32 protein-coding genes and 5 pseudogenes are annotated in these 42744 nt (G+C 47.9%); 18 read left to right on the top strand and 19 right to left on the bottom strand.

Annotated elements, in window-relative coordinates:
* Window positions 1-41 precede the first annotated feature (41 nt).
* The 3 genes and pseudogenes from IO95_RS00460 to IO95_RS00470 form a co-directional block, all read right to left on the bottom strand.
* Entirely contained in the window at window positions 42-3155 is a 3114-nt protein-coding gene (locus tag IO95_RS00460) for a sialate O-acetylesterase (RefSeq protein WP_037383288.1), read from the bottom strand.
* Window positions 3156-3536: 381 nt separating this feature from the next.
* Entirely contained in the window at window positions 3537-4469 is a 933-nt protein-coding gene (ttcA, locus tag IO95_RS00465; RefSeq protein ID WP_023490898.1) for a tRNA 2-thiocytidine(32) synthetase TtcA, read from the bottom strand.
* Between the two features lie 47 nt (window positions 4470-4516).
* Window positions 4517-4840, bottom strand: a pseudogene (locus tag IO95_RS00470) (tyrosine-type recombinase/integrase); the annotation flags it as partial.
* Between IO95_RS00470 and IO95_RS24620 the strand changes: the two are divergent.
* Together IO95_RS24620 and IO95_RS00480 are read left to right on the top strand one after the other, a co-directional pair.
* A pseudogene (locus tag IO95_RS24620) lies at window positions 4838-5160 on the top strand (NlpC/P60 family protein); the annotation flags it as partial. The pseudogenes IO95_RS00470 and IO95_RS24620 overlap by 3 nt on opposite strands.
* A gap of 130 nt (window positions 5161-5290) precedes the next feature.
* Window positions 5291-5698: a hypothetical protein gene (locus tag IO95_RS00480; protein WP_037383304.1), complete on the top strand. Its 408-nt coding sequence runs from the start codon at window positions 5291-5293 to the stop codon at window positions 5696-5698.
* Window positions 5699-5805: 107 nt separating this feature from the next.
* Here the strand turns inward: IO95_RS00480 and IO95_RS00485 are convergent, their stop codons facing one another.
* Window positions 5806-7176 carry an FRG domain-containing protein gene (locus IO95_RS00485; protein ID WP_023490896.1) on the bottom strand — a complete coding sequence of 457 codons (1371 nt, stop codon included), beginning with the start codon at window positions 7174-7176 and terminating at the stop codon, window positions 5806-5808.
* A 225-nt stretch (window positions 7177-7401) separates the two neighbouring features.
* Here IO95_RS00485 and IO95_RS00490 point away from each other — a divergent pair, with 225 nt between their 5' ends.
* Together IO95_RS00490 and IO95_RS25895 are read left to right on the top strand one after the other, a co-directional pair.
* A complete protein-coding gene (locus IO95_RS00490) occupies window positions 7402-7644 on the top strand; it encodes a hypothetical protein (RefSeq protein WP_023490895.1) in 243 nt (80 codons plus the stop codon).
* 357 nt (window positions 7645-8001) lie between these two features.
* Window positions 8002-8169 carry a YnfU family zinc-binding protein gene (locus IO95_RS25895; protein WP_255351343.1) on the top strand — a complete coding sequence of 56 codons (168 nt, stop codon included), beginning with the start codon at window positions 8002-8004 and terminating at the stop codon, window positions 8167-8169.
* Window positions 8170-8243: 74 nt separating this feature from the next.
* Here IO95_RS25895 and IO95_RS00495 read toward each other — a convergent pair whose 3' ends face one another.
* Together IO95_RS00495 and IO95_RS25900 are read right to left on the bottom strand one after the other, a co-directional pair.
* Window positions 8244-8843, bottom strand: coding sequence for a nitroreductase family protein (locus tag IO95_RS00495; protein WP_023490894.1), 600 nt, complete (start codon window positions 8841-8843; stop codon window positions 8244-8246).
* Window positions 8844-9102: 259 nt separating this feature from the next.
* A pseudogene (locus IO95_RS25900) lies at window positions 9103-9368 on the bottom strand (pyruvate-flavodoxin oxidoreductase); the annotation flags it as partial.
* 198 nt (window positions 9369-9566) lie between these two features.
* Here IO95_RS25900 and IO95_RS00500 point away from each other — a divergent pair.
* On the top strand, window positions 9567-9899 hold the full coding sequence (locus IO95_RS00500; RefSeq protein WP_023490893.1) for a multidrug efflux SMR transporter: 333 nt from the start codon (window positions 9567-9569) through the stop codon (window positions 9897-9899).
* Window positions 9900-10089: 190 nt separating this feature from the next.
* On the opposite strand, the gene IO95_RS00505 is transcribed toward IO95_RS00500, so the two are convergent.
* From IO95_RS00505 to IO95_RS00515, 3 genes are read right to left on the bottom strand one after another with little or no spacing between them, the layout of a single operon-like run.
* On the bottom strand, window positions 10090-10752 hold the full coding sequence (locus IO95_RS00505; RefSeq protein WP_023490892.1) for a DUF1266 domain-containing protein: 663 nt from the start codon (window positions 10750-10752) through the stop codon (window positions 10090-10092).
* Window positions 10746-11834 carry a hypothetical protein gene (locus tag IO95_RS00510; RefSeq protein ID WP_023490891.1) on the bottom strand — a complete coding sequence of 363 codons (1089 nt, stop codon included), beginning with the start codon at window positions 11832-11834 and terminating at the stop codon, window positions 10746-10748. The genes IO95_RS00505 and IO95_RS00510 overlap by 7 nt, the downstream gene beginning before the upstream one ends.
* A gap of 3 nt (window positions 11835-11837) precedes the next feature.
* Window positions 11838-14105, bottom strand: coding sequence for a hypothetical protein (locus IO95_RS00515; protein ID WP_023490890.1), 2268 nt, complete (start codon window positions 14103-14105; stop codon window positions 11838-11840).
* Between the two features lie 418 nt (window positions 14106-14523).
* Between IO95_RS00515 and IO95_RS00520 the strand changes: the two genes are divergently transcribed.
* On the top strand, window positions 14524-14778 hold the full coding sequence (locus IO95_RS00520) for a DUF333 domain-containing protein (RefSeq protein ID WP_023490889.1): 255 nt from the start codon (window positions 14524-14526) through the stop codon (window positions 14776-14778).
* 153 nt (window positions 14779-14931) lie between these two features.
* On the opposite strand, the gene IO95_RS00525 is transcribed toward IO95_RS00520, so the two are convergent.
* Window positions 14932-15360 carry a hypothetical protein gene (locus tag IO95_RS00525; RefSeq protein WP_152554871.1) on the bottom strand — a complete coding sequence of 143 codons (429 nt, stop codon included), beginning with the start codon at window positions 15358-15360 and terminating at the stop codon, window positions 14932-14934.
* A gap of 105 nt (window positions 15361-15465) precedes the next feature.
* On the opposite strand from IO95_RS00525, the gene IO95_RS00530 reads away from it, so the two are divergent.
* The 4 genes from IO95_RS00530 to hrpA all read left to right on the top strand — a co-directional run bounded on the left by IO95_RS00530 (window position 15466) and on the right by hrpA (window position 22634).
* On the top strand, window positions 15466-18075 hold the full coding sequence (locus tag IO95_RS00530) for a YdbH family protein (RefSeq protein WP_037383295.1): 2610 nt from the start codon (window positions 15466-15468) through the stop codon (window positions 18073-18075).
* Window positions 18076-18080: 5 nt separating this feature from the next.
* The gene (locus tag IO95_RS00535; RefSeq protein ID WP_369794318.1) at window positions 18081-18269 is read left to right on the top strand and encodes a YnbE family lipoprotein; all 189 of its coding nucleotides are present in this window, start codon (window positions 18081-18083) and stop codon (window positions 18267-18269) included.
* An 8-nt stretch (window positions 18270-18277) separates the two neighbouring features.
* Complete coding sequence (locus IO95_RS00540; protein WP_023490885.1) at window positions 18278-18601, top strand: YdbL family protein; 324 nt, start codon at window positions 18278-18280, stop codon at window positions 18599-18601.
* Window positions 18602-18746: 145 nt separating this feature from the next.
* Window positions 18747-22634, top strand: coding sequence for an ATP-dependent RNA helicase HrpA (hrpA, locus tag IO95_RS00545; protein ID WP_023490884.1), 3888 nt, complete (start codon window positions 18747-18749; stop codon window positions 22632-22634).
* Window positions 22635-22722: 88 nt separating this feature from the next.
* Here hrpA and IO95_RS00550 read toward each other — a convergent pair whose 3' ends face one another.
* Window positions 22723-23541: a serine protease gene (locus IO95_RS00550; protein ID WP_023490883.1), complete on the bottom strand. Its 819-nt coding sequence runs from the start codon at window positions 23539-23541 to the stop codon at window positions 22723-22725.
* Between the two features lie 177 nt (window positions 23542-23718).
* On the opposite strand from IO95_RS00550, the pseudogene IO95_RS00555 reads away from it, so the two are divergent.
* Window positions 23719-23931, top strand: a pseudogene (locus IO95_RS00555) (autotransporter outer membrane beta-barrel domain-containing protein); the annotation flags it as partial.
* Window positions 23932-24042: 111 nt separating this feature from the next.
* Here the strand turns inward: IO95_RS00555 and folM are convergent.
* Both folM and ydgH read right to left on the bottom strand, forming a co-directional pair.
* Window positions 24043-24765 (bottom strand): dihydromonapterin reductase, encoded by a 723-nt coding sequence (gene folM / locus IO95_RS00560; RefSeq protein WP_023490881.1) that lies wholly within the window; start codon window positions 24763-24765, stop codon window positions 24043-24045.
* 223 nt (window positions 24766-24988) lie between these two features.
* Window positions 24989-25939 (bottom strand): DUF1471 family protein YdgH, encoded by a 951-nt coding sequence (gene ydgH, locus IO95_RS00565; RefSeq protein WP_023490880.1) that lies wholly within the window; start codon window positions 25937-25939, stop codon window positions 24989-24991.
* Between the two features lie 389 nt (window positions 25940-26328).
* Here ydgH and pntA point away from each other — a divergent pair, with 389 nt between their 5' ends.
* The 4 genes from pntA to fabV all read left to right on the top strand — a co-directional run bounded on the left by pntA (window position 26329) and on the right by fabV (window position 31885).
* Entirely contained in the window at window positions 26329-27855 is a 1527-nt protein-coding gene (gene pntA, locus IO95_RS00570; RefSeq protein WP_023490879.1) for a Re/Si-specific NAD(P)(+) transhydrogenase subunit alpha, read from the top strand.
* Between the two features lie 12 nt (window positions 27856-27867).
* On the top strand, window positions 27868-29256 hold the full coding sequence (pntB, locus tag IO95_RS00575; protein WP_023490878.1) for a Re/Si-specific NAD(P)(+) transhydrogenase subunit beta: 1389 nt from the start codon (window positions 27868-27870) through the stop codon (window positions 29254-29256).
* 303 nt (window positions 29257-29559) lie between these two features.
* Complete coding sequence (gene pfkB, locus IO95_RS00580) at window positions 29560-30492, top strand: 6-phosphofructokinase II (protein WP_023490877.1); 933 nt, start codon at window positions 29560-29562, stop codon at window positions 30490-30492.
* A gap of 199 nt (window positions 30493-30691) precedes the next feature.
* A complete protein-coding gene (gene fabV / locus IO95_RS00585; RefSeq protein WP_023490876.1) occupies window positions 30692-31885 on the top strand; it encodes an enoyl-ACP reductase FabV in 1194 nt (397 codons plus the stop codon).
* Between the two features lie 234 nt (window positions 31886-32119).
* On the opposite strand, the gene uspE is transcribed toward fabV, so the two are convergent.
* The 3 genes from uspE to ogt form a co-directional block, all read right to left on the bottom strand.
* Window positions 32120-33079, bottom strand: coding sequence for a universal stress protein UspE (gene uspE, locus IO95_RS00590; RefSeq protein WP_023490875.1), 960 nt, complete (start codon window positions 33077-33079; stop codon window positions 32120-32122).
* 130 nt (window positions 33080-33209) lie between these two features.
* Window positions 33210-33983, bottom strand: a complete 774-nt coding sequence (locus IO95_RS00595) for an FNR family transcription factor (RefSeq protein WP_023490874.1) — start codon at window positions 33981-33983, stop codon at window positions 33210-33212.
* Between the two features lie 315 nt (window positions 33984-34298).
* Window positions 34299-34808 carry a methylated-DNA--[protein]-cysteine S-methyltransferase gene (ogt, locus tag IO95_RS00600; RefSeq protein ID WP_023490872.1) on the bottom strand — a complete coding sequence of 170 codons (510 nt, stop codon included), beginning with the start codon at window positions 34806-34808 and terminating at the stop codon, window positions 34299-34301.
* A gap of 290 nt (window positions 34809-35098) precedes the next feature.
* Here ogt and IO95_RS00605 point away from each other — a divergent pair, with 290 nt between their 5' ends.
* Window positions 35099-36814: a lysophospholipid acyltransferase family protein gene (locus tag IO95_RS00605; RefSeq protein ID WP_023490871.1), complete on the top strand. Its 1716-nt coding sequence runs from the start codon at window positions 35099-35101 to the stop codon at window positions 36812-36814.
* Between the two features lie 59 nt (window positions 36815-36873).
* A pseudogene (locus IO95_RS25905) lies at window positions 36874-36978 on the top strand (glyoxalase); the annotation flags it as partial.
* Here IO95_RS25905 and IO95_RS00610 read toward each other — a convergent pair.
* Window positions 36952-38172 (bottom strand): multidrug efflux MFS transporter, encoded by a 1221-nt coding sequence (locus tag IO95_RS00610; protein ID WP_023490870.1) that lies wholly within the window; start codon window positions 38170-38172, stop codon window positions 36952-36954. The pseudogene IO95_RS25905 and the gene IO95_RS00610 overlap by 27 nt on opposite strands.
* A 295-nt stretch (window positions 38173-38467) precedes the next feature.
* Here IO95_RS00610 and IO95_RS00615 point away from each other — a divergent pair, with 295 nt between their 5' ends.
* Complete coding sequence (locus tag IO95_RS00615) at window positions 38468-39259, top strand: hypothetical protein (RefSeq protein ID WP_051791056.1); 792 nt, start codon at window positions 38468-38470, stop codon at window positions 39257-39259.
* 54 nt (window positions 39260-39313) lie between these two features.
* Here the strand turns inward: IO95_RS00615 and arcA are convergent, their stop codons facing one another.
* Together arcA and IO95_RS00625 are read right to left on the bottom strand one after the other, a co-directional pair.
* Window positions 39314-40588, bottom strand: a complete 1275-nt coding sequence (arcA, locus tag IO95_RS00620; protein WP_023490868.1) for an arginine deiminase — start codon at window positions 40586-40588, stop codon at window positions 39314-39316.
* 14 nt (window positions 40589-40602) lie between these two features.
* The gene (locus tag IO95_RS00625; protein ID WP_023490867.1) at window positions 40603-42120 is read right to left on the bottom strand and encodes an amino acid permease; all 1518 of its coding nucleotides are present in this window, start codon (window positions 42118-42120) and stop codon (window positions 40603-40605) included.
* Window positions 42121-42744: the final 624 nt, after the last annotated feature.

Genomic DNA, 42744 nt, shown 5'->3' on the forward strand with positions numbered 1-42744 from the left:
CAATGGGATAGTCCCTTGTTGTCATTAGATAAATGAAAGGATCAGAAAATAAACAGGTTTTCTTCAATATTAACGATTGCAACTCCTCGCAGAGTAATCTGGCTGTCAAAATAAGACACTATCGTGTCGTTATTCACCGCCTTGAAGTGCAGATCGTCAAAGCTCAAAGCTGAGTTGCTGAACAATATCTTGTCATCTTTAACATTGAAGTCCGCAATAATGTCCTTACCCGCACTGTCGCTGAAAATAAACAGATCGTTGCCCGTGTAGCCGTATAAGGTATCATCACCATACCCACCGATAATGGTATCTTCACCCTGTGTGCCATGGACCGTATCGTTACCTGCTCCAGCGTCAATATAATTCTCTTTATCTTTGTCATTATTACGGTCGAGATCAAAGGCAAAAATCATGTCATTGCCACCACCAGACTCAATGATGTTATTCCCACCGTAAGCATGAATAATGTCATTCCCGTTCCCGGTCACGATATAGTCATCTGTTCTACTGGTGTGGATCACATTATTGCCATCACCCGTCTGGATCGTGGTTTCGTTGCCACTACCGGCGAGGCGACTTACAGCAGTATCAATGTAATTATTACCGTTACCCGTGGTAATGCTGTCATTACCGCCGTAGGTGAAGACCGTTTTCTGGCCATCGCCCAGAATCACTGTATCATTACTATAGGAAGTATGAATTACGTCGCGGCCACCATCGCTGATCACGGTTTTACTGTGACCGATGTCGTCATTGCGGTTACTGGCATTGGCATGGATATTATCGTTCCCGCTGCCTGTCTTGATATAATCATCACCGCCGTAACTGAAAATGGTGTTGCTACCATCACCGGAATCAATCAGATCATTGCTGGCCCCAGTGTGGATCACATCGTTACCACTGCCAGTGATAACCTTAACGGTATTGCCGCTGCCTTCATTGCGGTTTCTGGCCGTATCAATATAGTTATTACCATTACCCGTAGTAATGGTGTCATTACCGCCGTAGGTACGGATAATTTTATTACCGTTGCCTACCATGATTTTGTCATTGCCGTAGGATGTATCAATTATATCTCTGCCATTACCGCTGATGATGGTCTTAGTGACATTGATATCATCATTGCGGTCTGTGGCGTAAGCCCTAATCGTATTATCGCCGTTACCAACCTTGATACTGTCTGTTCCGCCATAGGTGTAAATACGTTTATTGCCATCACCACCTACGATGGTATCGTCGCTGTCCGAGGTTTCGATATAGTCATTGCCTGCACCGCTGTTGATCTGCTTGGTGAAGCCTTTGTCCAGTTGAAGGTTATTGGAAGCAGCAAAGATATTGTCATTGCCATCCCCAGCAATGATTTCATCATTACCACCGTAACTGCGTACGGTATTATTGCCTTCACCCAGGTCGATAAAGTCGTCCCCTTTGGCGCCATAGACCGTATCAGAGCCCTCGCCAGCATAGATAATATGACGCGCCTCAGCATCCTCCGTATTGCCGTTTTTGGCCGCATAGATAATGTCATGGCCTGCACCGGCAAATATAATTTCGCTACCGTTATTGCCATAAATAACGTCATTACCTTCATAACCGTAGATAATGTCATTCTGGTCACTGCCAGTCAGGACGTTATTGTTTTGATTACCATAAATAGTGGTATGTTGATCGGCAGGGCCTTGGCCGTAAATCACCAGCTGCAGTTGGGCATGATTGGTCAACGCAGCTTCATCGCTGATCTGATAGTCGATGGCAATCCGCACTGATTCACCAAAGGCCAGATCGGCATAGGCACCTTGATGCTCAAAGATGTATTTCCCATTGGCGGAAATCTGGATGCGCCCCCCTTGTTCCAGGTTAATCCATTCGCCAACGGCGTCCATGCGGTTGCCAACGGCTGAAACATGAATAGCCTGCGGGTTATAGTCACTATCATTGAGCAGAACATTACCGGTGTCATCCGTGAGGCCTGCGATCACGGTGACACGATCGTCATTGGCCTCAGGGGCTACAGGCCGCAGCCACATAGGGATATAGCCGGTAATATCCTCCTGTGATACGGGACTACCCATTAGATCTTTCAATAAGTTGACGGCAAACTGATACCCCATGTAGGAATATCCTTCCGCATCAAAGTGTACCAGTCCGTTAGACGACTTCTGGAAGTGTTGCATGCTGAAAAACTCAATACGATCAGATGCATTAGCAGCCTGTTGCAACTCGGCTTCTATTTGTGGTCCTCCTAGGTAAGGAGAAGTTCCACTTGCTATCAATTTGAGGTCTTCCATGGCAAATTCGGTTTGCATACGGGCAAGCAAGGTGAGCAGCTTCTGGTCATAGTCACTGTGTCGGCCGTAATCATGTTCCCCCTGAGTCCAACCAACGCCACCGATAAATGGCGCATATCCCTGATCGGCAATCGCCTGTGATGACTTGAGTGTGTTGGTAAAAATGTGGGTGAGCATATCGCCGTTCAGCCAACGAACGATAGAAGTACCGCCGGATGTGACCTTGGTGAGATAGACCTCTGAGCCTAATGCCTGTGTCAGGTTAACACCAAGAGACAACTCAGAACCCGCCCAACTCTTGGCTGGGGCGGCGCCAAATTCCAGTGGATTAGTATTTTTATTCGGCGTCAAGCTTTCAAACTGTTTACCCGTCCAGATTTTAACCTGCTCCTGTACGCTACGGAGTTCAGGATCAAAATCAGCCACATTTTCCCAACCCGCCATGTTCGACTGGCCAGACAACACAAAGTTATAGCGTGTTTCTGCAATAATCCCCGCATTATTTACCCCACCGCTGGCCGTTACGCCTACCACGGCAGGACCTTCGGTATGCATATTGGTGCCAACGACGGCGTTATATTTTGATATGCCGTTTAACAGGGCGCCACCTGATCCAGGGGCGGTATAATTCTCAGTGGTGACACCATCGGCGTGATACACCACTGCGCTGGCTCCTTCACCTAGAATATACTGGTTTTTAAACAGCGCCACGCCAGATGTTTGAATTGCCCCAGCGGAATTCAATAGGACAATAATGCTATTTTCGCCCCCAGCATAAACAGCAGTAGCCAAATCCATGGGGCTATTCTCGGTTCCCAGCGCATTTTTAGTGCCATTGGCACTTACATAGATAACATTTAACGACATAATTCCCTCTACGTTACAACCAACACCATCATGGTGCCGACCTTATTAATCAGTTTGAAACAGCGATAATAAAAACAGGCCAAAAAGTATACGGAGAGGTGAGCGTTTTTTCAACGTTTTTTCAAAGAAAATTCTTAGTCAGGGCGTAATTAACGATAGCCCGTCTGCGCAGATGCCTCAGACGGGTTCCGAACGTGCCTGTTGATAAACCCTCGGCTTACCAGCGCAGAGCGTAAGTCACGGTTACACATTAGCATTGCTGGAAAGCAGCATTTTTACGCCGAACATGCAAGGTAGAAGCAGGGTGTGTTAGTCGCGGGAGGCCGATCACTGCCTTCCTACCGCGATCCAATAATCCGCCTGCAGACGGGCGGAAGTGTGCTATTTAATTTCCAATACGTTCAGGCGTTCAAGGGTTGGCGAGTCCTCATCTTCAGGCTGCCAGCCCATCGGTTGCAGGGGCAACTCTTCACGATCAAAAGCCAGATCCCCTCCATTGATAACTTCACTGCCGTGGTGAATATTTTTAAAATCGAACAGTTCGGTATCACAAAGATGGGAAGGCACCACATTTCGCATGGCACTGAACATGGTTTCGATGCGGCCAGGATAGCGTTTATCCCAGTCACGCAGCATATCGCCAACCACCTGACGCTGCAGGTTGGGTTGTGAACCACACAAGTTGCACGGAATAATGGGGAATTGTCTTGCCTGGGCAAAACGCTCAATGTCTTTTTCGCGACAGTAGGCTAAAGGGCGGATCACAATATGTTTACCATCATCACTCATCAACTTTGGAGGCATACCTTTCAGTTTGCCGCCGTAAAACATATTCAAGAACAGCGTCTGTAAAATGTCGTCACGGTGATGGCCGAGAGCAATTTTGGTGGCACCAAGCTCAGTGGCGGTGCGATAAAGAATGCCACGGCGTAAGCGAGAACAGAGAGAACAGGTGGTTTTACCTTCAGGGATTTTCTCTTTAACGATAGCGTAAGTATTCTCTTCAACAATCTGGTATTCAATGCCTAGGCTTGCCAGATATTCTGGCAAAATATGCTCAGGGAAACCGGGTTGTTTTTGGTCAAGGTTTACAGCAATCAGTGAAAAGTTGACCGGTGCACTTTGCTGCAGATTGCGCAGGATCTCCAGCATGGTATAGCTGTCTTTACCACCTGACAGGCAAACCATGATGCGATCACCTTCTTCAATCATATTGAAATCCGCGATCGCTTCCCCGACGTTACGGCGCAGGCGTTTTTGCAATTTGTTCAGGTTGTACTGCTCATTAGGTTTAATTACTTGATTTTCATTCATTTGTTACTTCTCAAATCTCAAAAGGGGCAAAGTTGGGGCAAAACGTATTACTGAGCAAGCTTGGCGTTGAGCATGTTCACCTGTTCATTATTCAGTTCTTCGAACCATGTTCCGTAAATCTCGTACACCATCTGCGCGTTATCATGCCCCATCTGATTAGCGATAAAAGAGGGGTTTGCACCGGCCGACAATAACCAGCATGCGAAAGTATGTCGTGTATGGTACGGATTACGCCGCCGAATACCAGCGTGTTTTACAGCGGCATTCCATCTGGCACCAATCGAGGATAATGAGTAATACGGTTTTTGTTCCCCTTTAGCTTGCCACGGCATAAACACAAAATGGAGTTTCTATTTTTCCGTGTGCCCATACATGGCTTCTGGGATTGTTACGCCATCATCCGCGATTGGTACCAGCTTGAGCGAGACGCAACGTTGCAAAACTTCAGCGGGCAGACGGGTGGTGGAGCCGGGGTGAAAACCTCTACATGCAGCACTATGCCGAAGCCGGTTTTGTACCGACTGCCGATGATCTGCAGATTGGCGATGTAATCATTATGCAGATACGAGCGGATGAGCCGAACCATGCCGGTGTTTACATCGGTGATGGAATGATGATCCACCATATGTACGGCCAGCTTAGCCAGCGCGTGCCGTATGATGGGTATTGGCAATATCGGACAATTATCTAACTTCGATATTATCGGTCCGTATCGGGTGCGGATACCGCTGTTATAGACGTGTTCAGCACCCCATCGAATAGTGTTTCTGTCGTCAAGCGGTGATATCATGTAGCAGATTATGACCAATAGGGATAGGGATGTGAAAAAAATACTTCTGGCTCTGACTGCTCTGACTTTGGCTGGTTGTGCTCGTCCATATGGACCAGCGGAAGAGATTCTAAATAAAGAAATAGTCATACCCAAAAATGGTACGCAACAAACAAAAGTTACCGTGACAAGAAATAAACAATTTATTGGCGCGGGGAGCGGGGGAGTGTGTAAATTCCTTATTGCTATCGATGATGAAAATGTTGCCGTTTTGAAACAAAACCAGTTTGTTACGGCTTATCTTGCTAATGGTCCTCATAAGCTTCGTGTCAGTAATGAATGTAATGTATTAACTATGGGAATGAGAAAAACCCTTGATTTAGTAGCTGACGGAACACCTCAGGAATATATAAGCGAGGTGGGTTTCTGGGGGCAATACAGAATGTGGCGAGTTAAATAATCAACTATAGGTCACTTAGGTGGCCTTTTTTATTGGATAAAATATGAACTCCACCACACATGAATATCGTGGGAAGGCATACAGTGGCACCGTATGCCTATCGGTTATCAGCGCCGACCATCATAGAGTTTGGCGATTTCTGTTGCAGCTTTCTCTATACCAGGATAAACCGTACTTTCGTTGATGCCGAAGCGGCTGAGCTGCTGCATCAGGCATTCCTTGTTTCTAATCACCAGTTTTCTGACGTTCAGCGTACTTAGCCCCGTTTCTGGTAGGTCCACGTTTTCGCCAAATAAGAGGAACGCTCCAGACTGAGACGAAATGCGGGCGTTGCTGAGCCGCCCTTTAACCAAAACGATTTTACTCAGATGTGCCGGATCGATAATGTTTTTGAAATAGGACTTCTCATCACGGATCAGATGAAGCAAATGCTCGCACTCTTCGGTGGCATTAAATGCCTGAGTCGCCAAGCTGGTATTCAGGTTGCTTTTGATACGTGATGGAAGTCGGGAAAGATTGGCTATACAACTTACGGTATCGGAGTCGAAAAACTTAATTTCACTTTTGGGTGCCGTTAATATAATGACGTTGCCATCAATTTCATTTCCATCTTTATCTCGTTTGATTTTTGAACACGCGAAATAGAGTGCGATAAGCGGGTTAGTTGAGACGTCAAGCAGGCGCGTGGGTAAGCCATAATGTTGCATGCGTACAAGCTTATCCAGCATATAGCGGTCATCTCTGAACTCGGCGGGTTGAACCGTCAGCAGCTCGGTAATCATATCCGATTCGTGATGTCGGTAGCGATAGTTACCCTGCTTATCTTTGCGGAACAGCGAAGGTTCTAACTGATAGCTGATGTCGGAGTGACCCCGGTAAAACACCTCTTCATTATTTTCCTGAGGATGATTCAGTATGATTTTTAGATATTGATTGATATCCGAAATTACCTCAAGGTCTTCATTATTGTCAGGTGCTTCGGTTTTAACCGCAGCGGAAGCTTCAGGGGCTAATACACTGAGACCTAATATATCGAAAAACTCTTTAACGTCTATATCCTTGACTGCCCAGAAATTTCTGTTCAGCCCGAAGCTGCCCAGCTCCAGCTTCCTGACGTATTCTTTTTCACTGGTTAATAACTCTTTGCCGATGATACCGGTTAACTCATAGTTAAAAGCCAGAACTTTTTCTCGCTTTATAGTTATTGCTCTGATGTTATTTATTCTTCCAATACTGATATGGCTGTAATAACCGTCTGTATCGCCTTCCTCATCAACTTCAAACTCCGGCTCTGTCATAAAGATGACCGGCAGTTCCTGAAGAAACTGATAGGTTTTGCTGGTCAGGGGGAGCAGTTTATTTCTGAGTGAGTCAGGGGTGGATTCAAAAAGCCGAGAAACCGGAAAAGACGCTTCACCGCGATCGTCAGAGAAAAAACTGTGATAATCGGGATTACCGACCACGATAAGATTCAACATGTATGTCATCCTTGCATGAGTTACATTGTATTTTCATTATGCCAGAAATGGTTAATTTTTAAACATTGCGTAATCTGTGCCTCGCGGATTCACATAGAACGCTGTTAGCAATGTCCGCTTCACGCTCGAAGCAGACCGAGATCAGCAAACATTGTCTTGATCTGTGCCAAAGCGGACCTTGCTAGTATCAAGGTATATTATCAATGGAATAGCTCAGGAGATATGATGGTAACTAAAGAAAGCTTGAAACAATGGATCATTGAGTGTCTTCAAGAGCGGAATGGCAGTGCCAGGCCTCGTGAAGTCTCAAAGTACGTCTGGGATAACTATGAAGCAGACCTCAAAAATTCAGGTGATATGTTGTACACGTGGCAATATGATATTCGTTGGGCTGCTCAACAATTGAGAGACGAGGGCACTCTTAGACCAGTAAATAGGCGTAAAGATTTGCCATGGGAATTAGCTTAATCAAAGTAATCACGTCAGCTCCTCGCTCAAAGCTGGCTGTTAGTTTTGAGCCCGTGCTGCAAGAGATTTGCAAGTAAAAAACTATAGGCTTTAAGAGCAATAAAAAGGGGCAATGCGTATTATACCTAAGTCGCTGTAAGTTGCAGTCTCTGCCCGATGCAGATAGTAGGATGGGCGTTAAAGGGATAGGGTGTGGCTGTTAAGTCCTCTTGTTTTTGATCATTCACAACCCCTATTGCGGATTGATAGCCAAAAAATGGCTTGGCAACACAAAGAGAGAAGAAAAAACAATTGAAAAGCCTAATCATCAGCATTTAAGCGTACACTGGGATCCAACGTCTCTACTGGATAAAAGATATGTCTATCTTTGATAGCTTTAAGATGTTTGGTAGCAAATCAGTAGATGTTAGATGTCCTAAATGTTCGCGCACTGCTCAACAGAGTACGCATAAATCAAGAAAAAATATGACGATGATTTGCCCCCACTGTGGCTATTACTTTCGACGTGGAGACGATAAGCCATAATTTAAGGCTCCGTTTGTTAAACGGAGCCAAGCTAGGTCTCCCCGCGCACTCAATCAGGGCAGGGAGGGAGTCAATTATTTGGCAACGATAAAACGCTGAGCATCATCCATAAACGCTTTGTCTCCTGCAGGCGCTTCGATGGAACCAAAGTTCATTTGTGCGCGCAGTTTCCAGCTTGTAGGTACATTCCAGGTGCTCTGAACATCGCTATCAACCAGCGGATTATAGTGTTGCAGGTTGGCACCAATGCCTTTTTCAGCCAAAGCCAGCCATACGCCATATTGCGCAATCCCAGAACTGTGCTCTGACCAAACAGGGAAGTTATCGGCATAGGCCGGAAACTGCTGTTGAAGACCTTGGATGACATCCTGATCTTCAAAAAACAGCACCGAGCCAGCAGCGTTACGGAAGCCAGCAATTTTATCAGCGGTGGGCTGAAAGTTTGCGGCAGGCACAATTTTGCGCAGTTGTTCCAGGGTAAGATCCCAGAATTTTTCGTGCTTATCACCCAGCAGAATCAATGCGCGGGAGCTTTGTGAGTTAAAAGCTGAAGGTGCCTGACGGATGGCTTCTTGTATGGTATCAATGACGTTTTGCTCGGAAACGGGTAAGTTTTTCCCAAGGGCATAAATAGTTCTGCGTTTTTGTGCAAGAGCAATAAAGTTATCTGACATGAAAGACTCCTGAAGCAATGTGATTTATCTTTGCGCCATGATCACTGGCATTTGCTCAGTGATGTTGTTGGTCATATTGGCGTATCAAGGTGCGATAAATAATGGAACAATCATAAATCAATTGAAATCAAAATAAACTGCAAGAATGGTTCAATAAAATAGAATAAAAATGGACGCGAATAGGTTGCGCTAGAAGAGCTTACGCCGAGGTCTGTTAACCCGCCAGTAGACTAAGAAAAGAGTGCTTTTCTTGCAACTATTGTTCGGCAATCTTGTAAAGTACAGCTGCGACTTGCGGTTGTTGCGTACTCAGGCGGGGAAAATGCGGTTATTAGTTCAAAATATTTGCTAGCTCCTCATTGGGTGGGCGAGAGTCTAGCATTAATGCCGCCATGCCGTCATGGGCACGCGGGGATCGAAGTGGTACAGCGGCCAAAATCCGCTTGCAGTCAACTGCTTCATCTGTTCATGGCTAAATGCCAAGTCGTCACCGTGCACTTCACAAGGGCTATACGCGATATTTAACCTGTTTGTGTGGCGGAGATAACGGGCTCATTCATAAAGTGATGGTGACAATAGGGGCACTGCGATACCCTATTGTCTGGGGTTAATATTAAATTAATCGTTACATATCATCCTGCCTATCTTAACGCCAGAGAGGCGGGAATCTGTGCCAGACGCGACTATTGGCAAGGCGACCAAGACAGAAAGAAGAACAGAATTATGACTGGTTTGATGTATTTAATTATGGCGATTATCGCTGAAGTGATTGCGACGACAATGTTGAAAGCAGCGGACGGGTTTACCCGCTTATGGCCTTCGTTAATTGTTATCGTGGGCTATGTTATCGCATTCTGGGGGCTGTCAATGGTCGTGAAAACCATGCCATTAGGCATTGTTTATGCCATCTGGTCCGGAATGGGGATTGTGCTGGTTTCTATTGCGGCAATATTTATTTACCAGCAAAAATTGGACTTACCCGCAGTCATTGGGATTGGGTTGATTCTTGCCGGGGTATTGGTGATTAATTTATTGTCAAAGGCATCAGCTCATTAATTAGGGGTTATTTATCCCCGTCACCAATCAAATCGTAGGGTTGCTGGCAAGGACAATGCTCCTGTGTTTACTGTTCATCCGCTCCATTCATGCTAACCATCAAGTTATTGCCGGAGACTGATACCCCGAGTCAGAAATGCAGATTGCATGAGCTTAAAAACTGCTCATAAAAAGAGCGGAGGTTCGACCGTCAGGACCAGGGAGTCAGCGACCAGGGGTGTTTGGGGTTATCCAGCCAGGTTTTAACCTCGGTCTCTGGCAGCGCCATGCCGATGGAGTCACTGCGCCCACCTGCCACCCACTGGGTTCGCCCACGCAGTAGTGCGGTGCCGTACTCTTCCCAATTGTTGAAACAGTCCCTGGCGCGGATGCCATTATACATCAAGATGTCCTTGCGGCAGGTCTCATCAATCCAGCCCAGCAGAAAACACAATTGTACGCAGAATGAGACACGAGCACAGGAAAAGGCCAGGGCTGCCCGCATGTCATCATTAGGATGCAGGGGTTCCAACCCTAGGCGGTACCACCGCTGGTAGAGCTGTTGAGTAACCGCAGCGGTGACGTTTTCCTGATTGCCAGATGGGCGCATGTCCAGATAGGTATAAAGTATATTTTGCCACCGTTTTCTTAGGAGTTCGTCTGCCACGCCCGGGGTTTGTGACTGGTAATAAATACCTTCCATACGTTCTTTGGCATAAGGGTGAGCCAGTAACAGAGCATGTGCCCAAGCAGGCTCCAGTTTGTCGTCAAAAAAATCAATATGGTTTGGTTCTTCATACCAGCGCTTTTTGGCAGCACGAAAAAATACAAAAAAGAAATAGATTAGAACCCATAGAATAAAATACTTCAGCATGGGGGTATTCCCAGAATTTTGGCGATATAAGGGGAAAGAGGCAGATTAGGCAATTGCGCTGGAGATTTAGCAGCTAGCAGCCATTGCGCTGCCGGGGTCAGGTTGCGGAGTTTTTCCGCAAGTTTGGGAGCATGGTTGATGACCTGGAGCTGGTCATCCTCATCTTGCACCTGTTCAATCGCCAGCCAGCCCTGGCGGCTGTACGCTAGCCCGATAGCTGTCAGGTCAGGGGGAAAGCAGGGGACGCAGGGCAGGGTGTTGAGAAAGGCGCGTACTTCTTCTTGATAGCGAGCAATCGGAGGACAGTTCTGTTTGCCCTTCACTTGGTCGATACGTAACCTGCCATCGGCTTCTACATACGCACTGATGGTGATGTGGGGCAGTTGTTCGCTGGAACGGAAACTGAAAAGGCGCAGCTTTCCTTCTTCACAACTCTTGGCGTAGTGTTCGCCATAGCCGCCTTCCAGAGCCTGACGGTTGTCAAACTGCCCGAGGCAATGGCGCATCATCTGGCTTTCATAAGCCATTTCGTCCCTTAGTTTTGGGGAGTCAGGTAACAACTCAACAAATTGCCCCAAAGGACTGGTCTGAATTACGTTGATGGCCTCTGGTGAATGTTGGCGCCAGCCCTGCAGTGCTCTGGCCTCAAAGACCCTGTGTTCCGCTTCATATAACGTGAGTGCCTGAGGGCAGGTGATGCGCATCAATTTGCCTTCAAGAGAAGTCCCAGTGCGGCTCACCAGAAACTCCAGGACTCGGCTTTCAAGAACAAGTAGCGCTTCGCTTTCTGGGGCAATCCAATACAGAGGAATATTGGCGGCAAAGCGCTTGCTGATCCATTCTGGCACCCCTCCTTTGAAGCCGGATAAATCTGCCGCTGCCCCCAAGGAAGTAATGAGGCAGAGGTCGGGGGAAGTGGTTTGAAAATTGCCAATCACATGGCGGTAAAAATGGTTTACCAGCCAAGCGGCAACCTCTGGGGTATCTTCCCGCTTTTTGCTGCGAGCCCGAATGCTCTTTTTGATCTCAGGTGCGTTGATGACATTGCGTGGGGCATAAGCCCCGTGAAAGCGTTGTTGCATCTATCACCCCCAGATTTTCCACCAAGGCTTATTTTCTTTGATTTGATGCTTTTTCAGCGAGGCAATATTACGCCGAGCAAGATCGGCTAATTCTTGCTCTCCTAGTTTAAGGCTGTATTTCAGGGCTAATTGCTGGTGGCGCAGTGCGTCGTCGAAACGGCTACATCCTGTGTAGGCAAGCCCAAGGTATATGGCAATTCCCGGTTCTTGGGCGATAAATTTCTCCAGATTAGTGCAATCACTGGCTAGGCGAATGGCGACATCATCGGGTTGTTCCCAAGACATTTGGGCAAGGATCCAAGCCTGGCAGAGGCGATAGTCTTTCTCGCTTTCCTCCCTATCTTGATTGGCAAACCACTGGTCCAGCCGTTCAAGCCAAATACCGATTTCCAAGTCACGATCAATTTTTGACAGGCTGCCGGTAACCTGTTGAAAATAATCCGGCGGAGAATGGCGACCATAGCCATATTGATTTGAATAATGCCAGAGATCTTCCCCTGCTTCGATGATCCGTTCATGATCTTCAAGTTTCACCAGGCACTGGAGTATAGAGTCGTAATGTTCGGCAAACGGGCTGGTTGTGAGTCCTTTACGGTGAAGCTCAATAGCTGTTCGGCAATCTCCCGCATGGTCTGGACTATTGGCGTCATTGCGATAGTAAATACCGAGATTATTGCAGAGCATCGAGTAGACATGGATGTCTGCATCGCGGAAATGGCCTTTGCCGCTGGCAAAAAAAGCCTCAAAGCGTTTCAGGCCTTCTTGGTAGTAACGGCCTTGTAGGGAGTAAATTTTATCACGTAGCTCTTGGGGGATTTTTTTATTCAAGGTGTCGGCAAAGATATCCTCGATGATGCACCCCATGTTGTACTCCCATCCTGCTGCTCCTGTCGGGACAAAAGGCATGGACAGCATTTTGTCGATACCGTGGATTTGCATGCGGGCTTTTAATAGTGCGCTTACTAGGTTGTAAAAAAGAGGAAAGTCCGGTAGGGCGGTAAGTTGTTCCAGCAGAGGCAACGCCGACTCAGGCGGTTTTTTTTCCACTTCCAGCATGCGCTCAATTTCATGGCTGAGTAAGCTGGGGTGGGCGGGGTCGAGTATTCTGGCCTGTGCCAGATGGTGCTGGTAAAACTGCTGGCTATCTTCATTACCACAAACCCATTGCTGACCTTCACGCAGGGCTGCACCGGCAAGAGTCAGGTGCCAGTAAATATTCGGGGTAGTGTTAACCTTATCCAGGGCAAGCTGCAAAGCTTCTTCCTGCGAGCCAGGGCGCTCTCCATTAGCAGACTCAAATGCCAGCTCCGCTGCTTCATCTTCTCGGCCCGCCTCCAGGATCCAGCGCAGCAAGAGTGCACTAAAATTATCGTTTGAATCACTTGTCAAACCATAACGCCCATCACGAGCCCGGGCGATCGCTTTATCCAGGTCGCCTGCATAGTAATGCATTTTGGCTTCTAGCCGGGCGATCTGTATTTCTGCATCACGTAGCTTTCCCGGCGCGATATCTTTAGGCAGCAAGAGACGTGCATAGGCGATGGTTTGAGGAATAAGAGCCGGAGAGATGAAAACAATGGATTCCCCCAATGTTATCCAGTCAGAAAACCCCACTTGTTCTTCATTTCCCGCTTCGGAGAGGGCGTTGATAGCGGTTTGCGCTGCTTCGTTAGCTTCGGCTGCTCGGCCTTCAAAATGGAAACTGCGGCACAGGGCCAAATGCATCTTTGACGAATCGAAGGCACGCCACTGGCTTCGCTGTTCCAACGCATGTTCCGCAGCCAGTCGGTTTGTGGCAAATTGGCGCATCAGCGCCCACAGTTTATGGTTTTCTGCGACATTGATCAGCCTGTGCCAGGCGCTTATCCCGTTTCCCTGCTTCGTTTGGGACAGCAATGCCGTTGCTACATCTGTTAAGCTGGCGCTGATTTTTTCCACATCGTCAGTAAAGCACCAAGCGTCAAGACGCCAGAAAGCAATATTGAATTCGTAATCAGCCCGCTCTTCTTGTTCCTCGATAACCAAGATCAAGGGAGCGTATTGATCAATCAGGGCGAGCGCTTTCTCAACCTCTCCGGCGATACACCATAAGCGTTGCAGCCGATACAGTGCCCCCGGTTCATCCGGTGCACACTCCTGAGCAGTGAGCATATCCCGCAGCATATTGGTTTTTAGATCAGGGGTAAGATCCGCAGTATTATTTTGTTCGACAGCCTCGTAGACCTGGTCAAGCCAAGCATCAAGCTGGCTACCGCGCAGAAGAGTGGGCATGATTTCATTCTCAGCAAAAGTAAGAAATAGTGAAAGGAGAGATCCCTTCCTGTCGTTCACCTAAAATCAAGTTGCAGTTTCACAGAAGATAGAACGAATATCAAACAGTGCGTTGCGTCATGTCAGCCAAGACAATTTGTCGCTAACTGCATGAAGAACATGCGGGTTGATGAGTAGCGTTGCTGGCAAGGTGTTCGGCTAGCAGAATAGAGAATCATGTGAAATGTGACTATTGGCCACCTCGGGAAGAATGTCGAATTATTTCGAGCATATTCTATAAGCCAGATTCATATTAAAAAATACGCATTAAGCAGAATGCTGAGTATAATAAAGGTGCTACCAGCGGCGCAGCAAAATAGCCTTCGCCAAATTATCAATATCAGTTATCAGTATCGTTACAGTCTTATGGGGAGATATCATGTTTAAAGCAAAATGGTGGCTTGTCGGTGCCGTACTCTCTTTGGCTGCTTGCAGTAGCAACCACGAAGAACCCGCACAGCTTGCCACAAGCGCCAATATTGGCGTGATTCCGACCAGCACGAATTGTGCCAATGTTGGCGGGGTGACCACCATGACCCACACACTTAATGGTGACGCGATCAGGATGTGCCAATTGCCAAATGGTAAACAGTGTGAAGACTCAGCGCTCAGCATGACTGCTTGTGCCAAATAATCTCACTTAGCTGACTACCGGAGTTGGATTGGTGAGATAAATTGGCCAGAATAATCGCCCTGGCTCCGGTCATCTTTAAGTATAAGCCGCCAAGAGAGAACCACGGTATCACCGCCAATGGCTTGGGGCTAGTGTTACAAGGGTTAAGTGCGGTTATTGAGTTGATTGAGTTGCCTGACGATAAAGTTGGCGTATATAAGCGCCCACAATTGCCCCAGTCAATGCCCCTAAAATCACTCCGAAAAAGGCAAATTGCATACCCCCCACTAGCCCGCCGAAAAGAACACTGGCTGCTATGGCTAACAGATGATTTTTAATATAAGGATTGATGATAAATTCTAATATCACAGAGTAAACAATGGATTGAAGCCCAACCGCATAATAAGCAAACAATGGGAACATCAGCATCCCTTTGGCAAAGATTGCCAGTTCACCAGTGACGAACACCCCCAAGATGGACATCAACATGCTGCCTACCAAGGCAGGTAACAAAGCGGCAAGCACCACGCGTTTAACCTGTGCTTTGATGCGTTCGTTCTTATTAACCATGTGAGTGTTCCTTACTTCGGTCATCTCTTTCATCCGTGTACACCGCGTTAGCCATTTCTTCACCTGGCAGGGGATTCATGCCATCATTAGCGCCATGTAGATGTAGATGATGTTTATCAAGGTTAAAGTCAGTATTTGATGACAAAAAAATTTAAAATAGCCATCGGGATATTAGCAGGAATCGTGCTACTGGTGGTGACATTATGGCAAACCTTACCGAGCTGGTTGCCCCGAGTGGTAGCGCCTTGGTTGCCCCAAGGTAGCCAACTGGTGTTACAAGGGCCTTTACGTTGGCAGCATGGGGCGTTGCATCTTGCTAATGTCCGTTTTAATGCCCAGGATTGTAGCCTGGTCACTGTCAACGCGCTCAGTTTGTCTTATCAACGCGGCAAGTGGCAATTGAGCAGTGACCAACTCAATGTGGATACAGCCTGTTTGTCGAAACTCCCCGTAGAGACAGACAGCCCTCCGCTGGCGCTAGATCGCCTACAAAACCAATTGCCAGCATTTAATCTCAGCATCAATCTATTGACACTCACACCCTGGCAAACCTATGCCGGTAAAGTACAACTCGCTTCATCGGCCAAACGCTTCTCCCTGGATTATCAGGGGGATAATCTTACTGTTAAAGCGGAACTGGATGAACATCAGCAGTTAACGCTCAACCAATTCATTATCCAGCCATTCGCTGGGGGGGAGCCGTTACAACTGACTGGGGAAATGACTCTGCCCATCGCGCTGGATAGTTTGCCGCCGCAGGGCTCTCTGCAAGGCGAAATACAGACCACCTACTTTGAAAAACCGTTGTTGTTGGATTTACACTGGCAACAGCAGCAGGGCCTGTTGACGTTAACCGAACAGGGGAGTCCACGCCCCTTGGCAAGCCTGCCCTGGCAAGTAACCCCTCAGCAGATTCGCATTGAGCAAGGTGAATGGCATTGGCATTATATTGATCAACCCCTTAGTGGTGGCCTGAGTGTGGCATTAGATGATTGGCGCAAAGGGCTGGCTGACACTCAAATTACTGCTCGCCTCAATGTCATCACTACTGGCCATAATGGTAAAGGTAATGCGGTACTCACCTTAGGCCCAGGTAAGGTAGATTTAATCAACAGCAATCTCAATTTCCAGCTTACAGGTCAGGCTAATCTGGCTGATTTTTCTGCTAGTGCTTCCATTCCGGGCATGATTAATGGTTCGATCCTTAACCCCACGTTGACTTTACTCCCTGGCTCGCTGTTACGTGCGTGGGGGGAGCCGGCGGATGGCATCCGGTTGGAAGAGGCTCGTCTGCCACTTGCTGGGGTAACGGTGACGGCAGCGGGAATTACTGGCCGTTTACAGGCGATTATTGCTGTCAGCGATAATTACTGGGGGCAATCCAATGTGCATCTGGATGGTCAGGCAAAAGATTTCTGGCCCGATAAGGGCAACTGGCAATGGCGCTACTGGGGGAATGGCAAACTGCCACCGTTGCAGGCCACCTGGGATATCGCAGGCAGTGGGCGCTGGCAGGATACACGCATTACCTTAGAGAGTTTGTCTACCGGGTTTAATCAGCTTAAATATGGCGAGATGACTATAGCCGCACCACGTTTGACGCTTGAGCAACCGATCATCTGGCAGCGTACGGCCGTTGCGCCACAATTTGCCGGCAGCCTTAAACTGGTTACCGATAAAGTGAGCTTCAGTAAGGGTAGCTATCTGCCACCTACGGTGCTGGACCTGCAACTGAATGGCAAGGAGCCTGATAATTTCCAATGGCAGGGGCGTTTGTTGGCGGAGCAGATTGGTCCGATAAGCCTGCGAGGCCGCTGGGATGGTGAGCGCCTGAGGGGTGAGGGTTGGTGGCCGAAACAATCGTTAACGGTATTTCAGCCGTTATTGCCAGCGGATTTGAATATCAAACTGCGGCAAGGGGAGTTTTATGCCCAGTCAGCGTTTTCCGCAGCGCGCGGACAAGGTTTTACGGCTGGCGGCCATTGGGTGGTCCGTAATGGCGGCATGTGGCTGAGTGATGGGGAAATGAGTGGTTTGGACTTTGTGTTACCTTACCGGCTAAAAAACCATTTATGGCAATTAGGCGGCAAACGGCCAGTGATGCTGCGCATCAAGTCACTCAATAACCTGTTTGCCATACAGAATATTACCGCTGACTTACAAGGGAATTACCCTTATAGCGAGGCCAATCCCCTGACATTAAGTAACGTCAGCCTGGAAATGCTTAATGGGCATATCAGCCTCTCAGCCTTGCGTATGCCGCAGCATGAAGCGGCGGTACTCAAACTCGATAAAATCGACCTCAGCGAGCTGTTTACGGTGCTTAATCCGAAACAGTTTGCCATGTCAGGTCGCATTGACGGTGAATTACCCCTTTTCCTCAACCATCCTCAATGGTTGGTAAAGCAGGGTTGGATAGCCAATGCGGGGGTGCTGACGCTACGGTTGGATAAGGAGATGGCGGATGCTATCGGCGGTAATAATCTGGCGACAGGTGCCGCTATTGACTGGTTACGTTATGTCGAAATCAACCACTTAAAGGCTAAGGTTGACCTCGATAATCTGGGAGAACTGACGCTGAAAACGCGTATTGATGGGGTAAACACGCAAAAAAATGCCAAGCGTGCCATCATCTTAAACTATAGCCATCAGGAAAATGTGTTTCAGTTATGGCGTAGTCTGCGCTTTGGTGACAATTTACAAGAGTGGCTGGAACAGGCCCTCTCTAAACCTGGGGTAACACAATGAATATCATGGCCAGGCCATCGCTGGTAGTTGTACTGTGCGCCACTTTACTGAGTGCTTGCGTACCGCGTATTGAGGTAGCAACACCCAAAGATCCGATTACCATCAATATGAATGTCAAAATTGAGCATGAAATCCGTATCAAAGTGGATAGCGATGTGGAAAATCTGCTGAAAACCCATAGCGGTCTCTTTTAGGAGTCAGGATGAAACGCCGATATTTATGGTGGCTAGTTGCCAGTTGGTCATTCAGCACGATGGTGCAGGCTTTGACTTTGGATGAAGCCAAGCAACAAGGACGCGTAGGAGAAACACTGAGTGGCTACATTGCGCCATTGAAGCAGGATGCTGAAACGTTGGATTTGGTGAAAAGAATTAACCAGGGGCGTTCGCAAAAATATCAGGAAGTGGCAGAAAACAATAATATCGCCCCCGATAGTGTCGCCCGCCTGGCTGGGCAGAAATTGGTGACACGCGCGCCGGCGGGTGAATATGTACGCGGCATTAATGGCCAGTGGTTGAAGAAGTAAAAAGCGTTCTGCTACGTGTGCCAAGTAGTAAGCAGTAAGTAGTAACACATTGATATAGCAATGAGTTCTGCCAGTACGGTTTTTAATCTGTTTAAACGGTATGCGGGCAGCTCAAGCAAAGAATGAATAATAAGGAATACCCAACGTGAAATCTCCGCTCGCGGGATTGTCATCTAGACTGGATGACTTAATGCTCCGTGATCATGTGCGTCTGCAACGTCGGTTGCAAGGTGCCAAAAGAGTCAAAAATTTAGAGGCTCAGCAGGCCATTGCCGCTGAGATAGACAGTGATATCACCCGAGCGTTGCAAAAAGTGCAGTCGCGGGGCGCATCATGCCCGAAAATTACCTATCCAGAAAATCTGCCGGTCAGTCAGAAAAAACAAGAGATCCTCAATGCTATCCGTGATCACCAAGTGGTGATTGTGGCGGGTGAAACCGGGTCGGGCAAAACGACGCAGTTACCTAAAATCTGTCTTGAGCTGGGGCGGGGAATTAAAGGCTTAATCGGCCATACTCAGCCACGTCGTTTGGCTGCACGCACCGTTGCCAACCGCATTGCTGATGAGTTGGCAACCCCACTTGGCGGGAGCGTGGGCTACAAGGTACGCTTCAATGATCAGGTGGGGGAAAATACCTTGGTCAAGCTGATGACTGACGGTATTTTGCTGGCTGAGATCCAGCAAGACCGACAGTTGTTGCAGTATGACACCCTGATTATCGATGAAGCGCACGAACGCAGTCTCAACATTGATTTTATCTTGGGCTATCTGCGGGAGTTACTGCCTAAACGCCCCGACCTGAAAGTGATCATTACCTCGGCGACCATTGATCCTCAGCGGTTTTCTCGTCATTTTAATCATGCACCGATTATTGAGGTTTCTGGGCGTACTTATCCGGTTGATGTTCGTTATCGTCCAGTGGTCGATGATGCGGATGACAATGAGCGCGATCAGCTACAGGCAATTTTTGATGCGGTCGACGAGCTAGGGCGAGAAGGGCCTGGCGATGTTCTGATCTTTATGAGCGGTGAACGTGAAATTCGTGATACTGCCGATGCGCTGAATAAACTGAATTTACCGCATACGGAAGTGTTGCCACTCTATGCCCGCTTGTCCAACAGTGAGCAGAACCGGGTTTTTCAAAGTCACTCAGGCCGCCGTATTGTGTTAGCGACCAACGTAGCCGAAACCTCACTCACCGTACCGGGCATTAAATACGTTATTGACCCCGGAACAGCGCGTATCAGCCGTTATAGTTTCCGCACCAAGGTACAACGCCTGCCCATCGAGCCTATCTCGCAGGCTTCCGCCAACCAGCGTAAAGGCCGTTGCGGCCGTGTGTCGCAAGGTATTTGCATCCGCTTGTATTCGGAACAGGATTTCTTGTCGCGCCCTGAATTCACCGATCCGGAAATTTTACGTACCAACCTGGCTTCAGTTATTTTGCAGATGACCTCGTTGGGGCTGGGGGATATTGCCGCCTTCCCGTTTGTTGAGGCACCCGATAAGCGTAATATTCAGGACGGTGTGCGGCTTTTGGAAGAGTTGGGGGCGATTAAAACCGCTGATAATGGCCACTACCAATTGACTCCTCAAGGCCGTCAATTAGCTCAGTTACCCATTGACCCGCGATTGGCACGGATGGTATTGGAAGCGCAGAAAAGTGGCAGTGTGCGTGAGATGATGATCATCACCTCGGCGCTATCGATTCAGGATCCGCGAGAGCGGCCTCTGGAGAAACAGCAGGCAGCGGATGAGAAACACCGCCGTTTTGCTGATAAAGACTCTGATTTTATGGCGTTTGTCTCCCTGTGGGATTACCTGCAACAGCAGCAGAAGGAGAACTCGTCCAGCCAGTTCCGTCGTTTATGCCGTAGCGATTTCCTCAACTATTTGCGTGTGCGTGAATGGCAGGATATCTACACCCAATTGCGTCAGGTAGTGAAAGAACTAGGCCTGCCAGTGAACAGTGTGCCTTCTGACTATCGCAGTATTCATACCTCGCTACTGAGTGGTTTACTTTCGCATATAGGGCAGAAAGATAACGATAAACAAGAGTATAGCGGTGCACGCAATGCGCGTTTCTCTATTTATCCGGGCTCAGGCTTGTTCAAGAAACCGCCAAAGTGGGGGATGGTTGCCGAATTGGTGGAAACCAGTCGCTTGTGGGGGCGAATTGCCGCGCGTATCGAGCCTGAATGGATAGAACCGCTGGCTCAACACCTGGTTAAGCACCATTACAGTGAACCTCACTGGTCTAAATCCCAGGGTGCGGTAATGGCCAGTGAAAAGGTGACCTTGTTTGGCTTGGCGATTGTTGCCGCTCGCCAGGTCAATTACAGCACTATTGACCCATTACTGTGCCGTGAGTTGTTTATCCGCCATGCCTTAGTCGAAGGGGATTGGCAGACCAGACATACGTTTTTTGCTGCTAACTTAAAGTTACGTGCAGAAGTAGAAGAGTTGGAGCATAAATCGCGCCGCCGCGATATTTTGGTGGATGATGAAGCCTTGTTCAGCTTCTACGATCAGCGTATTCCGAATGAAATTGTCTCTGGCCGCCATTTTGACCGTTGGTGGAAAACAACCGTTAAGCAACAACCTGATCTGCTCAATTTTGAAAAAGAGATGTTGATTAAAGAGGGGGCCAACCGGGTTAGCGCGTTGGATTATCCTAATTATTGGCATCAAGGTAACCTGAAATTGCGGCTGACCTATCAGTTTGAGCCAGGGACTGATGCGGATGGTGTCACGGTTCATATTCCCTTACCGATTCTTAACCAAGTGGCAGAAGAGGGCTTTGATTGGCAGATCCCCGGTATACGCCGTGAGTTGGTGATTGCGCTGATCAAATCACTGCCCAAGCCAATACGCCGCAATTTTGTGCCTGCGCCAAACTATGCCGAAGCCTTTATTGGCCGCGTAACATCACAAGAACTACCGTTATTGGACTCATTGGAGCGAGAGTTACGGCGCATGACCGGCGTGACGGTGTCACGAGAGGCGTGGCAATGGGATTCGGTTCCCGATCATCTAAAAATGACCTTCCGCGTGGTGGGTGAAAAGCAGAAAACCCTACGTGAAGGTAGAGACCTGGCGCTCTTAAAGCAGCAGTTGAAAGCTAACGTGCAGCAAACATTATCATCGGTGGCGGACGATGGCTTGGAGCAAAGCAACCTGCATATCTGGAGCTTTGGTAAACTGCCGGAATTTTACGAGCAGAAACGCGGAGGCTATTCCGTTAAAGCCTATCCGGCGTTGGTAGATGAAAAAGAGAGTGTCGCTATCCGCTTGTTTGAGAGTGAGCAGGAACAGCAGCAAGCGATGTGGCAAGGAACGCGCCGTCTACTATTGCTGAATATCCCATCGCCAATCAAGTATTTACATGAAAAACTGCCGAATAAAGCCAAACTGGGGCTCTATTTTAATCCTTATGGCAAGGTGCTGGAATTAATTGATGACTGTATTGCCTGTGGTATCGATAAACTGATGGCCGAGCATGGTGGGTTGGTTTGGCAAGAGCAGAGCTTTGCCCGGTTACAAGAATCAGTGCGTGCCGAGCTAAATGAAACGGTGGTAGATATTGCCAAGCAGGTTGAACAGATTTTAACGACGGTATTCAACATCAATAAACGTCTGAAAGGGCGTGTTGATATCGCGTTGGCACTGGCGTTATCAGACATCAAAGCTCAACTTTCAGGCCTGGTTTACCGTGGCTTTGTCACCAATAACGGTTGGAGCCGACTGCCGGATACCTTGCGTTATCTGCAGGGGATTGAACGCCGCTTAGATAAGCTGTCGATCGACCCACACCGTGATCGGGCACAAATGCTGCGGGTAGAGCGGGTACAGCTTGCTTGGCAACAGTGGTTGAATAAATTGCCAGCCAAACGTCAACAGGATGAAGAGATGAAAGCGGTGCGCTGGATGATCGAGGAGTTACGCGTCAGCCTGTTTGCCCAACAGTTGGGGACGCCTTATCCGATTTCTGATAAACGCATCATGCAGGCTATCGATCAACTTTCACTATAAAATATCGACCTGCGCAGGGGATCCCGCTGTTATTCAAGCGACTGTGGTTGAATAACAGCGGAGCTGTAATTTGTGGTCAAGGGGGAGTTCACTGACCCATTGACAGCTTGGTCAACGCATCTCGAATACCAGTAACAGCCAATGCCCGGTTATCCGCACGGTAGCGATCCTCTGCTGCTGGCGCGGAGCTTTGAATCGCGATTAATCGCCAGCCTTCGGCACTTTTTAACAACAGCGGTGAGCCACTGTCTCCCGGTAAAGTATCGCATTGGTGTGATAGCACCCCCTGCTGAGCCCACCCAGTCACTTTACACCCCAGATGGGCATACAGAGAGTCAAGATGGTCTTCAGGGTAGCCCGCCTGAGTAACCAGCCGTCTTGCCTGTTTTAGCACTTGCATTAATCCCTTGCTGTTTCCTTGCCACAATGGCAAAGGCTTAATGGCGAGTGGTTGCTGATCTTTCAAACGAATCAACGCAAAATCATAAGCGGCGGCAGCCTTGGGAACAATCCACCCATCGCCGTCAGCTTTAAGCTTTTTCCCTAATTTTTCATCCACCAAGGTTTCAATATTTTCAATCTGATAGGTCCAACTGTTACTGCCAGCGATAAACCGTAATGCGACCGCCTTATCCAAATGCCCTGGTGGTATAAGAACACAGTGACCAGCGGTGAGGGCCAAGCGGGGGGAGATCAAGGTCGCCGTACATAAGTTGCCACTGGCGGTCTCTACCTGGCCGATAGCTTGCCACGGCCAATCATTGGTTTCATTGATTTTTACTCTGTCATCTTTACCAAAAAACAGGCGTTTCTGCTCTGCTTTTGAGGTATCAGAAGGCGTGGCTGCGTGAGCCAAATGAAGGGCAACAGCGAATAAAGATGAGCACAATAAAACCGGTATGCGCATAGGTTTTTACCTAACAAATAAGGAACGACCAAACATTGCATGAGAGTACTATCCAGCAGCAGACAATGTTAAATATAACGACTATAAACTGACTTATCGATGATACCAATGACATCCGATTGACTTTTTTACATGACTTTCTGAAAGGAAGGTGGAAATTAAAAATAAAAGAAAATGGCAACTCTGCACGCAGCCAACCATATGTTTGTCACCAGCCTGCATGACTGTGTGGGCGTGACGCAATATATTGACGCACTGACAGGGGAGCGAAAAGTGATCAGTATGTTGATGCGTAACGAAGGGGGTCATAATCGTTTCCGTGATGATCATGACCAGCTAAAGATGCAAGCCAACCGTTATGTCTTGCAATTAGGTAGCGATATTACCCAGTAGCCCCATAAAGGTCAGGACCATTTTCACCTAGGGTGATGATTGGCGACGCTTTTATAATAAAAACGGCGCCCAGCATATCGTGCCCCATCCTATTACGCTATGCCCTTATCAGCATAACGGTCGGCCACCATCAACACTGTGAGTACGACCGGTGACATAACGGCTATTCATCAAGTAGTCCACCAGATTCACCACCTCGTTTTCCCCGGGGGCTATTTTCATCAATGACTTTGCCAATGCTTGTTGCCGGTACTGTTCATCGTCATCGCTATTAAACATGATCAGTGCAGGGGCAATGGCATTCACTTTGACTTCTGGGGCAAACTTGCGGGCAAAAGAGCGAGTCATATTGTCCAGAGCTGCTTTACTGGCCGCATAAGCGATATGTTTATCACTGCCTTTTTCTACCACATAATCAGTTAGATGAATAATATCAGCACCAGCCGGGCCCTGGTCACGCAGGCAAGGTTCGAGTAATTGATTTAACAGATAGGGTGTATAAACATGAATTTGCAACATGGACGCCATCACTTGTTCTGGCGCGATCTGGTCAGACTCAGCCAACCAGGCACTGGCATTGTGGATCACTGCGCGCAATTTGGGGGCAACCTGCTTTACTTGTTCGGCAAAACCGTAGATCCCTTCATGGGTAGAGAAGTCACCTTGCAGGCACACTGCCCCAAGGCTTTTCAACTCAGACAAAGTGGGGTAAGTACTGCGGTAGGCAATAATCACCGGCACATTGCGTTGTAAGAACGACTTGGCAAGTGCCAGTCCAATCCGGCGCGCACCGCCAGTAATCAGTACTGGGGCTGAGTGGTGAGATCCCATGGGTTTAAACTCCAAGTCAAATTGACAGACATGAAAAGAATTATGCCATGATATGTCAAAAAGTCGTTAACAGCTCTCAGCAATCAGTGCGATGCCGTGAAGCCCATCCTTCTCTAACCATCCCGCTCTATTCGCACCATGAGAAAAGGGCAGCTAACGCTGCCCTATAACTCAATGCTTAACTTAAATATAAACCTGAAGTATAAATCTGAAGTGCTGGGGATTATTTAAACAGATCAGCGCTTACCGTCAGGTTACCGCCACTTTGGTTCTGCCATTCACGGGTGATGTGATAGTACTTGGCACCTTTAGCTGCGGCGCGTTTTGCTACTTCATTGGAAACGTCAGTCATGCTGCCGAAATGACCGGTAAATGTGACGGAATCGAAGGGGACCATTTGTGCAGCAGTCACCTTGTTCACTTCCTGAATTTTGGTTCCATCCGGCAAAGTGACAGTGTAGCGTTGGCCAGAAGAAGATTGCGTTTCAAAGAAACGACCCACATTTTGACTTGGTGAGGCCGAAGAGGCGACCCCAGGGATCTCAACCTTGGCAGCTTCAGCACCGCCTGCAGCCAACAGGGCTTTACCGGCGTCAGAATCAGCAGGAACAGCATCTGGGTTTTGCACCACACGTTTAGGGGCATCAGCTTTATAGATATAGGCAGTAACGAGTTGGTTACCCCCCTCGTTGGCATCAATCTGACGAACGATAAAGAAAGAGGCTGCACCTTTCTTTTTTGCCTCTTTGCTAATGGCATCGCTGATGTCTGGCTGGCTACGATAAAAACCGGTGACAGTCACGGTATCGTAGGGTTCATACAGTAACGCTTCGGTTTTAGGAAGTTCTTTAACACCATTAAAGAGGCGGTACGTTGTCTCTTTGCTCGCCTCTGGGGCATCTTTATGATAGAGGTCAGCAGTAACGCGCGAGTTGCCGCTGTTGTTACCGTCATTGATACTCTGAATATAGAAAGCGTCCGCACCCAGTTTATCTGCACGGCGTGATACCGCATCAACTGCTTCGTTGATAGCATTAAAACGACCAGTAATGGTGATGCGATCAAATGGTTTGATAGCCGCGGCTCTTTCAGGTGTTAACTCTTGTGCGGCATGTGCAGACAGCGCAGTGAGTGATAACAAGGCTGATGCAATGATGGTGGTCTTCAGCTTCATAAAAAATCCTTTCGCCTAGCGCATTAATGTATATAGCGTACTGAACGGTTTAAGTGTATTCAGCCGATGATTATTACATGTAATCTCGCTATGTGTCTCAGCATTTTATGCGCTGCAACCAGGAATATATTGGTTTAGCAGGTCATCATGCAGACATTGCTCTAAACATCTTTTCGATGCAAACTTGCGATTTGTCATATCCTTATGTGAGTTTTTATGTAAAAACTGTCAGTTAATCGTAAGCAATCATGGATTATCGATCACATTTTCAGTAGCTTATAAAAGGCATTCTGCTTTGCTTACTGGCGAGGTGGGGGAATCTTGTCGGCTGGTGCTATCGCTAGAGAAGATAACAGACGTCATTAAAGACAGGTAAGAAGGGAATAATTATGCGTATTGGTGTACCAAGAGAACGGTTGGCCAATGAAGCCCGTGTTGCAGCAACGCCGAAAACGGTAGAACAGTTGCTAAAATTGGGCTTTACCGTCGCTATTGAAAGTTCGGCGGGTAAATTGGCAAGTTTTGAGGATGCTGCGTATCAAGCCGCAGGGGCAACGATTACTGATACTGCCGATGTATGGCAATCAGATCTGATTTTAAAAGTTAACGCGCCACTAGAGGACGAAATCGCGTTAATGCGTGAAGGCAGTACGCTCGTCAGTTTTATCTGGCCAGCACAAAACCCAGATTTAATTGAGAAGCTGGCTGCCCGCAATGTTACCGCCATGGCGATGGATTCAGTGCCGCGCATTTCCCGCGCACAATCGATGGATGCCCTGAGCTCCATGGCTAACATCGCCGGTTATCGTGCCATCGTTGAAGCTGCCCATGAGTTTGGTCGTTTCTTCACTGGTCAAATCACCGCTGCCGGTAAAGTGCCGCCAGCAAAAGTGATGATTATCGGTGCGGGTGTGGCAGGGTTGGCGGCCATCGGTGCGGCAGGCAGCTTGGGTGCCATTGTGCGTGCCTTTGATACCCGCCCGGAAGTGAAAGAACAAGTCCAGAGTATGGGGGCTGAGTTCCTTGAGCTGGATTTTGAAGAAGAAGCTGGCAGCGGTGATGGCTACGCCAAGGTGATGTCAGAAGCCTTTATCAAAGCTGAAATGGCTCTGTTTGCCGCGCAAGCAGAAGAAGTGGACATTATTGTCACCACGGCACTGATCCCAGGTAAACCGGCACCAAAATTGATCACCAAAGAGATGGTCGCCGCCATGAAGCCGGGGAGTGTGATTGTTGACTTGGCCGCTCAAACCGGTGGTAACTGCGAACTGACTGTGGCTGACCAGATTACCGTGACCGAAAACGGCGTGAAGATCATCGGCTATACCGATTTGCCAAGCCGTTTGCCAACACAGTCTTCGCAACTTTATGGGACTAACCTGGTTAACCTGCTCAAGTTGCTGACAAAAGAGAAAAACGGTGAAATTGATATCGATTTCGACGATACCGTTATTCGCGGTGTTACCGTGGTGCGTGCAGGGGAAGTGACCTGGCCAGCGCCACCGATTCAGGTTTCAGCACAACCTAAGCAGGCAACAGTGGCACCCGCCGCACTGGTGGAGAAAAAGCCCGCATCCCCTTGGCTCAAGTATGCCTTGATGGCGCTGGCTATCATCCTGTTTGGCTGGTTCGCTGATTCAGCACCGAAAGAGTTCCTGTCTCACTTTACTGTGTTTGCGTTGGCTTGCGTGGTGGGATACTACGTGGTGTGGAATGTCAGCCATGCGCTGCATACCCCGTTGATGTCGGTCACTAACGCGATATCAGGGATTATCGTGGTAGGTGCGTTGTTGCAGATTGGTCATGGTGGCTGGGTGAGTTTCCTCTCCTTTATCGCCGTGCTGATTGCCAGCATCAATATTTTTGGTGGATTCACCGTCACTCAGCGCATGCTGAAGATGTTCCGCAAAAACTAAGGGGTAGCAAAAATGTCTGGTGGATTAGTTACAGCTGCATACATTGTTGCCGCTATTCTGTTTATCTTCAGCCTGGCGGGTCTTTCACGCCATGAAACGTCCAAGCAGGGTAACCTGTTTGGGGTCGCCGGGATGGCGATTGCCTTGATAGCGACCATCTTAGGGCCAAATGCCGGCAATGTGAGTTGGATCATCATTGCCATGGCCATCGGTGGTGCTATCGGGATCTATCTGGCGAAGAAAGTCGAAATGACAGAAATGCCGGAACTGGTGGCGATGCTGCACAGTTTTGTCGGTTTGGCTGCGGTGCTGGTGGGTTTCAACAGCTATCTGGATCATGGTAAGGCCATGGATCCGGTCATGGAGAATATCCATCTTACCGAAGTGTTCCTGGGTATCTTCATTGGTGCAGTGACCTTTACCGGCTCTATTGTGGCCTTCGGCAAATTACGCGGCCTTATCTCCTCTACGCCGCTGGCGCTGCCTCATCGCCATAAAATGAATCTGGCTGCCATAGTGGTTTCCTTCCTGTTGATGGTGCTGTTTGTCCGTACCAACAGTGTCGGTTGGGAAGTGTTCGCGCTGTTGATCATGACGGCAATTGCCCTGGCGTTTGGTTGGCATCTGGTGGCGTCTATTGGTGGCGCAGATATGCCAGTCGTGGTCTCGATGCTGAACTCCTACTCGGGTTGGGCAGCGGCAGCGGCAGGCTTTATGCTGGACAACGACCTGTTGATCGTGACCGGTGCGTTGGTGGGTTCTTCTGGTGCGATCCTCTCTTACATTATGTGTAAGGCGATGAACCGCTCCTTTATCAGCGTTATTGCCGGTGGTTTTGGTACCGATGGTACCTCAACCGGTGATGCCGAAGATATGGGTGAGCACCGCGAAACCACAGCAGAGGAAGTGGCAGAACTGCTGAAGAACTCAAGCTCGGTGATTATCACCCCAGGCTATGGAATGGCTGTTGCACAGGCACAGTATCCGGTGGCAGAAATCACTGAGAAATTGCGCAAACGCGGTGTCAAGGTGCGTTTTGGTATTCACCCGGTTGCCGGGCGTTTGCCAGGGCATATGAACGTGTTATTGGCTGAAGCCAAGGTACCTTACGATGTGGTATTGGAAATGGATGAAATCAATGACGATTTCCCAAATACTGATACTGTGCTGGTTATTGGTGCCAACGATACGGTTAACCCTGCAGCGCAAGAAGATCCACGCAGCCCAATTGCGGGTATGCCAGTGTTGGAAGTGTGGAAAGCGCAAAATGTTATCGTATTCAAGCGTTCAATGAATACCGGTTATGCCGGGGTACAGAACCCGCTGTTCTTTAAAGAAAATACTCAAATGCTGTTTGGTGATGCCAAGAGCAGTGTAGAAGCGATTTTGCGCGCACTGTAATCAGCCATGTCAGTAAGTAAAAATGTCAGTCACCCAAGGTGGCTGGCATTTTTTTTCAGGCGATTGTGTTATAGATCGTGTTATAGATCGTTTTATAGATCGATCATGTTATAGATCGAACGTGTTATACCCGTGGCATAAAGTCTGCTGATAAGCCTTATTCCCGAGGTTCCTTTCTGCCAACCTGCAGGTAACTCGTCTTATTTAAAGCAGATGTGCTTTACTTAAAACAGCTCAATAAAAGCATCCATTTCTGTTTGTTAGCCAAGTAGGCGAAATAATATTCATGAGGAAGATTGCATCATGACTCAAATTTTCACGTTAACGTTATCTCCATCGCTAGATAGTGCAACGACGACGGCAAAAATGTATGCAGAAGGGAAGCTGCGCTGTACCACACCCTTATTTGAACCCGGAGGTGGGGGAATCAATGTTGCCCGTGCCATTACTTATCTCGGGGGCCGTGCTCATGCCATTTTCCCTATTGGTGGCCCGACTGGGGATCATTTAAAAGCGTTACTGGATCAGGAAGGCGTCGAAACAGAAACATTGAAAACTCAGGACTGGACCCGGCAGAATCTGCATGTTCATGTAGACAGCAGCGGTGAACAATTTCGGTTTGTTATGCCAGGTGCCCATCTCAATGAGACTGAGTTTGATCAACTGGTAGAGCGAGTGAAAAAAATCCCTGCTGGTTCCATTCTGGTGATTAGTGGCAGTTTGCCCCCGGGAACGGCGATTGAAAAATTAACGTATCTGGTCAAGCAGGCGCAATCGATAGGTTTGCAATGTATCGTCGATAGTTCTGGTGATGCCCTGAAAGCTTGCTTGGATTTAGGGGGGTTAGCACTGGTAAAACCCAATCAGAATGAGTTATCCGACTTGATTGGTCACCCCTTGGAGCACCCGGATGACGTGCGCAATGCGGCTCAAGAACTGGTGCAGAGGGGAGCCGCAGAACGCGTGGTGGTTTCACTCGGGCCGCAAGGGGCGCTGGCGGTTGATGGTGACCATTGTGTACATGTCGTCCCCCCACCGGTGAAAAAAAGAAGTACGGTGGGTGCGGGGGACAGTATGGTTGGCGCGATGACACTGAAATTGGCCAACGGTGCTGATCTACTCGATACTGTGCGCTTTGGTGTGGCCGCAGGCAGTGCCGCGACGCTAAATCTGGGAACGAAACTTTGCTCTTTGGCAGATACCGAGCGGTTATATCACTATATTTGTCAGCGCTAAATTAACGGCATACTAAGCAAAATGAGATACAAGGCAGACACTGTATATGCCAAAACTACAGCCAAGTTGGCAGCCGAAGTATCTCATTTAGCAAAATTTGTATAAAATACAATCAATCTAACAAGTCAGATCACAAAAAAGGCACATAATGAGTTATCTTATGTGCCGATTTCATCTCTTTAACGGATCCTAGACCCATATGATTATTAAACCTAAGGTTCGCGGCTTTATCTGCACCACCACTCATCCGGTAGGTTGTGAAGCGAATGTTCGTCGTCAAATTACCTATACCAAAGCGCAGGGTAAGATTGCTAATGGCCCTAAACGTGTTTTGGTGATCGGTGCCTCTACTGGTTATGGTCTGGCTTCCCGTATTGCCGCGGCCTTTGGCAGTGACGCTGCCACCATTGGGGTGTTTTTTGAAAAAGCCGGAACGGAAAGCAAACCGGCTACGGCGGGTTGGTATAACTCGGCAGCTTTTGATAAAGCCGCTAAAGAAGCTGGTCTGTATGCCAAAAGCGTTAATGGTGATGCTTTCTCTAACGAATGCCGCGCCAAGGTGATTGAGCTGATTAAAGCCGATCTGGGCCAGGTGGATCTGGTGGTTTATTCACTGGCTTCACCGGTGCGTAAAATGCCAGAAACTGGTGAAGTCGTGCGTTCTGCCTTGAAGCCGATCGGTGAGGTTTACACCACCACCGCTATCGACACCAATAAAGACCAGATTATTACTGCAACCGTTGAACCCGCCAATGAAGAAGAGATCCAGAACACCATTACCGTGATGGGTGGTCAGGATTGGGAATTGTGGATGTCAGCGCTGGAACAGGCTGGTGTGCTGGCTGAAGGTGCTAAATCTGTCGCTTATTCCTATATTGGTACCGACTTGACCTGGCCCATTTACTGGCATGGGACGTTGGGCCGTGCCAAAGAAGATTTGGACCGTGCAGCTAGCGCTATTCGTGGCAATCTGGCTGCCAAAAAGGGGACTGCCCATGTGGCGGTATTGAAATCTGTGGTCACTCAGGCCTCTTCCGCCATTCCCGTGATGCCGCTGTATATCTCCATGGCTTTCAAAATAATGAAAGAGAAGGGGATCCATGAAGGTTGTATGGAGCAGGTTGACCGCATGATGCGTACCCGTCTGTACAGTGACGATATGGCGCTTGACGACCAAGCTCGTATTCGTATGGATGACTGGGAGCTGCGTGACGATGTGCAAAAAACCTGTCGTGACCTTTGGCCCTCAATCACCAGTGAAAACTTGAGTGAATTGACGGATTACACGGGTTACAAGCAGGAGTTCTTGCGTCTGTTCGGTTTTGGGCTGGAAGAAGTCGACTACGATGCCGATGTTAACCCTGATGTTCGTTTTGATGTGGTTGAACTGTAATAAAATAAACAAAGATACTTAGTCTTGATATGACTTGACTAAGTGTTCACATGACTATTAAAGCCGGGGCTAACAAGGTTCCGGTTTTTTTGTCTCGATTTTTTATCGGGGATAACTTTGTTTCTCTAGCCGTTTGTGGAAGCCTTATTTCCCCCTGCCGGTGTTAACGGGCAGGGGGCTGAGGTCTACTGGTTATTTAAAGCTCACGAAAACTTCCCTCAAATAGGGCAGTGATTAATCCTCATCATCGTGTTCGTCATCTTCATCGACTACAGGCTTACCAAAATCATCAGACTTTAACACCAATAGGTCACATTTAAGATGATCGATCACATGTTCGGCGGTATTACCGATAAAGGCTGCTGAAAGCCCAGTGCGACCGAGAGTCCCTAACACCACAACACCAGCCTTGAGTTCTTCGGCTAAATGAGGGATCACCTCTTCGGGTAGCCCTTTTTCCACATGGGTAAACTCTTCGCTGATATGGAATTTCTGCCTTAATGCTTTCATGGCAATCAGATGTTGACCACGAATTGCATCGTTATAAACACTAGGATCAAAATCAGGCAATTCAATTGCGATATTGAATGGTGTAACCGGGTAGGCTCCTACCAAATGAACTTCGGTTTGGTCAGCATTTTGTGCCAGTTCCAGCGTTTCTTTGACCAGCCGCATATTCAAAGGATCGTGATAAGGTTCCTCGCTGGAAAGGTTAACTGCAACCAGCGCTTTACCCCCTTCGGGCCAAGGTTGATCTTTCACCATCCAGACTGGGCAAGGGCACTTGCGCAGTAGGTGCCAATCGGTAGGGGTGAAGATCACAGACTCGAGCCGATCATGTTGATGGGTCATTTTCACCAGCAGATCATGATTGCTACTTGTCACTTCCTGAATAATTGCTTCATAGGGGCGACGGTGCCATACCACTTTGATTTCAATCGGAACGCCATCTGCCAGATAAAAATGACACTGTTGCTTAATCCAAGCTTCACGTTGCTTGATGACACCTTCCCTCATGGCAGTTCTTTCGTCAGGGGAAAGTAGCGTTGTTAATTCATAAGAAAAGTCATAGATAGGAAGAAAAGCTTTAATGCACCCACCGTTCCTTTTCACCAGATAAACCGCCCGCCGTAGTGCCGGTTGGTCGTCTTGGTTTGGGTCAATAACCACCAGAATATTCTGATACTTTGCCATAGGACCTCCTCCAAACAGCTATAGATCAATGCTCAATTCAATAACAGAGTAACTCAACATTGAAAAACAGAATAGTAGCAGCAGAGTCGTTAGGCCAATAATTTCAGGGAATTATTGGCCTAATTGTGGGTTAAATGTTAACCGCGGTGAGATGTGTTTTTATTTTTGGCGATCCAGCCAGTTGTGATAAGACGTCCATATTCTCTATGGTGATATATTTGCCTTTTACGCTAAGAATTTGACCTTTTTGGAAACGACCCAGCAAGCGGCTGATGGTTTCAACGGTCAAGCCCAGATAGTTACCGATATCACCTCGGGTCATGGTCAAGCGAAACTCACGTGCTGAAAAGCCACGCTCAGCAAAACGATGCGAAAGGTTATGAATAAAGGCAGCCAGGCGTTCTTCGGCATTTTTCTTGGAGAGCAGCAGAATCATCTCTTGATCCCCTTTGATTTCACCACTCATCAGCCGCATGATCTGCTGACGCAGGTTTGGCATTTTGCCTGAAAGGTCATCTAATGTTTCAAATGGGATCTCGCAGACCATGGAGGTTTCTAACGCCTGAGCAAAGCTTGGATGCATTTGCCCACCAATAGCATCAAAACCGACCAAATCGCCCGCTAAGTGGAAGCCCGTGATCTGCTCATCACCTTGTTCAGTGATGGTGTAACTTTTAATGGTTCCGGAACGGATTGCGTATATCGACTTCAGCTCATCGCCAGCCTTAAACAACGTCTGACCCTTTTGGATTGGCTTCTTCCGTTCGATAATATTGTCGAGTTGGTCAAGCTCATGGGAATTCAGCGTAAAAGGGATGCATAACTGGCTGATACTACAGTCTTGGCAATGGATTGCACAACCGCCAGACTGAATACGACGAATCACGCGTTTTTCCGGGATCATAAATTAAGCTCATGCAATAATTGATATGTGTCAATTTTAACATCATTTTTGGCAGATGATAAGTACAGCAATCAATAAGCTTAGCGACATTTCTTTCAATTTGACTTTCTTCAGTTAACGAGAGAAATCAAGTATTGAGATAAATCTCTTTTGTGGTTGTTAAGTCTAAATTTATTAAAAAAACAACATTTAATCATAACAATGATTTATAAATCAGTATGTTATCATCATTTAAGCTTGAGGTATGAATGCAATTAGCACGAGTAATAAATGTAGCCAAAGATAGGCACTTCACCATGTTTGCCTTGCAAGCCATTAAGGCAAAAAACCTTCGTGTTTAAGCAACCATTGTTTACGTTGTAACCCCCCCGCGTATCCGGTAAGCGTTCCTTGTGCGCCAATAACACGGTGGCAAGGCACCACGATACTGATGGGGTTGGCACCATTAGCCATGCCCACTGCACGAGAAGCAGTAGGGCGACCTATTCGTTTCGCCAACTCCCCATAAGTGATGGTTTCTCCACCGGGGATTTTGCGCAACTGTTCCCAGACGGTACGCTGGAATTCACTACCGAGCGTCTTGACTGGCATACTGTCGATCACGGTTAACTCCCCGGCAAAATAACGTTGCATCAGATCCGTAAGCCCTCCTGGATTGGTTTTTATCTGTAGTGCGAATTCACCGCGATAGTGGATATTTAACAGTTTCATCAGACGAGCCTCATGGTCTGTCCAATCCACTGCTCGCATCTGACCCTGTACATCGCTGACCAACACCAGTTCACCAATCGGTGTTAGCATCCGGTCAAGAAAAAAAATCTGCATGTAAATTCACTCCTTGCATTTCATAGGCCGATTATGACATGAAAATTAATGCGACAATGGCGAATTACGGACATTAAAATGGCGATGTGATTCTAGGTTATTGAAATAAGTTGTAACGTGGTATTCCGTTAGCAGTCATATAGCAGCGGACAGTAAAAGAGTGCCTGGCTTGAATTTTTTGCTATAACTGCGCAGTATGGGGATGGAGCTTCATTTTTTTGTCATAAAATGGATATATTAAGGTCATGATGCTCGCTTAAGTTAGCCATGACTAGGGTAGGAGAATCACGATGTTTAGTTTGGATACCTTGCTACAAGAATCATTCCCACATCGCAAAACTCCCGTCTGGCAGCGCAAACTGCTGTCGACCCTGCTTTGCGAGAAAGAGTTCAATCAATTTGCGGCTGATTATCCCTACCTGAGAGGGTTGGATTTTATCGAGCAAGTGTTGGATTATTTTAATATTAATTGCGAGATGGTGGATGGTGATCTGGAGAATATCCCCAGTCAGGGCCCGGTGGTTCTGGTAGCCAATCATCCTATCGGGTCACTGGACGGGTTGGCATTAATACGGGCAGTAGCGGCAGTCAGGTCGGACATTAAAATAGTTGCCAGCCAATTCTTATCCTATATTGAACCGTTGCGTAGCCTGTTTGTCCCGGTGGATAATTTCAACTACCGTACCAACCGCAAGCAGATAGAGGCCATGCAAGCACAACTGGATAACCAGGGCGTGCTGATTCTATTCCCAGCAGGGGAAGTATCGCGCATGAGCGCCAAGGGGATTCGTGATGGTCATTGGCACACCGGTTTTCTGCGTATGGCCGCCAAAGCCCGCGCGCCGATCGTGCCAGTGCATATTACTGCACGTAACAGCAATCTGTTCTATTTCACCTCTCTGATTTACAACCCATTATCAACCTTATTATTAGTGCGAGAGATGTTCAAACAGAACGGGGGACGGATTAAAATCCGCATCGGGGGCCGCATCCCATTCAGTCAATGGCATGATGGGCATACCCATGCGCGTGATCTTGCAGAGCGGTTCCGCCGCCATGTTTACCGTCTGGGGCAGGGTAAACCGGGGTTATTTACCAGTGAAGCGGCCATTGCCTTGCCGGAAGATCGTTTAGAGTTGAAAAAAGCCTTGGCTGCTTGTGAACAGTTGGGTACCACTCCCGATGGCAAGACTATTTTCCTCTATCGTCGGCAGGGGGAAGCAAGAACCCCTATCCTGCGTGAGTTGGGGCGGTTGCGTGAGATTGCTTTCCGCGCAGTCGGTGAGGGCTCAGGCAGACGTCGTGATCTGGACAGCTACGATGACGACTATTATCACCTGGTATTATGGGACGATGACGAGCTCGAAATTGTTGGTGCCTATCGCTTTATCCCCACCGGTCCTCAGTTAGCCGATAAAGGCCTGGAAAGCATCTACAGTAACAGTCTATTCCATTACGATCAGGATATGATGCCGATCCTGGAACAAGGGATTGAACTCGGCCGCAGCTTCATTCAGCCGGTCTATTGGGGCAAGCGGGGATTGGATTATCTGTGGTTGGGCATTGGTGCTTATGTGGCAAAATATCCGCAGTATCGTTACCTGTTTGGCCCAGTGTCTATTTCCGGCGCTATGCCGGTGACCGCTCGCGACCTGTTGATTGCTTTCTATCGGCTCTATTTTTCGCCTGAACAGGTGATGGCCCAATCACGTCGCCCTTATCCGGCTTCGTTACCGCAGGTATTGGCGCAATTTGCAGGCGATAACTATCAGGAGGATTTAGCGCGGTTAAAAAGTTTATTGAGCAATATTGGTTGCTCCATTCCCACTTTGTATAAGCAATACAGTGAATTGTGTGAGCCTGGCGGGGTACAGTTTATCGACTTCGGTACTGACCCGGCGTTTAACAATTGTATTGATGGTTTGGTGTTAGTGGATTTAACTCGCGTCAAGCCAGCGCGCTACCAGCGCTATATCGCGGTTCACCTAGAGCCAGAAACGGTTTAACGCTACGACGGTTCACGCCTGTCAACGAACAGGGTGAACCGCTAGCCTTATCTAAAAACGTAGCTAACTGTCAGGAACCTTGGGGCCAGAACGTTACCCGCCTACTTAGCCCAGAGGGGTTGTTGGTCGGGGTAACGTTAACCCCTTGGTTGCGAGACCGATAAGCTACGCTCAACCCGTGTAACTCGGTGTTGTACCAGGATAAAATTAATCAATACCAAAATTGCGGTGACAATAAATACCCAGCGGAATCCCATCATGGCGGAAACAGAAGAGCCGATCAGCGGGCCAACCACATTACCCAAATACATAAATGACTGGTTATAGCCAAAAATACGCCCTGTAGCCTGAGAAGGAGAGTAGCGTAACAGCAGTACTTGAATGGCAGGCATCAATGCACCATCGGCAAAGCCAAGCAAAAACCGCAAAATACCAAGCTGTATCGGGGTTTGTACCCAAGTCATGATGGCAAACAGCAGGGCAGTGAAAGCCAATGCCATGGCCAGGATCCGTGCAGTGCCGATACGGTCACCCAATCTCCCCAGGCGCGGGGCGGAAATCAAGGCGGCAACCCCCGGAATTGCGGCGATCATCCCACTGACAAAGGCAATGTTGTCTTTATAATCAGTCAGAGTCAGATCACGGATAAAGAGCGTTAAAATTGGGCTGATGGATGAGTTAGCCAATTGGACCATCATGGTACTGACAAACAGCGTGATAATAACCCCAGGATAAGGCAATGAGCGAAACAGGGCGGCACCACTTGGTTGGTCGGCCTTTTTTATCACTGTATGATTTTCTTTGATTAGAAACAGCGTCACCAAAAAACTGACAAACATCATGACGGCAGTGACAAAAAATACCACCCGCAACCCCAGGTGATCAGCCATTAAACCACCGAGCAATGGGCCAACGATCACCCCTGAAATAGGCCCGGTAGATAAGGTTCCCAATGCCCAGCCACTCTTATTGCGTGGTATTTGTGAAGCGATCAAGGCCATGGCATTAGGGATATAACCGGAAGTCAGCCCCATTAAGGCACGCAGAGCAAATAACTGGTAGACATTGCTGACCAGCCCTTGCAAGGCAATAAGTGTCGCCATACCCAGGGAGGCTCGCAGCAGCATTAGCTTACGTCCTCGGCGATCAGCCAGGCTCCCCCACCAAGGTGAAACGATGGCAGAAACTAGAAACGTGCCGCTAAACACCAACCCCGACCAAATACTCAGCGATTCATGACCATCAACACCGAGTTGCTCAACATACAGCGGTAGAAAAGGCAGAATCTGGCTCATCGCCATGCCAGTAAAGAAACAGCCGAACCATACCGAGATTAAATTAAGTTTCCATGCTTCCATTTGAGAACAACTACCGGGATTAATTATTTAGCTTGATAATGATACCACCAGAAACCGCCTGCAGTGGGCGGAAATGAGTGAGTAAACGTAAATAGATGAAGCGATCCAGCCTTAAACCAGCCAAGCTAGCTGCTATCCCTTGAGGAAACTGCAACGGGGTATTTCATCGCTACAAATTGATTTGCCGCTGCAAACTGCGCGACAATGCACTTATGCCATCCAATAACAGAAGCGGAACAGGTTTAACCCCATGCAACAGCATCATTTAGTACTAACAAGGATAGGGTATCTTTTATTGATACTGTTGATTGCCCCGATCAAGGGATGGACTAAGGAGCAGCAACCCTGTGATCCTCAACTGATCAGTTCATTAGCCAAACAGCTAAAGCAAGAACATTGGGTCGTTCCCACTGGTGAGCAAAACAATCCGCTGATAGCCGCAGCCTGTAAAGTGTGGGTGGAGGATGATAGCCAATCCGTGGTGGCATTAGCCTATCTTGAACCAGGCAATAAAGCCCCGGTTGGTGAGCGTGAATTCCACTTATTAGTAGGTAAGGTCAATAATCAAGATGGCCTGTTGCTGGAGTCTTACCAGGAATTGATGGCAGAAGATGCCATGCTTGAAATTGGAGGGAGTAGCTTATGGCTAGATACTGCTCGCTATCACTTGGCACCCGGTATACGGGCATTTGGCCTGGTATTAACCAGCGTTGGTAGAGGGGCCAGTAGCCCGACTGCTTGGGCTGATGGCCTATTAACGCTCTATGTACCTGATAACGGCAAATTGCGTTCGGTGTTTAGCACTTATCTTGACCTGTCGGTGTACTGTTCCTCCGACAATGGCGTACCTCCTAATGCCGACTGTGACACTGGTTTCGCTGACGTCACCCTCGGTATCGGCCCTAAACAATCCCATGGCTTTGCTGATCTTATCGTCACGGTTAATTGGCGGACGGATGGTAACACCAAGGTAAAACAGACAGTACATTATGATGGGCAACGTTATCCGTTCCCGAATTGGATCGATCTAATGAGTAAACCTTGGGATCCAACCCAGAGTGGGGAAGCAATAAGTAAAAGCAAATAAATTAAAGGCCACCTCAAAAGGTGGCCATATTTATGGGTTAAGAATCAACTTTGCTTAGTAATCAATAGCATCACGGATAATTGGGCAGGTCATACAGTGACCGCCACCACGCCCACGACCCAACTCACTGCCGACAATCTCAATAACCTCAATACCTTCTTTACGAAGTTGGGTATTGGTTTTGGTATTGCGATCATAAGCCATAACCACCCCAGGAGAGAGCGCAACCATGTTGTTACCACTGTCCCACTGTTGGCGTTCGGTGTCGTAATCATTACCTTCAGTTTCCACCACGCGCAGTTTCTTCAGGTTTAATGCCCCAGCCACGGCTTCAACAAAGGTGCCTTTATCGCGGCTCAGTTTCATACCGGTTGGGCCACTATCTGGCCGCAGTGAAAACGTTTTGATCTGATTAACGATAGCAGGGTAAAGAGTGACAACGTCACGGTCACAGAAAGTGAATACCGTATCCAAGTGCATCGCAGCACGCAGTTTCGGCATTGCCGCGATCATCACTCGTTCAACACCGGAATGCTTGTTGGAGAACAACGAAGCTGCCAATTGGGTAATCGCCTGATGAGAGGTCCGCTCACTCATACCAATCAACACGGTTTTATTACCGATAGGCATCACATCACCCCCCTCGAGTGTTGCTGAGCCATGGTGCACGGTTGGATCCCCCCACCAGACATTGACATTGGCTTCACCAAAGTCAGGGTGGAATTTATAGATGGCTGTGGTCAGAATGGTTTCTTCATGGCGTGCTGGCCAATAGAGTGGGTTTAAAGTCACTCCACCATAAATCCAGCACGTGGTATCACGGGTGTAAAGTGTGTTAGGCAACGGTGGCAGCAGATATTCGGTAATGCCTACCGCTTCGCGGATCAGTTTAAGTTCTTCGTGATCGGCATAGCCTTCTTTAGCCAGATCAGTAGTGGAAAGACCCCCGATCAGAACTTCAGCCAATACCCGTGGAGCCAACCCATCTAAATAGCTGCGTGTTTCCTTAAGAATACCTACCGACACCTCATTCGGCACAATCTGCTGGTCGAGGATCCACTTTCTGGCTTCTGGTAATGCCAAGGTTTCAGCCAGCAGATTATGCATTTCAACCACATCAACACCGTGCTCACGCATCTTGGTCATAAAGTCAAAATGGTCACGTTTGGCGCGTTCAACCCATAACACATCATCAAACAACAGTTCATCACAGTTACTTGGTGTTAAACGGTTATGTGCTTTACCTGGCGCACACACCATTACTTTATGCAGTTTCCCTACTTCTGAATGAACACCAAACTTAGTGTGCGTCTTTTTTTTAGTCGACATATGACTTGCCTCTATCAGATAGTAATAACGCCTGTCGCAATGCTATAAATTGCAACAATTGCGGCGACCATGATGATAACAAAGAGCCCCATTTCAGCCGGCGTGAAAGCTTTTGCATGTTGTTCACGCTTAGCGATAATGTACAACAACGTGCCCGGGCCATAGATAACGGCAGAGAGCAGAATATATTTCATTCCACCGGCATACAGCATCAGCAATGCATAGAACGTGGCTACCGCTGCGATGATCAGATCTTTCTTGAGATTAGCCTTATCCTTTTCATAGGTTTCACCGGTCCAGGCCAGCTTCAACCCATAGGCCCCAACCAGCAGGTAAGGGATCAGAGTTAGTGAACTGGTGAGCTCAAGTGCCAGTTGGAATGCATATTGGCTAAAGAGCGTCAGAATCAAGAAAACTTGAATGGTGATATTGGTTAACCAGACTGCCGCTGAAGGGACTGCGCTACTGTTTTCCGTACCAAATACTTTGGGCATACTTTCGCTTTTCGCTGCGGAAAACAGCACTTCTGCTGCCAGCAACGACCAAGAGAGATAGGCCCCCAGTACAGAAACAATCAAACCCACGCTGATAAAAATCGCACCCCAGCGGCCAACAATGGCCTCTAGCACACCAGCCATAGAAGGTTGACGCAGTGCCGCCAAATCAGGGCGCAGCATGACGCCATAAGAGAGCATGGTGATCAGCACTAACAAACACAGCACACCAATAAAGCCCAGCACTGTAGCAATACCTACATGGCTACGCTCTTTCGCATAACGGGAATAAACACTGGCACCTTCAATCCCCAGGAATACGAACACCGTGACTAACATGGTACTGCGCACCTGGCTGAACAATGACTCAGGTTCTGCAGTGGCGGTGATAGCCGCTGCCGCATGGCCCACATAGCCATAGTCGTTAAGGTGAGATAAATCACCGGTACCTGCCAACGACGTGGCGACCTCTGGCGTCCCCCAGAAGTTGAGCATGAACATGTCACCTTTAAAGGCGAAGAACAGCACAATGATAAAAATAAAGATTGGCAGAATTTTAGCGAAGGTCGCGATAGTATTAATGGTGGCAGCATTTTTCACGCCACGTAGTATCAGAATATGAAACCCCCACAAAATAGCGGTGGCCACCAATACTGCCGGGATGGTATTGCCATCACCAAACACCGGGAAAAAGCCACCCAGTGTGGATTTGATCAATACAAAGTAGGAGACATTACCAATACAGGAGCCGGCCCAGAACCCCAGAGCAGAGATAAAACCGAGATAATTACCGAACCCGGCTTTAGCATAGATAAAAACACCAGAATCGAGATCGGGCTTGCGCTGAGCCAATGTCTGGAAAACAAACGCCAGCATTAACATACCACCACCGGCAATACACCAAGCGATAATGGCACCAAACCCTCCGGTTGCACGCCCAAAGGTTGCCGGTAAAGAAAATATCCCAGCACCAACCATAGAACCCACCACCAACGCGGTGAGAGACCATAGGGACAATTTATTCGTTGATGAGCTCATTGTCGTTTTCCTTCCTGACACCTGTCATAAGTTATTTGTTATTAAAGGATAATCGTAACCATACACTGACGATTAAATCATAGCTGTAATCATGGATTTTTCCTGTTGATAGACATTTTTCACCCTCCTTATCTCAAACCAATTGGTGTAATATGTCGAGATAAACAAAAAAGCAGTATAAAAGACTAATAAATTGACAATCATCAACCGACAATGCGACAAAAGGGCAAAATAAAAATTATGTCTGATTGTTGTACAGAGATAGTCTATTTGACGAGCGTTACAGTGAAATGAAAATTTTTACCTTCAAATAACGAAATGGGGTGAAGATCGTGTTGGCAACGTGCTGTAGCAGAATCAGACTAATCTCAGGTGAAATAGAAATAGCTGAATAGCACTACACAAAGACAGGTTTTGAGTTAAGCGGGCAACAGTAGAAAATATGATAGGCATCCTATTCACAATAATTTTACATTGTATGCCTCCACTAGTTATACTAAGATTATTTTCATAAAAAACAGCACGGTGAGCTATACTAAAAACCATTCGAGTTACTTATAGGTGAGGGATGTAGCCAAGACTCAAGTGACTTGATGAAAAGTATATACAGGCTCAGCCATAGGC

It is taken from the genome of Serratia sp. DD3 (genome assembly GCF_000496755.2).

What these genes read in the sequence shown, in the direction of transcription:
- IO95_RS00605 (WP_023490871.1), top strand. Translation starts at nt 35,099, where the DNA reads ATGTTTAGTTTGGATACCTTGCTACAAGAATCATTCCCACATCGCAAA.
- IO95_RS00505 (WP_023490892.1), bottom strand. Translation starts at nt 10,752, where the DNA reads ATGCTGAAGTATTTTATTCTATGGGTTCTAATCTATTTCTTTTTTGTA.
- fabV (WP_023490876.1), top strand. Translation starts at nt 30,692, where the DNA reads ATGATTATTAAACCTAAGGTTCGCGGCTTTATCTGCACCACCACTCAT.
- IO95_RS00460 (WP_037383288.1), bottom strand. Translation starts at nt 3,155, where the DNA reads ATGTCGTTAAATGTTATCTATGTAAGTGCCAATGGCACTAAAAATGCG.
- IO95_RS00515 (WP_023490890.1), bottom strand. Translation starts at nt 14,105, where the DNA reads ATGCCCACTCTTCTGCGCGGTAGCCAGCTTGATGCTTGGCTTGACCAG.
- IO95_RS00510 (WP_023490891.1), bottom strand. Translation starts at nt 11,834, where the DNA reads ATGCAACAACGCTTTCACGGGGCTTATGCCCCACGCAATGTCATCAAC.
- ydgH (WP_023490880.1), bottom strand. Translation starts at nt 25,939, where the DNA reads ATGAAGCTGAAGACCACCATCATTGCATCAGCCTTGTTATCACTCACT.
- IO95_RS00550 (WP_023490883.1), bottom strand. Translation starts at nt 23,541, where the DNA reads ATGCGCATACCGGTTTTATTGTGCTCATCTTTATTCGCTGTTGCCCTT.
- IO95_RS00495 (WP_023490894.1), bottom strand. Translation starts at nt 8,843, where the DNA reads ATGTCAGATAACTTTATTGCTCTTGCACAAAAACGCAGAACTATTTAT.
- uspE (WP_023490875.1), bottom strand. Translation starts at nt 33,079, where the DNA reads ATGGCAAAGTATCAGAATATTCTGGTGGTTATTGACCCAAACCAAGAC.
- ttcA (WP_023490898.1), bottom strand. Translation starts at nt 4,469, where the DNA reads ATGAATGAAAATCAAGTAATTAAACCTAATGAGCAGTACAACCTGAAC.
- IO95_RS25895 (WP_255351343.1), top strand. Translation starts at nt 8,002, where the DNA reads ATGTCTATCTTTGATAGCTTTAAGATGTTTGGTAGCAAATCAGTAGAT.
- IO95_RS00540 (WP_023490885.1), top strand. Translation starts at nt 18,278, where the DNA reads ATGAAACGCCGATATTTATGGTGGCTAGTTGCCAGTTGGTCATTCAGC.
- IO95_RS00500 (WP_023490893.1), top strand. Translation starts at nt 9,567, where the DNA reads ATGACTGGTTTGATGTATTTAATTATGGCGATTATCGCTGAAGTGATT.
- IO95_RS00525 (WP_152554871.1), bottom strand. Translation starts at nt 15,360, where the DNA reads ATGAAAGAGATGACCGAAGTAAGGAACACTCACATGGTTAATAAGAAC.
- IO95_RS00490 (WP_023490895.1), top strand. Translation starts at nt 7,402, where the DNA reads ATGGTAACTAAAGAAAGCTTGAAACAATGGATCATTGAGTGTCTTCAA.
- folM (WP_023490881.1), bottom strand. Translation starts at nt 24,765, where the DNA reads ATGGGATCTCACCACTCAGCCCCAGTACTGATTACTGGCGGTGCGCGC.
- pntB (WP_023490878.1), top strand. Translation starts at nt 27,868, where the DNA reads ATGTCTGGTGGATTAGTTACAGCTGCATACATTGTTGCCGCTATTCTG.
- pntA (WP_023490879.1), top strand. Translation starts at nt 26,329, where the DNA reads ATGCGTATTGGTGTACCAAGAGAACGGTTGGCCAATGAAGCCCGTGTT.
- IO95_RS00625 (WP_023490867.1), bottom strand. Translation starts at nt 42,120, where the DNA reads ATGAGCTCATCAACGAATAAATTGTCCCTATGGTCTCTCACCGCGTTG.
- IO95_RS00530 (WP_037383295.1), top strand. Translation starts at nt 15,466, where the DNA reads ATGACAAAAAAATTTAAAATAGCCATCGGGATATTAGCAGGAATCGTG.
- IO95_RS00535 (WP_369794318.1), top strand. Translation starts at nt 18,081, where the DNA reads ATGGCCAGGCCATCGCTGGTAGTTGTACTGTGCGCCACTTTACTGAGT.
- pfkB (WP_023490877.1), top strand. Translation starts at nt 29,560, where the DNA reads ATGACTCAAATTTTCACGTTAACGTTATCTCCATCGCTAGATAGTGCA.
- ogt (WP_023490872.1), bottom strand. Translation starts at nt 34,808, where the DNA reads ATGCAGATTTTTTTTCTTGACCGGATGCTAACACCGATTGGTGAACTG.
- IO95_RS00485 (WP_023490896.1), bottom strand. Translation starts at nt 7,176, where the DNA reads ATGTTGAATCTTATCGTGGTCGGTAATCCCGATTATCACAGTTTTTTC.
- IO95_RS00610 (WP_023490870.1), bottom strand. Translation starts at nt 38,172, where the DNA reads ATGGAAGCATGGAAACTTAATTTAATCTCGGTATGGTTCGGCTGTTTC.
- IO95_RS00595 (WP_023490874.1), bottom strand. Translation starts at nt 33,983, where the DNA reads ATGATCCCGGAAAAACGCGTGATTCGTCGTATTCAGTCTGGCGGTTGT.
- arcA (WP_023490868.1), bottom strand. Translation starts at nt 40,588, where the DNA reads ATGTCGACTAAAAAAAAGACGCACACTAAGTTTGGTGTTCATTCAGAA.
- IO95_RS00520 (WP_023490889.1), top strand. Translation starts at nt 14,524, where the DNA reads ATGTTTAAAGCAAAATGGTGGCTTGTCGGTGCCGTACTCTCTTTGGCT.